Below are 57,186 nucleotides of genomic sequence, written 5' to 3'. Positions count from 1 at the left end.
GCGCAGCCGCCGCCTCTGGAGAAGGGTCAGCCCAGACCGCGCCCGCGAGCCCGGCAAATTCGGGATGGGTATCGACGACCGGAATGAGCGGAGAGGCGACCAGCCAGCTATTATCGGGATCGCAGAAATCCACCGTGCCCGACCAGGCGGTGGAAATCACCGGCGTGCGCTGCATGATCGCCTCGGCCACCGTCAGCCCGAAACCCTCGGAACGATGCAGCGAAAGATAGGCGTCTGAACAGCGGATGAGGCCGTTGATATCGGCGTCCGACAGCCTGTCGGTGACGATCTTGATCCGGGAGTTGCCAGCGACCGAAGCGATCAGTTCGCGCAGGCCTTCATCCCTATCGATATTGCCACTGGCCTTCATCAACAGGAAGGCGCTTGGGGCTTCGGCGGCGAAGATCCTGAAGGCCTCGATGATGGCCTGCGGATTCTTCCGGTTGATCGAGGAGCCGGCACTGAAGATGAAGCTGACGAGAAAGGCGTCTTCCTCGATGCCGAATTTCTGGCGCATGCCTTCCGTCGCCGGCTTCTCCGTGACGGGATGCGGAACCACGATGACGGGTGCCGCGGTCAGCGGCGCAATCGTCCGCCGGGTGAATTCCGACGGCACGAAGACCGCATTCATGTAATGCATCGCATTGCGCCATTCCGCCGGCACAACTTCGAGCTCCCAGGCGAAATAGCCGATGTTGAAGGCGCGGGTGAAATTTCCAACGCCCTTCTTCAGGATGGCGCGCGGCAGCATCGGCGGATTGAGATGCCAGATCCGGCTTCCCGCGGGTTCGGTGGAAAGGTGCGACGGCATCCATCCGGCGAAGGCATTCTCGTCGGGATGCGTGCTGACGTCGGAAAGCGCAATCGCCCGCCCCGCCTCCGACAACGCGCCGGCGCAGAGCCTTGCCGATTCGCCGACGCCCACCGCCATCGAGAGATAGCCGACGATCTCCACCGGCTTGCGCGGATTGAAGGCAAGACGCGCGCGTGGAATCAGCCGCTGCAGGACATGGGCGCGCAGAAAGCGGTATATCGTTCTCAAATCACGGTCTTTCCAAATGGATCGGCATCAGCCCCAGAGCATGATGCCGAAAAGTGTGCGCGGTTTTCGGACGGCAGCATGCTCTATCTCTTTTCTAGAAGGCGACACGATGCGAACTGCCTAGACTTCTGATCTCACCCGTAGGCGGAACATCGCTTTCCGCGCTCAGGAGCGCATGCAGCTTCACGCGCCGCGCCACGCCGGGAGCGAGATGGAACCAGTCGTCGTCGGCCCGATAGCCTTCGACGTCGATATGCACCGATTGCGCCAGCCGGTCGGTCCTCAGATCGACGAACCAGTCGTCGCCATCTCTGCCGAGTGACGCTTCGATCCCTGCGTCATGGAGCGCCTTCCCCCGGCCGCACGGGAAGTGGAAGCTTTCGGCGAGAATGGCGCCATCTGCCAGCGAGCGCAGACGCGCCACGCTTGCGTCGTGCGATGGTGGTCCAAAACGGAAGGCATAGGTCGTATCGAAGAAGGCGCCGAACAGCGTTGTGCAGGCAAAACGCTCCGTGCTCCTTGCCGCCAGCTTGAAGGCCATGCTGCCGCTGACGACCTGTTGCTTGCCGTCCCGCAGGCAGACGACCTCGAGCTCCACGTCGAGCGCGGCGTCCGCCTCGTTGACGACATGCACGTCGAGACCGTTGGTTCCCTCGTCGGTGAAGACCACTTGCACCGGCCGGAAGGCACGGCGCATCGCATACCAGACGGGCTTCGGCTCTCCGGTGGAATCGATCACCCCCCAGCCGGGACCGGGCAACAGGTCTTGCAGCGTCCAGACGAGCGCGCCGTTGCAGCCGGAGCCCTTGCGCCGCCATTCGGCAAAAGCCTCCTCGATCACCTCGCCGGTGACGGCGCGGGAGAGATCGAGATAACGTTCCGGATCCTCACGGCGCAATTGGGCCGGATCGAAACCGTAGAGAAGGTGCAGATAGAAGTCGCGAACATCCTCGAAATCCCACGATGCGCTGCGGTCGCGCGGCACGCGGGCCTTCCAGAGCGGGCTGTGGACGGCGGGCACGTCGAGATGACGCTGCAGCGTCCTTTGCTGCGGCACATGCGCGAAGGCGAGGCTTTCGGAGGCAAAACGCACATCGGCGCGGCGCGCATCGGCGATCGGCCGCATATAGGCGCCGACGCCGTAATAATGTGCAATTCCGGCATTGGGCGAAAAAGGCATGGCCCCGCCATAGGGCGAATTCGGGACATAGGGCACGTCGGGACGCATGCGCGCGACGACCGCCGGGATGATCTCGTCGGTGACCGGCCCGCTCCAGAATTCCGCCGGCAGGCCGAGCATCGCCGCCTGCTGGTGGATTTCACTGCCGCCGCAAAGCACAGCGAGGGAGGGCGACGCCTGAACACCGTGCAGAAATTCCTCGACCTCCGCATGCACATGGCCAAGAAAGGCCTTGTCGTTGCGCGGATAATCGAAATTGGCGAACATGAAATCCTGCCAGACGAGCAGGCCGAGTTCATCGCAGAGCGCGAAGAAATCCGGCGTCTCATAGGCCATGGTGCCGCCGATGCGGATCATGTTCATCCCGGCCTCCGCGGCAAGCCGCAGGAAGGGTTCGTAATCCGCCCGGCCGCCCGGCAATCGCACGATATCGGCCGTCGTCCACACCGCGCCGCGGCAGAAGATGCGTTCGCCGTTGACGGTGAGCGCGAAGTCGTCGCCATCGCCACCGCGGTCGACATCGATCCGGCGGAAGCCGGTCGTGCCGAGCGGATATTCGACGCCGTCGGAAACCAGTGTCAGCTCGTAGAGACGCGGAGCGCCGTGGGTGTGCGGCCACCATGGCTCGATGTCGGGAAGCTTGAGAATAGCCGAGTAATGACTGTCGCCGACCTTCTCGAAAGGCTGCTCCATTCCGCCGCAGCGCAGCAGCATGGTGGGATTCTCGGCATTGCTATGCAGCGATACGCTGAGACGGCCGGCGCCGCTCTCCTCCAACAGGGCGCGGATGGAGACGTTGTCGATCGAAATGGGATTGCGCCGCACCATGGAAATCGGTCGCCACGGCCCGATAGCATGAATATCGGGGCACCAGCCCGGCATATGGCCGAGCAGCGTCGCGCGAAAATTCCTCAGGCCCGCCGGCGTGATCATCTGCGGCCGCCAGCGCGCGCGCGGGCCGGGCTCCGACAGACGGGGGCCGAGCGCCCGGAAGCAGAGCGCCAGTTCGTCGCCGCCCGACAGCGTCACCGGAATCTCGTGCGCCGTGAACATGCTCTCGGAAAACAGGATTTCCTGGCCGTTCAGGAAGACATGGCAGAGCGTCGCGAGCCCTTGGAAATGCAGGATCGCTTCGCCGGGCTCGGCATCGAAAAGCCGGCAGAGATACCAGGCATCCCGCGTGTTCAGCGGCTCGGGATTTTCACGGTCGAAGAGCCCAGCCTTTTCGAGCGCCGCGGCGACAGTGCCGGGAACGGGCGCGGGAATGAACTGGGCGGAAAGGTGAATGTCGTGCGGCACGGCGCAGGCGCCCGGCTCCGTCAGGATCAGGTTCCAGCCTTCGGAAAGCAGGCTTTCCTCGGCACCGATGCTTGCCAAACGCCCCCGCATGGTCAGATCTCCGGCTTCAGATTCGCCCCGCAAGCGACGCCATCATGGAATCCCATGCATCGGCGGCCGGATCAAGTGCTGCCTGCAACGGCTCGAACTTCCTGCGGGTGACGGCGCGGGCAAGCTGGAACTGCACCGATTTCGCCACCTCGGAAATGCGCCTGGCATGCTCGGCGGCAGCCGCGAATTCACCGGCGGAAAGCCAGGTGAGGTAATCGGCCGCCAGCTCGAAATTGGCGCCTACCTGGCGAAGCGTGTTGAAGGCGTATTTGTGGAAGAAGCCGAACGGCCGTTCCGCTACCGCTTCGACCTGCTGCGGAAAGACGCTTGCAAAGGCGCGGATCGGGTTTTCGCGGGGACGCCTGATGAAATGAAAGCCGGCAAGCTGCCGCGCGGTCTTCCGCAGATGCGTTTCATCAGCCGGCTTTTCCGGAAACCGCGCAAATTCCGTATAGGGCAGGAACGGCGGATCGTTCTCCGTCAGATGCAGCTGGAACAGCCCGTCGAAATCCTCGCCTTCCAGGCGGAAATAACCGGCATTGTGAAAATAATCGACGCGCTTGGCCGCAACATCCAGCCGGTTGATCGCCACCGTCGTCTTGCCGTGCTCCTGCCGGTAGGCGGTGCCGCGCGTGTCCGGCATGTAGAAGGAATCCATCTCGATCAGGCAGAGACGGGCACGGGCGATCTGAACCTCGACATGGCGTTCGACACGGTCGTAGATGGCAAGCTCGGTGGCGCGAATACCGTAGAGCGCTTCGAGATCCTCGAGCGGCACCTTGAAGAAGGTGAACTGGTCGCCCTCGAAATCCTGCGTCAGGGTAAAACCCAGCATCGCCTCGGGCGCGACACCGGATGATGCCAGCACCTCGATCCAGAGATCGACATAGCAATTGGTTTCCGGCCAGGCGCGCTCACTGGAATGCAGCGCATGCGCCCGGTAGGTTTCCGGGTCGATTCCCGAAAATACCGATGTCATGGATGTGCTCAGCCCCACAGCGCTTTCCGTACGCTGGCCGGCCATTGCTTCACATCGAGCCCGTGATGGTGGAAGAGGGCAAGCGCGATGCGCTCCAGCCCGAAGCCGACGCAGGCGGTGTGCGCGACGCTGCCGTCTTCGAGATTGAGACCCCATTTCGTGCCGAAGGCATCCTGATGGTAGTTGAAGCTCATGCAGGCGGTCGGATTGGCAGCCGAGGTGATCGGGATCAGCAGCTCGAATTTCAGGTTCTGGTCGCGCTGATTGTTGGCGAGCATCTTGCCGGCGCGGCCGAAGAACGGATCGTTGGCGACGTCGATCGTCACGTCGAGACCGACGGCCTTCATCATCTCGACGCCGCGATCCATCCAGCGCTGGCGGAAATCGGTGACGTGCTGTTCAGTGCCCATGCAGATATATTCGCGCATGCGGAACAGCTGCTGGCGGGCAGGATCCTTCGACGGCTCATGGCGGAAGCAATAGGATTGCAGGTCGAAGAGGCCGCCCGTCTTTGGCAGATTGCCGCGCTTGGCGATCGTCGGATAGAGCGGATAGCAGGCAGCCGGCGTCAGCACGATGTCGGTCGCCTCCTGCCCCTTGGTCCAGTCCTCGCCGACTTCCATGCATTGCAGCAGGCTGACATGATCGAGTTCGCTGCCGCAGAAACTGTGCACCGTGCCAGCCAGTTGCGGGAAGCTCTTCATGTAACCGCTCTTTTCGAAAAAGGCGCGGTTCATGCCCGGCGGGAAGCGCATCGCCTCCGCGCCGTCGGCGCCGCCGAACCTGTCGATCAGCCGCTCGAAGGCAGCGATCACGTCTTCGAACTGGCCGCTGCGGCCATAGAGCCCGTCGATGCCGGTATCGATCAGCAGGCCGGATTCGAAAAGCCGGTCCAGAAACGAGGTCTGCATATCCATGACTGTCACCCCAGTAGGCTAGTGTCCTGCTTATGGACAAGAAGCATGCTCGACGTATTGCCGAGGATGCGGTCGTTCGAGATCATCAGCTGTGCGGAATGCGCGTCGCGCAGATGGCGTCCGAGGCTGAACGGCGTGCCGTTCTTGTAGCCCATGATGCCGCAGATCAGCATGGCATGGTTGACGATCTCCAGGATCGTCTCGGACGAGGCGATCTTGACGTTGTTCATCGCCACCGCAAAGCCCATCGAGGACAGCCTGTCGACATCGGCCTTGGCATCCTCGTAGGCCTTGAGGCCGGCAACCACATTGGATTTCACCATCTGCAGCAGGTTCGAAACCTCGGCGAGGCGCAACGCGCCCGGCGGCTGGGCATCCGGCGCCTTGCGGGCGGCGGCGCGCACGAAGGCCTGGGCACGTGCGACGGCATCGACTGCGATGCCGTACCAGACGCCACTCCACAACAGGTGCGAGGAGGCGAGCATGGATTGCGCCGCGATCTCGGCGAAAGGCTTCGGCAGGATCTGATGCGCCGGCGCCTCGCCCTTGAACAGGAAGCCGTCGGAGCAGGTGCCGCGCATGCCCAGCGTATTCCAGACATGGGTCTTCTCGAGCGTGTACTGATCCTTGAGGAAGGCCGTCAGCACCTGATCGGAGGAAGCCGCCTGCGCGTGGGCACGCGACGTGATGAGGATCGCGTCGGCATGCGAGCCGTAGGAAATGACGGTCGCATCCTTTTCGAGGCGGCAAGTATCGCCATCGACCTCGACCGCGCAGATGCTGTTGCGCAGGTTTCCGCCGATGCCGCCTTCGGTGGTGGCGGAAGCAATCAGCAGCTGCTCTGCGGCGATGCGGCGCATGAAGCTGCGATGCCATTCGCTGTCGGCGCCGTGTTCAACGAGGCTCGACAGCTTGATGTGATGCATGGCGAAGACCATCGCGCTTGCCGCGCAGGCCTGGCCGAGCATCGAGCACAATTCGGCGATCTCGGTGATCGAGGCGGATTCACCGCCGAGATGGCGCGGCACCTGGATGCCGAGCAGCCTTTCGGCCTTCATCGCCTCCACGGCTTCGCGGGGAAAGCGGCCTTCGACATCGACGGCATCGGCGTGCTTTGCCGCGATTTCGGCGACGCGGGCCACTCTTGCGACAAGACCGTCCTGCATGATCTTGACGGGGAAATTCATCAGGCGACCTTCCGGCTGTCCCGGATGAGATCGACGGTCCTGGCGATGGCCGAGATGCTCGCGAAGGATTTGCGGTTCAGGAGATTGTCGGGAAATTCGATGTCGAAGGCCTCTTCGATGCCAAGCATCAGCTGCACGGAAGCAAAGGACGTCAAACCTGCCGCATAAAGATCGGCATCGTCGCCAACCTGGTCGATCGACACAGGAAGCTTGCCGAATTTGGCTACGAGGTCGCGGATTGTCGTATTCATCCCATCACTCCAAGATTCTCATGATCCCGAACCGGCGTTCATCGCCTTGTCATGAGCGTTCTTTTAGTGCGGAAAACAGAACATTCCGCTAATTTGTTGGGTTAAATATGACTAAGGCTCACAGTTAGGATTTTAGCGATCATTCCGGCATTGTCGCAAACAACGATTTTCTATCAACGACTTAGGACAATCTTGCCGCTGCGACACACAATAGCTTCTGGCGTGACGAGTACAGAAATGACACGCAAACGCGCCGCTTTTTGTCTCAATCGGCCGGCGGATAGGAATGCTCGCCGCCGCGATAATCGGTGATGGAATAACATCCGTCGCCTGTCGCCCGGATAGCGCTCCCACTGATGACGGCCTTGCCGTGACCGCCTGGAATATCGAGAATGTAAGTCGGCTGGCAGAGACCGGAAATCCGCCCGCGCAACGCCGCGACGATCTCCTGCCCCTCCTCGATCGTCACTCTGAAATGACCGGTGCCGGGCGCCAGATCCGGATGATGCAGGTAATAGGGTTTGACGCGGATTTCGACGAAGGCCTTCATCAGCCCCGCAAGCACGTCGGGATCGTCGTTGACGCCCTTGAGCAGCACCGACTGGCTGAGCATGGCGATGCCGGCATCGACAAGGCGGGCGCAGGCTGCGCGCGCTTCCATCGTCAGTTCCCTGACATGGTTGGCGTGCAGCGCCACATAGACCGTCTTGCCGCTTGCTTTCAGCGCGGCGACCAGCGCCGCATCGATCCTCTCCGGATCGACGACCGGAACACGCGTGTGGAAACGCACGATCTTCACATGGGCGATCCCGGCAAGCGTCTCCATGATGTCGTGGAGACGGCGCGGAGAAAGCACCAGCGGATCGCCGCCGGTGAGGATGACCTCCCAGATCTCCTCATGACCCCGGATATAGTCGAAAGCGGCCTGCATCGCCGCGGCATCGAGCGTGCCGAGGCCCTGCGGTCCGACCATTTCGCGCCGGAAGCAAAAACGGCAATAGACCGGGCAGACATGCACGGCCTTCAGCAACACACGATCGGGATAGCGGTGAACGATGCCTTCGACGGGGCTGTGGGCATGATCGCCGATCGGATCGGCGCGTTCCTCGCTGGCGATCGTGAGTTCGGCGATATCGGGCACGAACTGCCGGGCGATCGGATCATCGGGATCGGTGCGGTCGATGAGCTTGCTGATCACCGGCGTCAGCGCGATCGCATAGCGCGCGGCAACCTCTTCGAGCGTTGCGCGATCGGCAGACGCGGCGAGCCCTGCCTTCACAAGATCGTCGACGCTCTTGATCGGTTTGACGACATTCATCTTCCATACTCCGCAACCGGCGCCCAGAGCACCTGGTCGATGCGCGATGCTCCCGTTGCCAGCATCACCAGCCGGTCGAAACCGAGCGCGATGCCGCTTGCCTCAGGCATCAACGCCAGCGCGGCGAGGAAATCCTCGTCGATCGGATAGGTCTCGCCGTAGACCCGCGCCTTCTCGGCCATCTCGATCTCGAACCGTCGCCGCTGTTCGGCAGCGTTGGTGAGCTCGCCGAAGCCGTTCGCAAGCTCGACGCCGCAGGCATAGAGCTCGAAACGCTCGGCGACCCTGGGGTCGCGTGCCGAGGGACGCGCAAGTGCCGCCTCCGAGACCGGATATTCGTCGAGGATGGTGATGCGGCCGAAGCCGAGACGTGGTTCGATCTTTTCGACCAGCACCCGGCTGAAGAGATCGGCCCAGCCGTCGTCATCGGCAACCCGCATGCCGACGCGCCTGAGTTCGGCTGCCAGATGGTTGCGATCGGTCGAACCATCGGTGGCGACCGAGGCAAGAAGATCGATGCCGGCATGCCGCTCGAAGGCTTCGGCAACGCTGACCCGCTCCGGCCCGGCAAAGGGATCGCTCTCGCCGCCGCGATAGGCAAGCGTCCCAGTCTTTACCGTTTCTGCCGCCAGCGCCAGGATCCGCACGCAATCCATCATCAAGCTCTCATAGCTTTCGCCGGCCCGATACCATTCGAGCATGGTGAATTCGGGATGATGCAGCGGCCCGCGCTCGCGATTGCGATAGACATGGGCAAAACATGAGATCCGTTCCTCGCCCGCCGCAAGCAGCTTCTTGCAGGCGAATTCCGGCGAGGTGTGCAGGTAAAATGGCGCCCTTTGCCCGTCCGTCGTCAGCGCTTCCGTCGCGAAGGCATGCAGATGCGCCTCATTGCCGGGAGAGACCTGCAGCACCGCCGTATCCACCTCGATGAAATCCTCGCGCGCGAAAAACCCGCGCAACGCCGCCTGGATCGCATTGCGCCCGATCAGGAACGGACGGCGATCGGCATGTACGGACGAGGTCCACCAGGGGGACGCTTTGGCCGAAGAGTTCATTCCAAGCTTTCTTCGCCGGAGAAGCCGGTATGGGGTGGCTATTTCCCGGATTTTAGGTTAGTTGCGCCCCCAAAGAAAAACATTTGCGTCTTCGGGGCGTCTCGACAGTCCTCTACGACGCCGAAAGCCGAGTTACAAGGAAGTCTTATGGTCAAGGTCATCGCCTCTTCGGTCCGCAAGGGCAACGTTCTCGACGTCGACGGCAAGCTCTACGTCGTCCTCACCGCCCAGAACTTTCATCCGGGCAAAGGCACGCCGGTCACCCAGGTCGACATGCGCCGCATCGTCGACGGCGTGAAGGTTTCCGAGCGTTGGCGCACCACCGAACAGGTCGAGCGCGCCTTCGTCGAAGACGTGAACCATCAGTTCCTCTACGAGGACGGCGAAGGCTTTCACTTCATGAACCCTGGAAACTACGATCAGGTCGTCGTCGATGTCGAGACGATGGGTGACGACAAGGCTTATCTGCAGGAAGGCATGACCTGCGTTCTCTCAATGCATGAAGGCATTGCGCTGGCGATCCAGATGCCGCGTCACGTCACGCTCGAAATCACCGAGACGGAACCGGTCGTCAAGGGCCAGACGGCGTCGTCTTCCTACAAGCCGGCCATGCTGTCGAACGGCGTGCGCACCATGGTGCCGCCGCACATCAATGCCGGCACCCGCGTCGTCATCGCCACGGAAGACAATTCCTACGTCGAACGCGCCAAGGATTGATCCTGAGTTACAACTCTTGAAGAGGCCGGCTTATGCCGGCCTTTTTGTATCCGCCTTCTTTGCAGCATGATGTTGTCCGAAAACCGCTCACACTTTTCGGCATCATGCTCTAGAGATGCGGGTTGCGCGGCCGGTATTTCTTGACGAGCTTCTGGTTGATCTCGGCCGCACCCGGCATGTTGGCGCTGAGATAAATTGGCGCATCGCCGGATTTCGAAAGCTGCGAGGCGACTTCGGCGAAGACCGCATTGATCACCGTTACCCCGACCGCCGTCGAGACTGGCCCAACTCGAAGCCCCGTGCCTTCGAGATCGACAACGGCATCACCCGGTGGCAGCCCGTTGTCGAGCACCACATCGGCCACGTCGGCGAGCCGCCGGCGACCATTGGCGATCGCTGAGGAATAGGCGATCGACGTGATGGCAATCACCTTTGCGCCGATTTCGCGCGCATAGTCGGCCGCCTCGATCGGCGCGGCGTTCACGCCCGAATTGGAAGCGATGATGATGACATCGCCCGGCTGCATGCCGTAGCGCTCCAGCATCGGCCGCACCAGGCCCTGCGTGCGCTCATAGACCGAACTGATGACCGCACCCTCATGCAGCATGGCCGAGCCGACGAGCACCGGCACGGTGAAGGCGAGCCCGCCGGCACGATAGTGCACCTCTTCCGCCAGCATATGCGAATGGCCGGTGCCGAAGACATAGACGCGCTTGTCGCCGTGGGCAGCATCGAGGATGACGGCCGCGGCCTGCGCCATCGGCTCGGCAAGCGCCTGCTTCAGCTCTTCCAGCCGGCCGATGAGGTTAGTGAAATAGGCATCGGTAATGTCGGTCATCCCACGTCTCCTTGATGTCAGGCCGCTTCGCTGCCGAGCCAGGTGGCGGTGACGGCAAGCGCATCGGTGAGATGCACGAGATCGGCACGCATGCCCGGCGAGAGATGACCGCGATCAGCAAGCCTGAGGAAGCGGGCGGGATAAAGGGTCGCCATGCGCAGGGCCTCGGCGAGCGTCAGGTCGAGATAGGTGACGCCGTACCGGATCGTCGAGATCATATCGACGTCGGAACCGGCGAGCGTGCCGTCGGAAAGCACCAGCTTCGAGCAGAAGCCACCCCTTTCTCGCCGGACGGTGCGCCCGTTCAGCGTGAACGAGTCTTTCTCCGAGCCGACGAGCGACATCGCGTCGGTGACGAAGAACAGCTTGCCTTCGCCGCGCTTGGCGCGCAGGGCCGTGCGCAAGGCCTTCGGATCGACGTGATGGCCATCGGCGATGATGCCGCACCAGGTCGAGGGATGGTCGATTGCCGCGCCGACGAGGCCGGGTGTGCGGTGTCCCAGCTGGCTCATGGCGTTGAAGAGATGCGTGACGCCGCGTGCGCCGGCATCGAAGCGTTCTTCCGCCGCCTCGCTCGAACAATCGGAATGCCCGATGCTGACCGTGACGCCGGCTTCCGCAAGCTCGCGCACCTGGGCAACCGTCACCTGCTCGGCCGCCATGGTGACGAGCAACGTGCCGATCTCCTCGCGTGCTCGGATGAAGGTCTTGACGTCACGTTCCTCCACCGGCCGCATCAGCTCGGCCAGATGCGCGCCTTTTCTCGCCGGCGCCAGATGCGGGCCTTCGAGATGCAGGCCAGCGACGCCGCGGCTCGCCTTGACCGCCTCCTTGGCCGCCTCGATCGCGGCAATGGAGGCTTCCGATGTATCGGTGATCAGCGTCGGCAACAGCGACGTCGTGCCATAGGGCCGGTGTCCTCCGGCGATGATATCCATCGAAGCGGCGGAAGGCTCGTCGTTCAGCATTCGCCCGCCGCCGCCATTGACCTGCGCATCGATGAAACCGGCCGACAGAACCCCGCCCGCAAGTGTCACGACCTCGCCGTCCGGCAGATCGTTTCTTGCGACGATCGCTTCGACTCGGCCGCCGGCAGTGATGAGCGCCTTGTCGTCATGGAAGCGTTCGCCGTCGAAGATGCGGGCGCCAAGGAAGATCTTGCGGGCCATCAGACCGTCTCCGTCACCTTGAGCAGGTTTGCCGGTCTGTCGGGATCGAAGCCCTTGCGTCGCGTCACCGACTCGATCAGCCGGTAATAGACGAGCAGCGACACCAGCGGATCGACGAGGCCGCTGCCCGTGGTCGGCACGCGCAGATGGACGCCGGACAGCGGCTGCGCCGAGAAGCCGACGGTGGTGGCGCCGAGCTTCTGCAGGCGCTCCAGTGCCTGGACGTTGTTGGCGAAGGCGGCATCGTCGGGCGTAAAGGCGACGATCGGAAAGCCCGGCTGCACCAGGCGCATCGGACCATGCATCAGTTCCGCCAGCGAGAAGGCCTCGGCATGCAAGCCGGAGGTCTCCTTAGCCTTCAGCGCCGCTTCGAGCGCGATCGCGAAAGCTGGGCCGCGGCCGGCCGTATAGAGCGAGGTTGCGTTGAAGAGCACCTCCTCGGCCGCCGCCGTGTCGATCCCGGCAGTTGCCGACAGCGCCTCCGGCAGCTTGTCGAGCGCAGTCTGCAGATCGGATGCGCCGCCGATCGCAGCCGTCACCCCGGAAAGGGCGGCGACCGAGGCAATGAAGGATTTCGTCGCCGCGACACTCTTTTCGGCACCGGCATTGAGGCCGAGAACGATATCGGCCTGTTTCGCAAGCGGGCTGTCGGTGACGTTGACGACGGCGATCGTCGTCGCTCCGCCCTTCTTCGCCGCATCCTGCAGCGCAACGATATCGGGGCTGGCGCCCGACTGCGAGACGGTGAAATGGACGCCGCCCTTCAGATGCAGCGCGGCACCATAGACGGAAGCGATTGACGGACCGACTGAGGCGACCGGAACGCCGCAGGTGATCTCGAAGAGATACTTGAAGAAGGTGGCGGCATGGTCGGAGGAGCCGCGCGCCGCCGTGGTCACCACGCTCGGGCGGGCGGACGAAAACAGCCGGGCGATCTCGGCAAAGACCGGCTTTTCCTTTTCGAGAAGCGTGGCCACCACCTCTGGCGACTGGCCGGCTTCCTGCAGCATCAGCGACTGGTTCTCACTCATAGGTCATCTCCAATTCTCAATTCGGCAACGAAATCATAGGCATCGCCGCGATAATGCGAGCGGGTGTATTCGACGACGCGCTGGTCTTCCAGGCGCGAGACACGTTCGATCAGAAGCGCCGGCGCGCCTGATTTGACGTTCAGGATCGCAGCAGAAGACGGGTCGAGCGTGACCGCAGTGAGCCGCTGCAGCGCGCGCACGGGCCTGTGGCCGCTGGCCGTCAGCGCATCGTAGAGCGATCCCTCGCCACCGGCATCGTGCCCAAGGAACTTGATCGGCACCACGGCGCGTTCAATCGCCAGCGGCAGGCCATCGGCAAGGCGCAACCGGTCGAGTCTCAGCACCGGCTCGTCGCCGCCGAGGCCGAGCAAGAAGGATTCCTCCGGCGACGGCGTATTGACCGCCCGCGACAATACCCGCGCAGCCGGCAGACGCCCGCGCGAGCGCATGTCGGCAGAGAAGGAGGAAAGCCGCCAGAGCGACTGCTCCATGCGTTCCACTTTGCTCGAGACGAAAGTACCGCTTCCGTGGCGCGATTCCAGCGCCCCTGAAGCCATCAGGTCGCGATAGGCGGTGCGCACGGTGACGCGTCCGAGCTTCAGTGCCTCGGCAAGGTCGCGCTCGCCCGGCAGCGCAGTGCCCGGCTTCAGCAATCCTTCCTGAATGAGACCGGTCAGCGTCTGCGCCAGCCGCTTGTAGAGCGGCCCGGTCAGCGCCTCGTCACGCAGGCCGCGGTTCTTCAGTTCCGCTATCAGACTGGTTCTATCCATGGGCGCATAATAGAACCTATCTAGAACCAATCGGCAAGACGGAATCGAGCATAGAAAGAAAAAACCCTCACCGGTGGACCGGCAAGGGTTTCATAGCAATCAAATTTGACAGCCGTGCGTGCGCAGAAACTCAGTTCTTGGTGAAGATATAATCCGTCTCCTGGCGAAGCACCTCGCCGGGACGCAGGACGGCATTCGGAAAACCTTGGTGATTGATGGCATCCGGCCAGACCTGCGTCTCCAGGCAGAACCCGGCGAATGGACCATATTTGCGCCCGCCGATGCCGAGCGCCTCGGTATTAAGCTTGAAGCCGGCATAGAACTGCACGCCCGGCTCAGTGCTGCGCACTTCCAGCGACACCCCGGAATAGAGGCTGCGGGCAAGCGCGACGCTCCGCTTGGCGGTGCGCTCGGCGGACAGGCAGAAATTATGATCGTACAACACTTGTTCGCTGCCGACGAAACGCTTCATCGGCGCCATCTCGCGGAAATCGAATTCCGTGCCGTCGACGGAACGGATCTCCCCGGTCGGCACCTGCTTCTCATCGGTCGGCAGATAGTGATCGGCGGCAATCATGATGTCGTGGCCAAGCGCATCTTCGCGACCGTCGAGATTGAAATAGGCGTGCTGGCAGACATTGGCGAGCGTCGGCTGGTCGCTGGTCGATTCGTAGGTGATCGACAGTTCGCCATTGCCATGCACCCGGAAAGTCGCCTGGATGGTGCAATTGCCGGGATAGCCCGCACGGCCATCGGGATCGACGATCTTCAGCACCACGCGGTCGACGTCACGCTCGACGATCGTCCAGTTGCGTTTGGCGATATTGTCGCTGCCGCCATGCAGATGCGTCACGCCATTTTCGTTCAGCTCGAGCTGATGGTCCTTTTCGTCAAGCGTGAATTTGCCGCCGCCGACACGGTTGGCGCAGCGGCCGGGGGTCGCGCCGAAGTAGGCCGAATAAAGGGGATAGCTGTCGAAATCGTCAAAGCCCAGCTGCAGCGGAGCGTCATGTCCCTCAAGGCGCAGATCCTGGATGACCGCACCCCAGGTCATAATCTTGGCCGTCAGCCCGCCGCCCTTGATCTCGACGCGATAGACGGTCTCGCCCGCCTTCGTCTGCCCGAAAACATCCCGCTTCAACTTATCCGACATCATCGACCGTCCATTCTATCCCGGCTGCCTATTCCTCATCGAAATCGATTTAGGAATTTCAGCGATTCAAACTGTTGCAGCGTCCTTGCACGGCTGACAAAGACGCGCGGGCGCTGTGGTGTTCCGGACCGGAACCTGCCCGCATTTGTTCCAAACCGCAACCGGGCGGAGTAGAAAGAAATGCTGCAGCAGCGATGCGGCATCGGCTCAAGGCGCGATGGTGCCCTCAGAGGTCCATGCCGATCTCTTCCACGTCATAGGGCGTCGTCTGGTAGATTTCGTTGATCCAGTTGCCGAACAGCAAATGCGCATGGCTGCGCCAGCGATTCTGCGGCGCAAGCGCCGGATCGTTATGCGGGAAGTAGTTGTGCGGCATCTTGATCGGCACGCCGGCATCGACGTCACGGAAATACTCGTCGGAGAGCGAGGTGGAATCATATTCGACATGGTTGAACATGTAGAGCCGCCGGCCCTTCTTCTCGTGCACGAGGCACACGCCCATCTCGGCTGATTCCATCAGGATCTCCAGATCTTCGGATTTCTCGATATCGGCGCGGCGCACTTCGGTCCAGCGCGACACCGGCACTTCGAAATTGTCGGAAAAGCCGTTGAGATAGATGGAGGAAGGCTTCAGGTTCCGGTGGCGATAAACCCCGAAGGCCTTCTCCTTCAACTCGTATTTCGGAACGCCGTGGAAATGATAGATCGCAGCCATCGCGCCCCAGCACACGTTCATCGTCGAATGGACATTCGTTTCCGTCCAGTCGAGGATCTGCTGCATTTCCGCCCAATAGGTGACGTCCTCATAGGGCAAAAGCTCGATCGGCGCCCCGGTGATGATGAAGCCGTCGAACTTGCGCTGCTTCACCTCTTCCCAGGTCTGGTAGAAGGAAAGCAGATGGTCTTCGGACGTGTTCTTCGCCTTGTGGCCGCCGATGCGGATCAACGACAGCTCCACCTGCAGCGGCGAGGCGCCGACGAGGCGGGCCATTTGCAGCTCGGTCTTGATCTTGTTCGGCATGAGGTTGAGCAGCCCGATCTGCAACGGACGGATATCCTGACGGATCGCCATCGTCTCGGTCATCACCCGCACACCTTCCTGAACCAGGGTTTCGAAGGCGGGCAACGTATCGGGGATCTTGATGGGCATTGCGGTCACTCGATCAAAAACAAAAAACCGGCGGCGAAAAAAATCGCTACCGGTCCGCACGCGGCCCTTTAGCGACTTTTTTAACGTGGCTGCAAGCCGGCCGGCCAAATCACCACGGAGCACTTTAATTAGCCCCAGTCGGACCGCGAATCAATGGCGAAAGCATGCAGGCACGGCCCATGCAAGCATCATCACACTTTAATGACTGATAGAATCTGTTGATAGACCGGTAACGCCACCATGTTAATAATGGGGGCATGGGCGGTGTGGAAAAGTGTAATGGCAGATAAGATCGAGAGGAGGCCGGGAATCCGGAGGCAGGATAGGGTAGGGTATGATCTCAGCCTGACATATCGCCTCGGGGTGATGTTCTCAGCATTCTGGAATTCGGAAGTGCGTGGCAAGGTGCTGTTTCTGGCGACCGTGCTGATTCTCGTCATCTTGGCGACGTCCTACGGCCAGGTCATACTCAATGAATGGAATGCTCCGTTCTACGACTCGCTGGAGCGCCGCGACCTCGGCGAATTCTTCCACCAGCTTGAAATCTTCGCGATGATCGCCGGCACGCTGCTGCTGCTCAACGTGCTGCAGGCGTGGCTGAACCAGATGACCGCGCTCTATATGCGCGAAGGTCTGTCGCGTGATCTCGTCGACCAGTGGTTGAAGCGCAAGCGGGCGCTACGGCTTGCTTCCAGTGGCCTGATCGGCGTCAATCCGGACCAGCGCCTGCACGAGGATTCCCGCAATCTCGCCGAAAGCACGACAGGGCTCGTTCTCGGCCTGCTGCAGTCGACCATTCTTCTGGTGAGCTTCATCGGCGTGCTCTGGGAGCTTTCGAGCGGATTCATCTTCCGCATCAGCGGCCATAGCTTCTCCATTCCGGGCTACATGGTCTGGGCGGCGATCTTCTATGCCGCTTCCGCCTCGGTGCTGAGCCAGGTCGTCGGCCGCAAGCTGGTGAAGCTCAATGCCGACCGGTTCTCGAAGGAAGCCGAGCTTCGCTTCACGCTGATGCATGCCAATGAGAACATGCCGGCGATCACCGTCGCCCGCGGCGAGGAAAACGAGCGTCGGCGCATCAACACCGATATCAGCTCGGTACTGAGGGTCGTCAAGCGGCTCGCCATGGCCAATACCAACCTCACCTGGGTTTCGGCCGGCTACGGCTGGCTGGTGATCGTCATCCCGATCATCGTCGCCGCCCCCGCCTATTTCTCCGGCGGCCTCACCCTTGGCCAGCTGATGATGTCCGTCGGCGCCTTCAATCAGGTCAACACGGCATTGCGCTGGTACGTCGCCAATTTCGGCCCGATCGCCGAATGGCGCGCCACGCTGATGCGCGTCACCGATTTCCGTCAGGCGCTGCTCGACATGGACGAGGACTTCGACCTGAAGGACAGCATCGCCTATGAAAGCACCGCGCCCGATACGCTGACACTGAAGGATGTGGTGATCGTCGCCAAGATCGGCGAAGACATCGACGAATGCGGCGGTTTCCGCCTGCGTGAAACCAATGTCGTGATCAAGGCCGGCGAAAAAGTCATGATCAACGGCGATCACAGCGTCAATCGTAAGCTGCTGTTCCAGGCGATGGCCGGCCTCTGGCCGTGCGGCAGCGGCACGATGGGGCTGCCGCCGGTCGACGACATGCTGTTCGTGCCGCAGATCGCCTATGTTCCCGGCGGCACACTGCGCGAGGCGCTGGCCTTTCCCGAAAGTCCTGATGCCTACGAGAAAGCCGCCGTCGAGGCTGCCCTCGAGAAGGCCGGCCTGCATTCGCTGATCGCCAGGCTCGATACCCGCGCCCGCTGGGACAAGCTGCTCGACAGCGACGAGCAGAAGGCGATCGGCTTCGCCCGCCTGCTGCTCGTACGCCCGCGCTGGATCATTTTCGACGAGGTGCTGGAAGGCATGGAGCCGGAATGGCAGGAAACCATGGCCAAACTGCTCACCACCCTGCCCGAAAGCGGCATGATCTATATCGGCCGTTCCGAAGCCTATCTCGAGGTGCTGAAGCCGCGCGTGCTGCATCTGCAGGCGCTGCCGTCAAGATCCGAGGAACCGCCTGTCGCCCAGACCGGCGCCAGCGCCAGTGCAGGCGCTGCCGCCGTGCCCGCGCCGGCGCTTTGATGCGTGCCGCCCCAAAGTGTGGAGCGGTTTTGGCAGAAGGGAATGCGTTAAGATAAAGATATGAGCCGGCTGCTCACATCGGCGGCGTGATGCCGTTGAGGCCGACAGCCACCTGGCTGGCCGAGATACTGCCGTCAGCCGCCTTCTCGCCGGTGACGATAACGCCGGCGCCAGTCTTCAAATCATCCTTGGTCGCCGGCGCCAGTGTCACGATCGGTGTCGCATCGGCAATCGTGATGGTCTTTTCCTTGCCCTGATAGGTCAGCGTGATCGTGTGGCCTTCGACGGATTTGACGGCGTTGCTGACGGTCGCGTTGGTCATCTGGCTGTTCGGCTGCGCATCCCAGGGACGGTTGCCCTCGCCGGTGCCTTTCATCGACGCCGGAAAGATCAGCACTTCGATCGCCCCATCCGGGCCGTTGCCCTTCGGAAGTGAGGCAACGCCGACGAAATCGCCGGGCTTGATATCCTCGACCGAGGCTTTCCGGATACCGCCGACTTTCCAGCCGGCTTTCAGCGTGATCGTCGCATCGCTGCCTTCGCGCGTCTTGACAACGAGTTGATCACCGCTGAGACTTTCGATGGCGCCGCGAATGCGGACGCGCTGGCTATCCTGCGCCTCGACGGCCTGCGATAGGGCAAGCGCGACAATGCCGCCGGCGGCAAGGGTTGTGAAAATTTTGGAATTGGGCTTGCGAGACATATGACTTTTCCTTGTCGCCATTGCGATCGGCAATATCCCCGGCTGCCGGGCGGCACTCTATGCCGCACGACGATCAACTGGCGAATCAAGGAAAGGTGAGCCGGCGCGTTTGGGAAGCCTCAGCCTTCCAGCTCTTCGCGTAGCATTTCGAGCTCCAGCCACTCCTCCTCCATTTTGGTCAGGCTGGAGCGCAGTTTTTCCATCTCGGCGGCAAGCCGGTTGAAGGCCGCGGCATCGCGCGTAAACAGATTGGGATCGGCCATCGCCTGTTCGCGCTTGGCGATCTCGGCTTCGGCTTTCGCCATCTCCTTCGGCAGATTGTCAAGCGCGAATTTCTGCTTGAAGGAAAGCTTGGTCTTGGCACTTCCTGCGGACGGCGCTGCCTCTTGCGTCTTCGGCTTCTCCGCCGCTTTCTCCGCCCTCTTGCGCTCCTCAAGCGCGCCCTTGCGCTGCGCAAGCATGTCGGAATAGCCGCCGGCATATTCGATCCAGCGACCGTCAGGCGCATCCGGCACGGCAGGCGCGATCGTCGAGGTCACGGTGCGGTCGAGGAAATCGCGGTCGTGGCTGACGAGAATGACGGTGCCGGGAAAGCCGGCGACGATTTCCTGCAGCAGATCGAGCGTTTCGATATCGAGATCATTGGTCGGCTCGTCGAGGATCAGGAGGTTCGCCGGACGCGAGAGGATACGTGCCAGCATCAGCCGGGCGCGCTCGCCGCCGGAGAGGCTTTTGATCGGCGTCCGCGCCTGTTCCGGTTGGAACAGGAACTCTTTCATATAGCCGGTAACATGACGCTGCTCGCCGTTGACGAGCAGGTTTTCGCCGCGCCCGTCCGTCAGGTAGTTGGCAAGCGTATTCTCGGGATCGAGATCCTCGCGCTTCTGGTCGAGCGTCGCGATCTCCAGATTGGTGCCAAGCTTTATCGTGCCGCTATCCGGGGAAAGCTGCCCGGTCAGCATCTTCAACAGCGTCGTCTTGCCGGCGCCGTTCGGCCCGACCAGACCGATGCAGTCACCGCGATGCACGCGGATCGAGAAGGGCATGACGATTGTCCGGTCGCCGAAGCTCTTGGTGATCTTGTCGGCCTCGATCACCAGCTTGCCGGATTCCTGCGCGTCCGAAACGGTCGCCTGCACGGTACCTTGTGGCCCTTTGTGGCCACGATATTGCGAGCGCATCGTCTGCAGTTCACCGAGGCGGCGCATGTTGCGCTTGCGTCGCGCCGTGACGCCATAGCGCAACCAGTGCTCCTCGCGCTCGATCGCCTTGCCGAGCTTGTGCTGCTCCAGCTCCTCGGCCTCCAGCACCTGGTCGCGCCAGGCTTCGAAATGCGCAAAGCCCCTGTCGAGCCGGCGTGAGGTGCCGCGGTCGAGCCAGACGGTTGCGGTCGAGACCTTTTCGAGAAAACGCCGGTCGTGCGAGATCAGCACCAAAGCGCTGCGGGTCTTCTGCAACTCGCCTTCCAGCCATTCGATTGTGGGAAGGTCGAGATGGTTGGTCGGTTCGTCGAGCAGGAGAATGTCGGGCTCCGGCGCCAGGACGCGGGCAAGGGCGGCCCGGCGCGATTCGCCGCCGGAAAGGGTCTTCGGATCTTCCTCGCCGGTCAGCCCGAGATGGGAGAGCAAATAGGTGACGCGGTAAGGATCATCGCCCGGCCCGAGACCGGCCTCGGCATAGGCCTGAACCGTGTTGAAGCCGGCAAAATCCGGCGCCTGTTCGAGATAACGCACCGTCGAGGACGGATGGCGGAAGACCTCGCCGGACTGTGCCTCGACCAGGCCGGCGGCGATCTTCAGCAGCGTCGATTTTCCCGAGCCGTTGCGGCCGACGAGACAGATCTTGTCACCAGGCTCGATCTGCAGCGCCGCCCCCGCGAGGAGCGGTGCACCGCCGAAGCTCAGGAAGATATCGTCGAGTTTCAGAATGGGAGGGGCCAAAATCAGACTCCGGAAAGATCATAGGGCCTGGCGAGCACGATCGCCTGGCCGCTGCGGAGCGAAAAGCGAACCTTGCCTTCCGCGACGTTGGAAATGGTGCGCGACGAGCCGAAAGGCAGATGAAAATCGGCCAGCGGATAACGCGCATTCTCGATGGAAAGCCCGATCAGCTCGCTGAACCCGGGCACGGAAAACAGGCTGCCCTTGGGAAGGTCCAGTTCGATCGTCCCGGCAATCAACGGCACGGCCTCTTCCTTGCCCGAGGTCAGCAGCACGTCGAAGCCCTCTTCCGCCAGGCTGACGGCCGACAGCAGATGCTGAAGCGCATGGTCCGAGCGTTCGCCGCCGAGCGCACCGGCCAGAATCAGCCGCCGCGCACCGCGCGCGATCGCTTCCGACACTGCGATTTCGCCATCGGTCGCCGCCTTCGCTGCGGGATAAGGCTGTTTCGGCACATCGGGAAATGCATCCTCGAGATCGGCGGGCGTCGAATCGAAATCGCCGACCCAGAGCTCGGGCATAATGCCGAGTGCTGCCGCATGCCGCATCCCGCCATCGGCCGCAATGAAGCGGCTGTCGCCGATGGCATGCCGCAGGCGCTCCGTCAGGCTGAGTTCGCCGCCAAGGAGAATGGTGAAGGTGGATTGGCTCATGGGCACTGCCCTTAGCGCAAACGGGGGGTCGAGGGGAAGGGGCGCCGAACGACGTGCCTCGCCTCAGCCCGGCGTATCCTTGTCGCGCGACAGGAAGACCGCCTCGTAACCGCCGATGAAACGCTCGAAAAGTATCGCGAAGCGATCGATATCTTCCTGCGGCCAGTCGGCGACGATCTCGGAGATGATCGCGAGCTTCTGCGCGACGATCTCGGCAAGCAGAGCCTGGCCGACCTCGGTCATGACGACAACGATCCGCCGCGCGTCGGCCTGCGAGGCCTCGCGGCGCAGGACGTTGCGCCCGACCATGTCGGCCACCACGCGGCTTGCCCGTGACGGATCGATGCGCAGCATCTCCGCGATCATGCCGACCGTGACCTCGCCGGCAGGCTGCGCCCTCCGCACGGCATCGAGCACATCGAGATGCGAAAGTTCAAGGCCCGGTGCGGCACTCTGGATCGCCAGCCGACCGATCAGCCGCCGACCGGTCATCAATCGCATGCGCGCCATGCTGCGGCCGATACGAGGCACGTTTTCCTCATTCGGCGTGGCGGATTGCGCGGAAATGGTCTTGGTCAGCACGTCACTCATGACGAGACCATAACAGAGCCGATGCGGAATTTGAACATGCTGATGTCAATAATGTGCTGTTGACAATTATATGCTGTTAGCACATAAAAGCTCATCAAACCCGGAATGACGCTCCCATGGACATGCAATTCGTGCCTGCGCCGCTCGTGACCGATCCTCGTCGCCGGCTTATCCTGTTCTTCTTCCTGATGACGGCCATGTTCATGGCGACGCTGGATAATCAGATCGTTTCCACGGCGCTGCCGACGATCGTCGGCGAATTCGGCCATCTCGAGCGCTTCGGCTGGATCGGTTCGGCCTATCTCCTGTCGCTGAGCGCCGTCATGCCGCTTTACGGCAAGCTCGGCGATCTCTTCGGCCGCAAATATGTGATGATGACGGCGATCACGATCTTCACCGTCGGCTCAGCGGTCTGCGGCCTTGCGGTCTCGATGGACACGCTGATCGCCGCCCGTGTGCTGCAGGGCCTTGGCGGCGGCGGCATCATGGTGTCGATCTTCGCCGTCAACGCCGATCTGTTCGAGCCGCGCGAGCGGGCGCGCTATCAAAGCTATTCCAGCCTCGTGCTGATGGCATCTGGTGCGATCGGCCCGGTGCTCGGCGGTACGATGAGCGATCTCTTCGGCTGGCGCTCGATCTTCCTCGTCAATGTGCCGATCGGCTTCATCGTACTTGCCGGCCTTGCTTTCATGTTGCCGTACCGAAAACCGCATCGCCGACCGAAGATCGACTATGCAGGTGCACTTCTGCTTGCCATGACGACGACAAGCATCGTGCTTGCCACCGACAGCAGCGAACTGTTCGGCGCATTGATCTCACCCCAGAGCGTCGGCATCGTCGCCTTCGGTGTGATCTGTGCCGTCATCTGGGTTTTCACGGAGCGCCGCGCGCCGGAGCCGATCGTTCCCCTGCAGCTCTTTCGCAATTCGACCTTCAGCCTGCTCCTGGTGATCTCGATCATGGGCGGCGCCATCGCCATCGGCATGGTCAATTATCTCGCCCTCTTCCTGCAGACCACCACAGGCCTTTCACCGTCCGCCGCCGGCCTGCTCTTCATCCTCCTGACCGGCGGCCTCGTCTGCGGATCGTTGACGGCAGGCCGCATCATCTCGAGGACGGGGCGCTACAAGCCCTTCGCCATCGCAAGCCTCACCTGCAGCGCCACCGCCTTTGCGCTATTGTCGCAGGTCCATGCGGGAACGCCGATCGCCTTCATCGGCGCGATCATGATGCTGCACGGTATCGGCATCGGCCTTGCCCAGCAGGTTCCCATCATCGGCGTGCAGAATGCAGCACCGGCCCGCGACGTCGGTGCGGCCACCGGCTCGGTGACGCTGTCGCGCATGGGAGGCGCTTCGATCGCCATCTCGATCTACGGCGCGATCATTGCCTCTGGGCTCGGCACGGTCGGCATTTCCATTCCCGGCGTCACCGATATCGAGCAACTGACGCCAAAGATGATGGCTGCCCTTCCCGAGCCAAGCCGCCAGGCCGTGGCCGATATCTATGCTGCCGCTTTCTCGCCGCTCTTCATGACCTCCTGCGCCATTGCGCTGATCGGCCTTGTGGCTGCCATCATGCTGAAGCCAGTGCAATTGCCCCGCGCCGGCGAGACGGAGAAGCCGCAAGCGGCGACGGCGGAAGCTGCCGAATAGTCGAATCGCCCCGCGGAAATGCCTCACCAAGAGGCGCTCCCTCACAAAGAACATATTTCTGGTTGCGCTTTTCGCGCATGGCTGTCGCGGCCGCGCCGGTTAATTCAATCGGCCCGTTCTTTTTCCGCGCCGTTGACGAATCTCCCCTCTGCGACGGAACTTTCGCCATAATTTCATCCGAGCGAAGGGAGGCCTCAATGCCCGAGGCTTGCCAAAATGCAACGGCGCCACATTTAAACAGAGTCTCGCTATGCAACCGATGCGTAAATCAGCTACAGCAAGGACTTGTATCGGCCGATTGTGCAGCGCGAGATCAGGGGTGCGCACCTGTTGAATTCCCCTTGCCACGGTCGGTTTGAATCTGCGGCAAACCGGCAAAACAGCGACATGATGCGGAGAAACAGACTGGACAGCTTGACGACGTGGAAATCGCCCGCGCTTTCCAGTGATGCCATCTCCACGCCGCGGCGCTTCCCGCGTCGCCTAATGCTGCTTTCAGCCCTCGCAATGGCGCTGAATGGCTGTCAATCGCTGATTGACCAATCCTATCAGCCGAGTGTTTCGCCTTCTTCCAATCCGCAGATCGTCGACGAGGTGCAGAAGAACGACCCGCGCGCGGCGATGGGCGCCCGTGAGCATCCGCGCATCGTGGCAAGCTACGGCGGCGAATACAAGGATGCCAAGACCGAACGCCTCGTTGCCCGCATCGCCGGCGCGCTGACGGCGGTGTCGGAAAATCCGAGCCAGTCCTACCGCATCACCATCCTGAATTCGCCGGCGATCAACGCCTTTGCGCTGCCGGGCGGTTATCTCTATGTCACCCGCGGCCTGCTCGCCCTTGCCAACGACGCCTCGGAAGTCGCCGCCGTGCTGTCGCACGAGATGGGCCATGTGACGGCGAACCACGGCATCGAGCGGCAGAAGCGCGAAGAGGCTGAGGTCATCGCCAGCCGCGTCGTCGCCGAGGTGCTTTCCAGCGACATCGCAGGCAAGCAGGCGCTGGCCCGCGGCAAGCTGCGGCTCGCCGCCTTCTCCCGCCAGCAGGAGCTGCAAGCCGATGTCATCGGCGTGCGCATGCTCGGCGAAGCCGGCTACGATCCCTATGCCGCAGCCCGTTTCCTCGATTCGATGGCGGCATACAGCCGCTTCATGTCGGTCGATCCCGAAGCCGACCAGAGCCTCGACTTCCTGTCGAGCCACCCGAACTCCGCCCAGCGCATCGAGCTTGCCCGCACCCACGCCCGCGCTTTCGGCCAGGAAGGTTCCGTCGGCGACAAGGGCCGCGATTATTATCTCGATGGCATAGATGGACTGCTCTACGGCGATAGCCCGGAGGAAGGCTATGTGCGCGGCCAGACCTTCCTGCATGGCGGTCTCGGGATCCGCTTCGACGTGCCACCGGATTTCCACATCGACAACAAGGTCGAAGCCGTGATGGCCACCGGCCCGAACGACATCGCCGTCCGCTTCGACGGCGTCGCCGACAATCAGAACCAGAGCCTCACCAACTATATCTCCAGCGGCTGGGTGACCGGTCTCGACCCCTCGACCATCCAGCCGATCACCATCAACGGCATGGAAGCAGCCACCGCGCGCGCAAGCGCCGACCGCTGGGATTTCGATGTCACCGTGATCCGCAACAATTCGCAAATCTTCCGCTTCCTGACCGCCGTGCCGAAAGGCAGTGACGCCCTTGAGCCGACGGCCAATGTCCTGCGTGCGAGTTTCCGGCGTATGACGCCGGCAGAGGCAGCCTCGCTGAAGCCGCTGCGCATCCGCGTCGTCACCGTCCGGCCGGGGGAGAACATCTCGACGCTCGCCGCCCGCATGATGGGCACCGACCGCAAGCTCGATCTCTTCAAGCTCATCAACGCCCTGCCCACGGGCGCAGCCGTTTCACCGGGCGACCGCGTCAAGATCATCGCCGAATAAAAGAGGCCCGGCTTACGCCGGGCCAGTCTGTGCTGCTGGAGGGGACAAAGCATGTCGCGCAAAACTGTGCAGCGGTTTTACGATAACGACATGCGTAAAACAAAGACCTGAAGCGCGAGGAGCGAATCTGAAGGATCGCGACGCGCTTTGGGTTCAAGCATAGGCGGCCATATGCGGATCGGCGCTGACGAGCGCGCTGCGAAGCTTCTCCATCGCCCGGCTTTCGATCTGACGCACGCGTTCCTTGGAAATGCCGAGGTCGGCGCCGAGTTCTTCGAGCGTGGCTCCGTCCTCCGCCAGACGCCGGGCACTGATGATCTTCATCTCGCGTTCGTTGAGATGTTTCAGCGCCGAGGCGAGCCAGACGCGGCGGCGCTCGCCGTCGATCATGTTGGAAACCTGCTCATCCGGCAGGGGATCGTCACTGACGAGGAAATCCATCTTCTCCGCACTCTCGGCATCGCCGGAAACCGAAGGCGCCTGCAGCGAGGCATCGTTGCCAGAAAGCCTGGCATCCATGGTCTGTACATCGGCGAGGCTGACCCCGAGGGCAGCGGCGATTTCCTGGTGAATGGATTGCAGCGTCAGCTGCGTGTCACCCTTGGCGAGCTTGGCGCGCAGGCGACGCAGATTGAAGAACAGCGCCTTCTGCGCCGAACTCGTGCCGCCGCGCACGATCGACCAGTTGCGCAGGATATAATCCTGGATCGAAGCCCTGATCCACCAGCTTGCATAGGTCGAAAAGCGCACGTCGCGTTCCGGTTCGAAGCGGGCGGCGGCCTCCAGCAGCCCGACATAGCCCTCCTGCACGAGATCGCTCATCGGCAGGCCGAAGTTGCGGAACTTGCCGGCCATAGAGATGACCAGGCGCATATGGGCCATGGCGATCTGGTTGCGGGCACCGCGATCGTCGTGATCCTTCCAACGAGTGGCAAGATCGTGCTCTTCCTGACGGGCGAGATAGGGGGCGGCCATCGCGATTTTGATCATGCGCCGATCTGCAGACATGTTCTTCATTTCGATCTCCTGAAACAGGCCTCTCGCCCTAAAATGAACAATAAAACGCACCTTCCGGAACATCGCTGTTCCAGACTGAATGGGGTTCTGAATGCATAAAGGCCCCGCCCCTGGACTTTTCAGGGGGAGGCCCTATTTCTCATCATGTGCCGCTAAGACGGCCGGGCTGGACCTGTTTCTTCACGTTGCCGGATGGGCAATATTGAAAAGGCATGATCCGCTCCTCATCGAACATTGACGGAATAGCAGTTCGCCCGTCGAGGCCATTGCCCGCGAGCAGTCCGCAATTACGTGTGTTAAACGCGGCAGTCGGGAAAAAGTTCCAATAAAAAAACCCGGCGCGAAGGCCGGGTTTTTTGACAGGAAAACAGGCTCGCCTTATGCGGCTTCGTCCTGCGAATCGTCTTCTTCGATTGCCTTTCCGCGCTTCGGACCCTTGTTGAGATTGGTCTCGACGAGACGGACGGCTTCGGTTTCCGACATCTTGTTGACGGCGGCGATTTCGCGCGCCATGCGATCGAGCGCAGCCTCATAAAGCTGACGCTCGGAATAGGACTGTTCGGGCTGGTTCTCGGCACGATAGAGATCACGCACGACCTCAGCGATGGAAATCAGGTCGCCGGAATTGATCTTGGCATCATATTCCTGGGCGCGACGGGACCACATGGTGCGCTTGACGCGCGCCTTGCCCTGCACGACCTTCAAAGCACGCTCGACGAAATCCGTTTCCGAAAGCTTGCGCATACCGATGCTCATGGCCTTCGCGACCGGAACCTTCAGACGCATCTTGTCCTTCTCGAAATCGATAACGAAAAGTTCGAGCTTCATGCCGGCAACTTCTTGCTCTTCGATAGCGGTGATGGTACCGACGCCATGAGCGGGGTAGACGATCGATTCACCGGTCTTGAAGCCGTGACGTGCTGTAGAAGGCTTTTTCTGCTGAGTCGTCATTCTATTCAAAAACTCCCTGTTACGCATCCGGCGGCGGCCGGAGCCGGGTCAGTCAGGCCCGGGTGAGACGGTAGTATCCGTCGGGTGACTTCACTCTGGTCCTATCGGGCAAAAGCAAAGACTTTTTGCGCACGATCTTGGGACCCGGCGCTCAAAGCGTTGATATGTCACGGAAACCGCGTACGGATTTGTTTTGCTTTCGTGATGGTTTTGGGCATGCGTCATGCCACAAATGGAACAGTAGACGAAACCTATCATAAAAATATGAGGAAATCAATAATTTGCTTCGCTTGAGTCATGCGGGCAACACATGTCACCCATATGCCTCACGCAGCTTTTAAAACGTTTCGCCCCGCAGCCGCCCGAATTCGGAGGCCGAATGTGGGCGCTGTCTCAATCGCCGGAACCGGGCTTCTCGGAGAAATACTTCTCGAATTTTCCGGTCTCGCCATCCATTTCCTTGGCCTCAGGCAACGGCTCCTTCTTGACCGTGATATTCGGCCAGATCGTCGCATATTCGGTATTGATCTTCAGCCATTTGTCGAGACCCGGCTCGGTATCGGGCTTGATCGCCTCGGCGGGACATTCGGGTTCGCAGACGCCGCAATCGATGCATTCGTCGGGATGAATGACGAGAAAGTTCTCGCCCTCATAGAAGCAGTCGACAGGGCAGACTTCCACGCAATCGGTGTATTTGCACTTGATGCAATTGTCGGTCACGACATAGGTCATGAAGAACTCCAGGATTTCCATGCGGTGGGGCCGGGCAACCTGGAACGTCGCGCCTATCCCCGTGCCGGAGGAAAAGCGTGGGCAGGCTTGGGCGGCAAGCACGCTTCCGGCAGGTTGACAGTGACCTATCGGCTTTGGCGCCGGATTTCAAGGATAAACGATCTGCAAAAGCCGCCAGCGCAGACAGAGTTTTCTAATCCTCGTCCGACATCAGCCTGTCGATTGCACGTCTTTCCTTTTTGGTCGGACGGCCGGTACCGGTCGCCCGGATCGCCTGTTCGTAGGGCGTGAGACGTTTTGCCTCATCAGGCGGCGGCGATTGGTCGTCATACAGCAGGCGCGCCTCCTCGTAAGGTCCCCGCCGCTCACCGGCGAGGCGCACCACGAGAACGACGTCGCGCCGTTCCAGCGTCATCTCGATACGGTCACCCGGCTTGACCATCTGGCTCGGATGGCTGCAGCGTTCGCCGTTGATGCGCACATGGCCGGATTGGATTTGGCTCTGCGCCAATGAACGCGACTTCACCATGCGCGCGAAGAACAGCCACTTGTCGATGCGCTGGCGCGAACCGCTTGTCGGCTGTGTCTCCGCGCTCATGATTACTTCTTCATCTGCTCCTTGAGAGCCGCGAGCTTGGCGAAAGGCGAATCCGGATCGATCGGCTTCTCCTTGCGCGGCGGCTTGGCCTCGAAGCGCAGCGGCTGCGAGCCGCCGCGATTGTTGTTGCGGTCGTTACGATCGTTGCGGTCACCACGATCCTTGCGGTCACCACGGTCCTGCCGGTCGCCGCGCGGCTGATCGCCCCGTGGCTGATTGTTGCGATCGCCCCTTGCCTGCTGCGGCCGGCCGCCATCACGACCGCCGCCGTCCTTGCCGCGATTGTTGCGATTGTTGTCACGGCCTTCGCCGCGATTGCCCTCGCCGCCTTCACCGCCGCCCGGCCGACGATTGCGGTCGCCGCGTTCCTGGTTCTGACCGCGCTCCTGACCCTGGCCGCCACGGCGTTCGCCATGCCCGCCGCGCGCCTGGCGCTGATTGTCGTTGCGGCCGCCGAGACGCCACAGAAGAACCGGCTTCGGTTCGACCGGCTCGCCGGCGTCCTCAGCAGCGGATACCGCCGTCTCGGCAGACGCTTCCACCGAAGCGGCTGTCTCGGCTGCTTCGACAGGAGCAGGGGTTTGGACCGTTTCGGCCACGGGCGCGTCGGCAGCCACGGGCGCCGCCTCGGTTGCGGGCGCTTCGGCAGCAGTCTCTTCCGCCGCCCCGTCGGCATCGTCGTGATCGGCCTTTTCGGCTGTCTCATCCGCCGACGTTTCCGCGGTGGCGGCGGGCACTGAGGCCGCATCCTGCGCCGCAAGATGTGCCGATGCCTCTTCCGCCTTCACGGCATCGGCGCGATAGCCGAGACCCTTGAGGATTTCTTCCATGTCCTCGAGCGTCGCACCAAGAATCGACAGCATAGCCGTCGTCGTCGTGAAACGGCGGCCGTCATAGGCGCCCTCCGGACGATTATTCTGACCGGGCTTCCACTGCAGCAGCGGACGGATGATGTCGGCAAGCCGTTCCAGGATGTCGATTCGCACGGCACGCTTGCCGAGGAACCGGAAGCCGGCGAGCTTATAGAACATCCGCTCGAAGCTCGGGTCGGTGACTACGGAGGTGCGGCCGGCGGCAAGCACGGGAATGAGATCGCCGTAGCCCGGTTTGTCGAGACCGTCGTTCTTCAGCGCCCAGAGCAGCGTGATGAGCTCGGCCGGCGCCGGCTTCAGAAGTGCCGGAACGAAGATATGATAGGCGCCGAAACGCACGCCGTAGCGGCGCATGGAGGCGCGGGCATCCTGGTCCAGCGACTTCACCTCCTCGGTCACGTCGCGTCGGAACAGCACGCCGAGATTTTCGACGAGCTGGAAGGCAAGCCCCTTGGCAAGACCCTGCAGATCCTCGGCGCGCGACAGATCATCGAGCGGTTTCAGCACCGTGCTGATATGATGGTTGACGAAGCGTTCGATGCGGGCCGCAACGTGATCCCGGGCATTGCCCGTCAACTGCTCGTCGGCCAGCAGAAGCACGCGCGGACGCATGACGTGATCACTGCCCGAAAGCCGCGCCACCGGGTCGCCCAGCCAACGAATCAACCCATCCGAGCCGATCGCCAGATCACTATTGCCGGCGGCATGCATCCGCGCCGCGCGGGCTTCGAATTCGAGCGCGAGCGCCTTCTGCGACGCAGCCTGAACCGCCTTGGCATCCGGTCCGTCCGTTCCCGCCACCGGCGTGAAACGGAATCCGCTCAATTGCCCTACATGATGTCCTTCAACGAAGACATCACCATTCACACTGATTTCAGCTTCCAGCATCGCATTCTCTCTCAGGCGCTTCATGAGCACAGATGTCCTGCGATCAACAAAGCGTTTCGTCAACCTTTCATGTAACGCGTCGGACAATCGATCTTCGATTTCCCGCGTCTTTTCCTGCCAGTGTGTCGGATCGGCAAGCCAGCCAGGCCGATTCGAAACGTAGGTCCAGGTCCTTATCTGCGCGATTCGCGCCGAAAGCGTGTCAATTTCCCCATCTGTCCGATCGGAGCGATGCACCTGCTCCGCGAGAAACTGCTCATTCACCGTGCCATAGCGGACGAGATCGGAAAAGAGGGTCGAGATAAGATCGGCGTGTTGCGCAGGAGTGATACGCCGGTAATCGGGAAGCGCGCAAGCCTCCCAGAGTTTTTCGACGCGCGCCGGCCTGTCGGCGAGATCGATGACCTCTGGATAACGCGAAAGCTGTTCCAGCGCCTGCTGGTCGACAGCAGGCAGCGCTCGCGTCAGTCCCGGCACGCGCGGTCCCGCCTCAAGGCTTGTCCGCAAGGATTGAATCGAGGAGAAGTCCATCTCAGTCGTGCGCCATTGCAAAACCTTGACGTTGTCGAATTCGTGCCCCTCGATACGTTGCACCAATTCATCGTCGAAGGGCGAGACCTGTCCGGTGACGCCGAAGGTCCCGTCCCGCACGTGCCGCCCGGCGCGCCCGGCGACCTGGCCGAGTTCGCCCGGATTGAGATTGCGGAACTGGTAACCGTCGAATTTCCGGTCTTGGGCAAAGGCGACGTGATCGACATCGAGGTTGAGGCCCATGCCGATCGCATCGGTCGCCACCAGATATTCGACGTCGCCCGCCTGATAGAGTGCGACCTGCGCATTGCGGGTGCGCGGGCTGAGCGCGCCGAGCACGACAGCCGCGCCGCCACGCTGGCGGCGGATGAGCTCGGCGATGGCATAGACCTCGTCGGCCGAAAACGCGACGATGGCAGAACGCTGCGGCAGCCGGGTGATCTTCTTCTGGCCGGCATAGAAAAGATGCGAAAGCCGCGGCCGCTCGACGACAGTGATGCCCGGCAGGAGCTGCTGCAGGATCGGCCGCATCGTCGCCGCGCCAAGCAGCAGCGTTTCCTCACGGCCGCGAAGATGCAGGATGCGGTCGGTGAAGATATGACCGCGCTCGAGATCGCCGGCGAGCTGAACCTCGTCGATGGCAACGAAGGCGGCCTTGGTCTCACGCGGCATCGCCTCGACGGTACAGACGGAAAAACGCGCATTGGGCGGCGAAATCTTTTCCTCACCGGTGACCAGCGCCACATTCTGCACGCCGACCTTCTCCACCACCCGCGTATAGACCTCGCGCGCCAGCAGCCTGAGCGGCAAGCCGATCACGCCGGTCCCGTGCGCGACCATGCGCTCGATGGCATAATGGGTCTTGCCGGTATTGGTCGGTCCGAGCACCGCGGTCACACCGCGTCCACTCAGAATCATCGGCTGCGAAGTCAGAGTCATGGGTCCATGCAAATGAGGCGGGTGGCCCCAGGAAAATCTCAGCCCCACGAGGGAAGCTAAAGAACACATGGACAGCTGCCGCCGCAAACGCAAGGGCAGATTTCAAAATGCACCGGGGATTACGACCTTTGCGAGTCTTGTGGAACGTCTGAATTCACGATTCGGAACAGCGTGAGAACGAATCAGCGACGAATCGCTGACTCCAGCTGATTCAGCTTTTGTTCACGGCTAAGTATTGATTTTGAATCACTTTTTCCCACTAGATGCTGAATCGCGAGACTCCCTCCCATTCGCATTTTCGCCGTCGTGAGCGACGATTCCCGCGCCGATTTTGAACAGGCGAGAGCGTCCCGAAATTAACCTCTCGACCAAAGCCGGAACGAATCGGAGACGAATCGCTGACTCCGCGGTTTTCGCCTTTCGTTCACGACCAAATCTGGTGGCATCACCAGGTCCGGACGCTAGATGCGGAATCGGCAGCGGAACTCTTCGCCCGCCTCCTGGCATAGGCATTAATCTTTTTGAAGCCGGATTCAGACAGCGTTAAGTCAAGGCGGCCAATCGCGATGGGTCGATCAAAAGCGGAACGAATCGCTGACGAATCGGCGACACCGCGGCTTTCCCTCTTTGTTCACCGCAACATATTGTATTTAAATGTAATTTTAACCATAGCGGCAATTTTCCGAGATGACGGAAATTAACCGTGAATCACGCCCTTGTCACATTTCCAAGCTTAACCGGGAACAAAAATCGCCAATGCGTGTTTCTGGTCCATCCAAATTGCGGATGAAATGAAGGAAACACACCATGCTTGGCACGATACTTCTAATTATCCTCATTCTGCTCTTGATCGGAGCCTTGCCGAATTGGGGTTACAGCCGTGGCTGGGGCTATGGACCTTCTGGCGGTTTGGGGCTAGTTCTCGTGATTATCATTATCCTTGTACTAATGGGCCGCATCTAAAGGCCAACGAACCTGGGGAGTTACGACATGATGAAGAAGATTGTTCTTATTGGTGCGCTGGTCGGCGCTCTGGCATCCTGCACAGCAACCGAGCAAGGTACGGCGATCGGCGCCGGCACCGGTGCGGTCATCGGCGGTGTCGTCACCAACAGCTGGGGCGGTGCCGCCGTCGGCGCCGTGGCCGGCGGTCTAACCGGCGCTCTCATCGGCCACTCGGTCGAACGCCGCGGCTACTGCGTCTATCGCGACCGCTACGGCCGCCGCTACGAGGCTCGTTGCCGCTAATCGGCAAAACCATATCGGACTCCCAACGGGCGCTTCTGCGCCCGTTTTTTTGGCCTGCCGCATCCGTCAACGAGACGTTGACAATCGGTTATGAAAGCCACACCTACTGCTACCCAACAGGCAGGCACATATTTCCTTCACCAGCGCAACGGACAGGCACAGCCGCCCGGCGCACCGGAAAGGAACGCTTTCATGATCCAGATTTTCCTGAATTCCCTTGTCGCCGTTCTCATCGCATCGGCCTTTCTGACGACTGCGATAACAGCCCTTAGCAGCCAGGATCGCTCGCTGCGGAAAGTACCGGTCAAGGTTCGGACAGAGCGGCAACCGAATGCCGACCGCCGCTCTTAATCCCGTAAATGATCAAAGCGATGGCGCGTCCTGCCGGACGCGCCATCGCTTTGAATCTGCGTATAACCGTTTAAAGGAATAATTAGGCGAAGAACTGTCCGCCATTGGCCGTCAGCGTCGAACCGGTGATGAAGCCGGCATCGTCGGAGACGAGGAAGGTGACGCAGCGCGCGATCTCTTCCGGCTCGCCGAGACGGCCGACGGGGATCTGCGGAATGATGCGTTCGTTCAGCACCTTCTCCGGCACGGCAAGCACCATTTCCGTGCCGATGTAACCGGGGCAGATGGCGTTGACGGTGATGTTCTTGGCTGCCCCTTCCTGGGCCAGCGCCTTGGTGAAGCCGAGATCGCCCGCCTTGGCCGCCGAATAATTCACCTGGCCCATCTGGCCCTTCTGGCCGTTGATCGACGAGATATTGACGATGCGGCCGAAGCCGCGATCGCGCATGCCGGTCCAGACCTGATGCGTCATGTTGAACAGGCCGGTGAGGTTGGTATTGATCACCTCGTGCCACTGCTGCGGCGTCATCTTGTGGAACATCGCGTCGCGGGTGATGCCGGCATTGTTGACGAGGATTTCGACCGGCCCGATCTCGCTTTCGATCCTGGCGATCCCTTCGCCGCAGGCAGCGTAGTCGGAAACATCCCATTTGAACACCGGAACGCCGGTGACATCGTGAAAGGCTTTGGCCTTCTCGTCGTTGCCGGCATAGCTGGCCGCGACCCTGTATCCGGCATTTTTCAATGCCATGGATATTGCCGCGCCGATGCCGCGTGTACCCCCGGTGACCACAGCCACTCTGCTCATGCTTCGCTCCCCTTTTGTTTTTCGCCCCGCCGCATGGCGGGATTTTCAATCAATCCTGGATCGTATGCTATTTAAAGTGCTTCAAAGCACATGGCCACACCCATGCCGCCTCCGATGCAGAGCGTGGCGAGACCCTTCTTGGCGCCGCGGCGCTTCATTTCGAACAGCAGTGTGTTGAGAACGCGCGCGCCGGACGCGCCGATCGGATGGCCGATCGCGATCGCGCCGCCATTGACGTTGACGATCGCCGGGTCCCATCCGAGATCCTTGGTGACAGCGCAGGCTTGCGCCGCGAAAGCTTCGTTCGCTTCGACGAGATCGAGATCGTTCACCGACCAGCCGGCCTTTTCGAGCGCCTTGCGCGAAGCCGGGATCGGCCCGGTGCCCATAATGGAAGGATCGACGCCCGCCGTTGCCCAGGAAACGATGCGGGCGAGCGGCTGGATGCCGCGCCGGACGGCTTCCGCTTCGCTCATCAGCACCGCCGCAGCGGCGCCGTCGTTAAGGCCGGATGCATTCGCGGCCGTCACAGTGCCGTCCTTGTCGAAGGCCGGGCGCAATTTCCCCATCGCTTCCAGTGTGGCGCCGTGACGGATATATTCGTCGGCATCGACCGTAACGTCGCCCTTACGTGTCTTGATGACGTAGGGGATGATCTCGTCGGCAAAACGGCCGGCCTTTTGCGCCGCTTCCGCCTTGTTCTGCGAAGCCACGGCGAACTGATCCTGGTCGTCGCGCGACAGCTGCCACTGACGCGCGACATTTTCGGCGGTGATGCCCATGTGATAACCATGGAAGGCGTCGGTCAAACCGTCCTTGATCATCGTGTCGACCATCTTCATGTCGCCCATCTTGACGCCGCTGCGTAAGTGCGCGGCATGCGGGGCCATCGACATGGATTCCTGGCCGCCGGCAACGATGATCTTGGCGTCGCCGGTGGCGATCTGCTGCATGCCGAGCGCGACCGCGCGCAGGCCCGAGCCGCAGAGCTGGTTGACGCCCCAGGCAGTCGCCTCCTTCGGAATGCCGGCCTTTATCGCCGCCTGGCGGGCCGGGTTCTGGCCCTCGCCGGCGGCAAGCACCTGGCCGAGGATCACCTCATCCACCTCGCCGGCATCGACGCCGGCGCGCTCGAGCGCCCCCTTTATGACCGCCGCCCCGAGCTCATGCGCGAGGACCGTCGCGAAAGCGCCGTTGAACGAGCCGACTGCTGTTCGCCCTGCACTGGCGATGACGATGGATGAATTGCTCATGGGGACGCTCCTCGTTTTCGTCTCACTTACATAAGGAGAAACTGGCAAAGCTTGGAGCACAAGTCAAACGCGAAGACCGGCTGCCGCCATTTTTCAGCCGAAGCGCTCCCAAGCCCGATTCATCTGCTCTGTTAAAGGTTTGCCGCATCGCACAAAGAGATTGTCACCGGCCTTCTTTTGCGTTTACAGTCTCAAGTGGAGGAAGATCCATAAATCAGACGGGGGTTCAGGAGACTGATATGGCGAAGCATGAGGGTCAGATCGTTATCAAGAAATACGCCAATCGCCGCCTATACAACACCGGCACCAGCACCTATGTGACGCTGGAAGACTTGGCGGAGATGGTGAAGAAAGGCGAAGACTTCACCGTACAGGATGCAAAAAGCGGAGATGACATCACCCATTCGGTGCTGACCCAGATCATTTTCGAACAGGAATCGAAGACCGGCAACACGTTGCTCCCGATCTCCTTCCTGCGCCAGCTCATCACCTATTACGGCGACCAGATGCAGATGGTGGTGCCGAGCTTTCTCGAACATTCGATGCGCGCCTTCACCGAACAGCAGTCGCAGATGCGCGAGCAGGTGAACCGCGCCTTCGGCGAGACGCCGCTCGGCAAGAACCTGCAATTGCCGATGCAGATGGTCGAAGATCAGGTTCGCCGCAACACCGAGCTGTTTCAGCAGGCGATGCAGATGTTCTCGCCCTTCATGACGCCGCCTGCCAAGGAAAGCCGCAAGGCCGAGGCCAAGGATATCGATGAGCTGAAGGAACAGCTCCGCGCCCTTCAGAACAAACTCGACAACCTATAATCCGATCGAGACATCACGCCCGGCGCTCCGGATCGAGACGGCAAAACCGCCGATCACATCGATCAGGGCGATCGTCATCAAAATGAAGAATACCTGCGTCGCAGCATCCCGGACGAGCAGAAACTCGACCAGGAAGGCGATGAACACCAGCATCGACAACATATGGTTGACGAGATTGCCGGGGCCGGTTCTGGTCGCCTTGAGGATTTCGAAGAACAGCACGACAAGGGCGATGACGATGAACAGATCGCCGAGCGCCATGCTCCAGATCGCGCCCGAGATCATCGACAGCACGATGACATCATGTTGCAGGGCCGGAATGCCGCCATCGCCCATCAGGCCCAGCATCGCCAGATTGTAAAGAATAAACGGGATAATCATCAGCGGCATTGCGGCTATCATCGGCAGTCTCCTCAGCGCAAGAAGAATACTGCCGCAAACCGCTGCCAGACCGCAAGTCATTGCAAATATTATACCGTCGAAATAGAAAAGGCCGGCGTGACGCCGGCCTTGAAACTTTCGATCGGACAAGCCGGATCAGGAAATTATGCGCTTTCCTTCGGCGTCAGAACCTGGCGGCCGCGATACATACCGGTCTTCAGGTCGATATGGTGCGGGCGGCGCAGTTCGCCGGAGTTCTTGTCTTCGACATAGGTCGGAGCCTTCAGTGCATCTGCCGAACGGCGCATACCGCGCTTGGACGGGCTTGTTTTTCTCTTCGGTACAGCCATTTCTCTTACTCCACTTGCGGGCAAAACATTCCCACGGCCAGACTGGCGGCCGAAACGGACATGTCGCGATTTCGGAATTTGGCGCGCTTATACATGCAAGGGGTGGCCTTGACCAGTCCCCATGCGTATTTTTTGCGAAGCCGATGATTCCGGGCTCAGACTTCGTCTTCCGGCACGATCCAAGGCTCCGCGCGGGCCGCCTCTTCCCATTTTCGCCAGGCCGGATGCGCCTTCATGGTCTCCATATAGGCCAGCGTATCGTTTCGGCTGACGAGATCATAAATGTCGAAGCGGTTGACGACGGGCGCAAACATCGCATCCGCCCCGCTGAACGCACCAAAGAGAAACGGTCCGCCGGATTGCTGCAACAGGTCGCGCCAGATTGTCTCGATGCGGCTGATATCGGCGTCGACACCATCCGGCAATGCGATCTTGGCCTTCGGCCGGCGGATATTCATCGGGCAGGCGTTGCGCAGCGCCCGAAAGCTCGAGAGCATTTCCATCGAAACCGAACGGGCAAGCGCCCGCTCGGCCCGATCCCCAGGCAGAAGGCCGGCCTCCGGATAAAGCTCGGCGGCGTATTCGATGATCGCCAGCGATTCCCAGATCTTCAACGCGCCGTGCTTGAGAAGCGGCACTCGCCCGGTCGGCGAAACCGCCTTGATATGGGGATTGCCACCAGGATAATCGAAGGGGATCAGGACTTCCTCGAAATCGATGCCGACGCCCGTCAGCGCCATCCAGGGCCGAAACGACCAGGAGGAATAGTTCTTGTTGGCGATATAGAGCGTCGGTTTGTCCATGGGCCTCCTCCGTTCAGGCTTCGAAATCAAAGATCAGCAATTCGTGGAAATGGTTCATGTCCTCGAACACGCAGAATGCCGGCGGGGTAAGCTCGAAAACGGGAGCCTTGCGGCGGATATCCTCGGCCACGTCATCGAGCATCGCCTGCCAGCGCGGCAAGGCTTCGTCCTCAAGCCGTTCGACCGCATAGGCGAAGGTCATGTGGAACTTATAATCCTCGTGGTTCGGCTGGCGATAGCCGAGAAGATCGGCCAGCGCGTTGCGCCAGGCGCGCATGACCTTGCGGTCCGTCTCCGTCGCCCCGTCGACGAGCAGGCCCGACGGGCGAGCTTCGACGATCGCGACCCTGAAGGGGTCAGCCATCGAGAAACCTTCGAGCCTGGCCGCCATCAACTCGGTCATGTCTTCGATCGGCGTATCGAGCGGCAGATCGCCCGGCCAGCAATCCTGCCGGCGCCGGGTTTCGATGACGCCTTCGAAAAGTGTCATGTGAAGACTTGATATCGGCGTAAAGAGGAACTGCGGAGCCTCGGGCATGGCCAGATATGTCTCGCGCGCCTCGATCAGCGCCATCTGCGTCTGCGAACCCTTCTCGATATGGCAGACTATGGTGTTGCCGGCTTCCGGGAGAAAGCCGCCGATTTTGCGATAGCGGCTGCCGAGATGGGCGGGCGGGTTCGGATTGTGCGTCTTCGAATAAGAGAGAAGCTCGGGCGAAAATGTCGTGATGGTCATGGGCGAATCGGGGCTCTGGTTGGACTGCATCCGTCCATATGGCAGAACCAAGAATGTCAGATGACGCTTACCGCCTCTAGAGCATGAGGCCGAAAAGTGTGCGCGGTTTTCTCATGACATCACGCTCTCACAATATAATTTAGAACAGGATTCAGATTTCAGGCCGCCCCTGGCCTAAAATCATCCTGTTCTGACGACAAGTTCTGATGTCAATCTCTGATGTCAATCATAGATGCACTTGATGTAATCGCCCGAACCTTGCGCACGCCTCTCGATCACGCCGGCAAGCCGGCGAAGGCCGCGTCCGGGCTTGCCGGCATTGCGGTCGATCGGGTTCGGCAGCGAGACGGCTAGCAGCGATGCCTGGCGCCGCGTCAGCTTCGAGGCCGGCACCTTGAAATGATGCTGGGCGGCCGCCTCGATGCCGTAGATGCCGGGGCCCCATTCGGCGATATTGAGATAGATTTCCATCAGCCGCCGTTTCGACAGGACGAAATCCGTGGCGACCGCAAGTGGAAGCTCCAGCGCCTTGCGCACAAAGGAGCGGCTGTTCCAGAGGAAGAGGTTTTTCGCCGTCTGCATCGGGATGGTGCTGCCGCCGCGCGTCGCCTGGCCTTTCAGCGTATCCTCGACCAGCATGCGCATTTCAGCCCAGTCGACGCCGCCGTGAAAGCAATATTGCCCGTCCTCCGACATCATCACCGACTGCACCACGACCGGGGCGATGTCATCCAGCGACACCCATTGCCTGTCGTAACCGCGCAGCAGAAGAAGATCGCGCAGCATCAGCGTCGAGACGGGGTGAATGAAGGGCAGCAGATAGAAAAAGATCAACGCGTAGGGAAGGATCAGAAAGACCAGGACGGCAAGAACAATGCGTTTCAACACGCGCCGATCTCCGAACCGCCGATCTCCGAACCATTGCCGACGAACCGGCATGTCGACGCTGTCCTCTCTCTCCGGCGCTATATCCAATGTTCCCCAGTCCGATTTCGCTCCTCTCGTTCTCATAGCGCCTGTACAGAGCTTATGCCAGAGTGCGTGGTGAATCTTGCCGCTGTCATCGACAATTCCGTTGCAAGCCCAGGGGCGCTCATGCCAAACAGCGCCCATGGACGCGAACCGGGACACTTTCGAAACGAGGCTGAAGAACAACGCCCACGAGATCGAGGCGCTGCTCGACGCATTGCTTTCACCAAGCATCCTTTCCGATGAAATCGCCAGGCCCGAAAGGCTGCGCGATGCCATGCATTATGCCGTGCTGAACGGCGGCAAGCGGCTGCGCCCATTCCTGGTCGTCGAAAGCGCTGCCCTTCTCGGCGGCAACGCTGAGGCAGCACTTCGCGTCGGCGCGGCACTCGAATGCGTCCACTGCTATTCCCTCGTCCATGACGACCTGCCGGCCATGGACGATGACGACCTGCGCCGCGGCAAACCAACGGTACACATTAAATTCGATGAAGCGACCGCGATCCTCGCCGGCGACGGCCTGCTGACCTACGCCTTCGATATCGTCGCCGCGCCGGAAACGGCGCTTCCCGATACCAGCAAGGCATCGCTGGTGCTGGCCCTTGCCCGCGCCACCGGTCTTGGCGGCATGGCCGGCGGCCAGGCCCTCGATCTGGCAGCGGAAAAACAAGCCCCTGACGAGGCCGGCATCATCCGCCTGCAGGCGATGAAAACGGGCGCGTTGATCCGCTTCGCCTGCGAAGCCGGCGCCATCATCTCGGCAAGTGCGCCGGAAGACCGCCGCCGCCTGCGCGCCTTCGGCGAAAAGATCGGCCTTGCCTTCCAGCTGGCCGACGACATTCTTGACCTGACTTCGGACACCGAGACTATGGGCAAGGCGACCGGCAAGGACGCAGCCCGGGGCAAGGGAACGCTCGTCGCCCTGCGCGGTATGGAATGGGCCGAGCGCCAGCTCCACCAGCATGTCCGCGATGCCGAGGCGCTGCTTACCCCTTACGGCGCCCGTGCCTCGACCCTTACCGCTGCGGCGCATTTCATCGCCGACCGGAAGAGCTAGAGCAATTCCGGGAAAAGTGCGAAGCGGTTTTCCCAGGCAAAGCGCGAAGCGTTTTTACCGGGAATTACGTAAAACAAAGGAATAGAGTGGTTCTGCGCTTCCGTTAAAAGCTGAACCGCTCTATCCCTTTCCAGGTCAGGCTGCCAATATTTCCGTGAGAGCCGAAACCAGGCGGGCACATTCCTCGTCCGTGCCGATGCTGATCCGCAGGAAGTCCGAAATACGCGGCTTGGCAAAAAGCCGGACGAGAATGTTCCGCTCGCGCAGGGCGGTGAGAAGCGCTGCACCCGACTGACTTTGGTGCCTTGCGAAAACGAAATTCGCCTGGGACGGCAAGACCTCGAAATCCAGCGCTTGGAGTTCGGAGACGAGGTTTTCCCGGCTGGCGATAAGCTTCCTCCGGCATGTCTCGAACCACGCCTCGTCCTTGATCGCCGCCGTCGCGGCGACCTGCGCCAGGCGATCGAGCGGATAGGAATTGAAACTGTCCTTGACGCGCACCAGCGCCTCGATCAGTTCCCGCTGCCCCAGCGCGAAGCCGACGCGCAGGCCTGCGAACGAGCGGGATTTCGACAGGGTCTGAATGACAAGCAGATTGGGATATTTTGAAATGAGCGGGACGGCGCTTTCGCCGCCGAAATCGACATAGGCCTCGTCGATCACGACGACCGCATCCGGGTGAGCGGCGACAAGCGCCTCTATGTCGGCACGCGGCAGGCCGATCCCGGTCGGTGCATTCGGATTGGGGATGATGATCGCGCCGCACGGCCTGTCGTAATCCGCCAGTCGGATCTGGAACCCGTGATCGACAGGCACTTCGATCGCTTCGACATCGTATAGCAGGCTATATGTCGGGTAGAAGCTATAGGTCACATCGGGATAGAGAAGCGGCCGTTCGTGTTTCAACAGCGCCTGAAACGCGAGGGCGAGGACCTCGTCGGAGCCGTTGCCAACGAATACTTCTTCCGCCATCAGGCCGAAACGGGCGGCGATCGTCTCGCGCAATTCCGTCGCCGCGGGATCAGGATAGAGCCGCAGACGATCGTCCGTCGCTTGCCGGATTGCCTCGAGTGCCTTCGGAGACGGCCCGTAGGGATTCTCGTTGGTGTTGAGCTTGACCAAGCCGGCGATACGCGGCTGCTCTCCGGCGACATAGGGCCGAAGATTGCTGACGATATCAGACCAATACCGGCTCATTCGAACTCGAAGGCGTTCATTCCGCCGCCGTCCGCTGGCCGAAACGCTTCTCGATATAATCGACGACAAGCGCCTCGAAGTCGGCGGCGATATTGGGGCCGCGCAGCGTCAGCGCCTTACGGCCATCGATGAAAACAGGGGCGGCCGGCGTCTCGCCGGTGCCGGGAAGCGAAATGCCGATATCGGCATGTTTGCTTTCACCCGGCCCGTTGACGATGCAGCCCATGACGGCGACGTTCAGCGCCTCGACTCCGGGATACTTTTCGCGCCAGACCGGCATGTTCTTGCGAATGTCGTTCTGGATGTTCTGGGCAAGCTCCTGGAACACCGTCGAGGTCGTGCGTCCGCAGCCCGGACAGGCGGCAACGACCGGTATGAACTGGCGGAAGCCCATGACCTGCAGGATCTCCTGCGCCACCTGGACTTCGCGGGTGCGGTCGCCATTCGGCTCGGGCGTCAGCGACACGCGGATCGTATCGCCGATGCCATGCTGCAACACGAAGCCCATAGCCGCCGACGAGGCGACGATGCCCTTGGTGCCCATGCCGGCTTCTGTCAGACCGAGATGCAGCGCGTGATTGGAGCGTTCGGCGAGCATCGAATTGACGGCGATCAGATCCTGCACCTGGCTGACCTTGGCCGACAGGATGATGCGGTTGCGCGGCAGGCCGATCTCCTCGGCAAGGGCTGCCGAAAGCAGCGCCGACTGCACGATCGCCTCGCGCGTCACCTGCCGGGCCGAAAGCGGCGAACCGGCCGCGGCATTCTGGTCCATCAGCGCCGTCAGCAGATCCTGGTCGAGCGAACCCCAGTTGACGCCGATACGCACCGGCTTGTCATGGCGGATCGCCATCTCGATGATCTCGGCGAACTGCTTGTCCTTCTTGTCCTTGAAGCCGACATTGCCGGGGTTGATGCGGTATTTCGCCAGCGCCGCGGCACAATCGGGATGATCGGCGAGCAGCTTGTGGCCGATATAGTGGAAGTCGCCGATCAATGGCACGTCCATGCCGAGCCGCAGCAGCCGCTCGCGGATCTTCGGCACGGCAGCCGCACTCTCGTCACGGTCGACGGTGATACGCACAAGCTCCGAGCCAGCCCGGAACAGGGCGGCGACCTGCGCGACGGTCGAGTCGATATCGGCCGTATCGGTATTCGTCATGGATTGCACGACGACCGGCGCCCCGCCGCCGACGATGACGCCGCCGACATCGACGGCAACGGAAGCGCGGCGCGGTTTCGGATCAAAATCGGCGGCTGACAACATGAAGAGTTCTTGCACCCCTAAAGCATGTCGCGCAAAAGTATGCAGCGGTTTTGCGATCACGACATGCGCAAAATAAAGACCTAAAGCGCGAGAAGCAAATCTGAAAGATTGCGACGCGCTTTAGAAACAGCGCCTTTCAGGTGGATCATGACCGCTTTCTTGTCAACCGCCCCCGATATCACTTTTGGTTGGAGGCGGTTCAGTGGCCGCCTCCGGAGGTCCCATCGGCATAATGGGCCAGTTTGGAAAACAGGAGGACGACGAGCAGCAGCACCGGCAGCGCCATGAAGACCGCAGCGAAGCCGACATGCTCGGCGACGAAGCCGATCAAGGACGGTGCGACCAGCATGCCGGAGTAGCCCATGGTCGTGACGACCGAGATGCCGATGCCGGGCTTGAGGCCGGGAATATTGCCCGCCGCCGAGAAAGCGATCGGCACCATGTTGGAAATCCCGATCCCGCAAAAGGCAAAACCCAGGATAGCGATCTCGGCATTGGGGGCCAAGCCTGCAAGCAGCATGCCGACGATCGCAAACAGCGTGCAGATGCGCAGCGTCTTGACGCCGCCCAGACGGTCGCGCACCAGATCGCCGGCAAAGCGCATGATCGCCATGGTCGCCGAAAAGGCTGCGAAACCAAGACCGGAAAGTGCCACGGATGCATCCATTTCCTGCCGGAGATAGAGCGCGCCCCAGTCGAGAACCGCACCTTCCGGCACCATGCTGAACAGCGCCATCAATCCGAGCAGCCACGGCAGCGGCACCATCGGCAGCTTCGTCTTTTCCTTCTTGGTGTCGGGATGCGGCGGGTCCGCAAGGATCATCGGCCATGCCAGAGCAAGGAAGATTGCCGCCAGCACCGTCGCCAGTTCCGCATGACCGAGAATACCGAGCTTGGAAATCACGATGCCGCCGAGACCTGAGCCGATCAGTCCACCAAGACTCCAGAACGCATGGCAGGACGACATGATGGCGCGGCGCATGGATTTCTCGACCGACACCGCATTGGCATTCATCGCCACATCCATTGCGCCAATGAAGCCGCCGAACAGGAAGAGCGAGATGGCCCCGGTGATCACATTTGGCGCGAGCGTCAATGCCAGCAGCAACGGCAGCACGCAGACAGCCGTCACCTGAACGACGATACGCGAGCCGTGCTTGGCAATCTGCGCACCGGCAATCGGCATCATGACCAGCGAGCCGACGCCGAAGACGAGGATCATCAGCCCAAGCTCGAACTTGCTCAGCGCCAGACGCTCGGCAAAGTCCGGAATCTTCGGCGCCCAGCAGCCGACGACGAAGCCATTCATGAGAAAGAGCAGGGAAACCGCCGCCCTGCTTCTGGTAACGAAGCCGCTCCGGACCCCCGGCGCACTTACATGACTGTCCATTTCTCGGTCTTTCCTCATTGCCGGGCTTGCAAGCGCCCGATTTCCCTAAACTCTGTGACGTCGCCTCAGTTCGTTTTCTCGGCGATAACAGTCCTGCATCCGCGCTCGCGGTAGCGGCCGAGAATTGCCGGATCGGCATCGTGTTCGACCACCAGACATTCGCAATGGGCAACCGGCAGGACACTATGGGGGGCGGCAGTGCCGAATTTCTCCGAGGTTGCAGCCACCAGCACCCTTTTGCTCCTCGACGTCGCAAACCGCTTGAACTCCGCATCCTCGAAACCGAACACCGTGATGCCGGCCTCAAGGTCGACGCCGCAGGCGCCGAGAATGCAGAGGTCGGGCGAAATCTGCTCCATATCGCGCAGGGCCTTGGCGCCGAGCGCACCGCCCGTCTGCCGATCGACCATCCCGCCGATCAGGATGACGTTGATGGCAGGCTTGTCGATCAGCGCTGCGGCAATCGCCGGCGCATTCGTCGCAGCCGTCAGCGCAAGATCGGCCGGCAATGCATGGGCAATCGCCAGATTGCTGCTGCCGGCATCGAAGAACACGGTCGAACCGGCGGCGATCTGCTGTGCCGCAGCGCGCGCCAGCGCCTGTTTCCGGTCGGCGGCAAAGCCGATGCGCTGCGTCAGGCTTCCATGCGCCGGCGAGACCGGCAATGCGCCGCCATAGACCCGCTCGCAGAGCCCCGCGGCCGCCATCTCGCGCAGATCGCGCCGCACCGTATCCTCGGAGACGCCGAATTCGAGCGCAAGTTCCGCCGCCAGCACGCGGCCATTCATCCGCAACCTCTCGGAAATCACCCCTTGACGCTCGCGTAATAGAAAATCCTGCATGTTCCTACCGGATCGACATCTCACAAATCCAGAAACGTGCATAAACACTTATGATCGTGCAGGCAATACGCATTGCTACACGTTTTCTGACGTTTTGAAACAAAGTCACTACCAGAGCGAAATATGTCCTATTGACCGGTCTAAGAGGCAGGAATATCGATTCATCATTCCCGATTCCCTCCGGCATATCCGCCATCTGGTGCGTCTTCCTGTGAAAAACTCCGTCAGCCTGGGCATCCTGCTCACGACCGTCGCCTATATGGCGTTTACCTTCCATGACGCGATCATCAAGATCCTGACTTCAAGCATTCCCGTCTGGCAGATCCTGTTTTTCCGCAGCCTCACGATCTTCCTCGGTTGTCTCGCCTATGGTCGCGGCAAACTCGTTCGCCAAACGATCACATCGCCGATCGTCAAGCCGATGATCGCCCGCAGCATCCTTCTTCTTTGTGCCTGGCTTTCCTATTATTCCGCGGCAAGCCGCCTGCAGCTTGCCGAAGTGACGACGCTTTATTACGCCGCACCTGTCGTCGGTACCCTGCTCGCATGGGTCATCCTGAAGGAAGAGGTCACGCCGGCGCGCTGGCTGGCCGTCGGCGTCGGTTTCGTCGGTGTCTTGATCGCCTGCAATCCGGTCGGCCTCACCATTTCCTGGCCGGTCTATCTTGCGCTGCAGGCGGCCGTCCTCTGGGCATCCGCCATGGTGCTGCTGCGCAAGACCTCGCTGCACGAAAAGACCATCGTGCAGCTCACCGTTTCCAACGTCTTTTTTCTTGCCCTGACCGGCCTTGCCGTTCTCTACACCTGGCAGACCCCCGATATGACGCAGCTCGCGCTGCTCATTGCCACAGGCATCGTTGCCGGCTGCGCCCAATTCGCCCTTTTCGAAGGCATGCGCCAGGCGCCCGTCTCCGTGCTTGCACCATTCGAATACAGCTCTCTCGTCTGGGCCTTCCTCCTGGGCTATCTGATCTGGGCCGACATCCCAACGCACAATGTGGTCGTCGGCGCGGCCCTGATCCTCAGCGCCGGATTGATCATCATCGTCAGCGAAAGGCTGCGCCGCCGGGCCGGAGCATGATGCCTGTTTCTGCAGGATTCATGGTTGGAACGGCCGCTTGAGAAAATTATTTGCAGTTGCTGCTTTTATTCGCAGTTTTCTACGCTTCCGGCGCCATAATTTTCTGCAAAGTATCCCCATCCGATGACAACCTCCCAAGGATGGATAAAACAATGAACTGGTTGAAAACCGTCGCCGCTGCCGCCCTCATTCAGGCTGCGGCCCTCCTGCCTGCCCATGCCGGCGAGAACCTCGCCGCCATCAAATCGGCCGGCGTCTTCAAGATCGGTACCGAAGGCACGTATGCGCCCTTCACCTATCATGACGAAAGCGGCAAGCTCGTCGGCTTCGATGTCGAGATCGGCGAAGCGATCGCCGCCAAGCTCGGCGTCAAGGCCGAGTTCGTCGAAGGCAAGTGGGACGGCCTGATCGCCGGCCTCGACGCCAAGCGCTACGACACCGTCATCAATCAGGTCGGCATCACCGAAACCCGCAAGCAGAAATATGATTTCTCCGAGCCCTATATTGCCTCCAAGGCCGTGCTGATCGCCCGTGACGGCGATGACAGCATCAAGTCCTTCGCCGATCTGAAGGGCAAGAAGGCCGCCCAATCACTGACCAGCAACTTCGGCAAGCTCGCCACCGAAGCCGGCGCCGAACTCGTCGGCACCGACGGTTTCGATCAGTCGATCCAGCTCGTGCTGACCAAGCGCGCCGACGCCACGATCAACGACAGCCTCTCCTTCCTCGATTTCAAGAAGCACAAGCCGGACGCGCCGGTGAAGATCGTCGCCGAACAGGAAAATGCCGACTACTCCGGCGTCATCATCCGCAAGAACGAGCCGGAGCTTCTCGCCGAAATCAACAAGGCGCTTGCCGACATCAAGGCCGACGGCACCTATAAGAAGATCGCCGACAAGTATTTCGGCCAGGACGTTTCCAAGTAAGCTTCGTTCAAGAAAAGAACCCCCGCCCCCACAAGGGCAAGGGGGTTCGATGCCGCGCCGCCTCATCTCAGAACAGCCTCCCCGCCACAGTACGGTCGCTATTTGGCGCGCCGAAGGCCCCGATAAGCCCCTCCCCCTTGTGGGGAGGGGTTGGGGAGGGGTATTCCACTTCGACGCACCAACCGACCAGAAGGAATTCCCTTGGCGCACTGGCTCCAACTGATGGCGGAATCGCTGCCTTCGCTCCTGTGGGCGGGGCTGATCTTCACGATTCCGCTGACCCTGCTCTCCTTCGTCTTTGGCCTGGCCCTCGGGCTCGCCACCGCGATCGCCCGACTCTTCGGGCCGATGCCGCTCTCCGCCGTCGCGCGCTTCTATGTCTGGGTCATCCGCGGCACGCCGCTGCTCGTTCAGCTCTTTGTCATCTTCTACGGCCTGCCGAGCCTCGGCATCCTGCTCGATGCCTTCCCGGCCGCCCTCATCGGCTTCACCCTGAATATCGGCGCCTATAGCTCCGAGATCATCCGCGCCGTCATTTCCTCGGTGCCGAAAGGCCAGTGGGAAGCTGCCTATTCGATCGGCATGAGCTGGCGCCAGGCGATGAGCCGCACCATCCTGCCGCAGGCCGCCCGTGTCGCCGTGCCGCCTTTGTCGAATACTTTCATCTCGCTGGTCAAAGACACTTCGCTTGCCGCCGCCATCACCGTGCCGGAACTCTTCCAGGCGGCGCAGCGCATCGTCGCCACCACTTATGAGCCGTTGATCCTCTATATCGAGGCGGCGCTGATCTATCTCGTCCTGAGCTCCGTCCTCTCGCAGCTGCAAGTGCGGCTGGAACGCCGCTTCGCGCGTTATGGCGGTATGCTGGAGGCAAATGCATGATCGAGCTTTCCAACATCGAAAAGCGCTTCGGCGATGCGGTCATCCTGAAGGATATCAGCATCCGCATCCCCGAAGGCAGCGTCACCGCGCTGGTCGGACCTTCCGGCGGCGGCAAGAGCACGCTGCTGCGCTGCATCAACCTGCTCGAAATTCCGACAGCAGGCGCGATCCGCCTGGGAGAGGAAACGCTGGCCTTTACCCCGGACAAACGAACGAGCTGGCAGGCGATCCAGAAGATCCGCCGCCAGACCGGCATGGTCTTCCAGAACTTCCAGCTCTTCCCGCATCAGACCGCGATCGAGAATGTCATGGAAGGTCTGGTGACGGTGCTGAGATGGCCGAGGGAAAAGGCCCGCGAACGCGCAATGGAATTGCTGACCAAGGTCGGCATGACCCACAAGGCCGACGCCTGGCCTTCGACACTATCGGGTGGCCAGCAGCAGCGCGTCGCAATTGCCCGGGCACTGGCGCCATCGCCGCGCGTGCTTCTTTGCGACGAGCCGACATCCGCGCTCGATCCCGAACTTTCGGCCGAGGTGGTCGATGTGCTTGGCAAGCTTGCCAGCGAAGGCACGACGATGGTGATGGCGACCCATGATCTCCGGCTCGCCTCGAAGATCGCCAATGACGTCGTTTTCCTGGAAGCCGGAAGCGTGGTGGAAACGGGCAGCGCCAGGGCGATCTTCAATACGCCGGAGCGCGAGCGCACCAAGCGCTTCATCTCGACGATCAACGCCGCCAATACTTACGATATCTGAGCTAGAGCCTTTCCGGGTTAGATTGCAGCATTCTGTTGGCTCAAACGGAGTCGGATGGTCGACCGGCCGGCGCGCGTCGTAGCCCGGCTCTACGGCCAAGCCGGCCCGTTTCAGCCAACCCTCCCGCAGATTTGCCTTGCAAATCTGCAAGACTTTAGAAGCGCCGGACGCACCTATTGCTTCGCATAGTGAAGCAGTGCGGCCGGTGGGCCGGGCATCTTTGCGCCGGCAGAATGCAGCAATCCAACCGGGAAAGGCTCTGGTGCCGGGATGCGAACATCCCGGCATTGCTCGCTGCAATCAGGAGGCCGTAACGACGGCGCGCGCGGCCTTCAGGGCATTGCCCCACCAGATGAGCTGATCGAGCATGTTCTTGGCGGCCTCATTGAGATGGGCGTAATCACCGAGGCTCTTGCCTTCCTTGAGAACCGCAAGATATTCGCTGAACGCGATGTGGACGGCGGTCTTGACGGACGCTGCGCTCATTTCGACGAAGATCAGGCGAAGCTGCTCGACCGCACGTGCGCCGCCGACGCCGCCGTAACCGACGAAACCGACCGGCTTCTGAATGAATTCGCCGAGATCGATCGCGTTCTTCAGAACCGCGGTCGGCGCATGGTTATATTCGGCGGCGGTAAAAATGAAGCCGTCGAACTCGCGCAGCTTCTTCTTCCAGTTCTCTGCGGTTTCGCTTTCCGCCGTGGTGGCGCGCTCTTCCCCGAAGAAATGCATGGGGTAGTCGAGAAGGTCGAGAACTTCGACTTCGAGATCAGAGCGCTGGCTGGCGAAATCTGCGATCCACTTGGCCGGATGCTGGGCAAAACGGCCAATACGCGTGCTGCCGACAATGACGGCAATCTTCAACTTGCTCATAGACGATTTCCTGATGGGTCTTGGGGGCGGGTGGTGAGCGTGCCAATCTATGAGAAAGCCTCCTCGCCGGGCAAGGCAAGGAGGCCGCTCACTTTTCACAAAATCAGCTTTTTAACAGCCCGACCGTACACAATCGGGTGATCGGTAGCATGGCCGAATGCAACCCTTCGGAAACATCGACCCCGCCTGCTCAGCCGGCGTAGACGACGAGCAGGTCCTTGGCGTCGATCTGATCGCCGGCGCGCACCAGCACCTCGGAAATCGTGCCATCCTTTTCCGCGTGCAGCGCCGTTTCCATCTTCATCGCCTCGATGGAGACGAGCACGTCGCCGGCATTGACGACCTGGCCGGGCGAGACGAAGACACGGCTGATGACACCCGGCATCGGCGCACCGACATGGATGGCATTGCCCGGCTCAGCCTTGCGGCGGACGGCGGCACCCGTCGCCCCATGAGCCCGGTCCGGCACCTTGATGCGGCGCGGCTGGCCGTTGAGCTCGAAGAAGATGGTCACCATGCCCTGGCTGTCCGTCGCGCTCATCGCCTGGTTGACGATGACGAGCGTCTTGCCGCGTTCGATATCGGCAAACAGTTCCTCGCCATCCTTGAGACCGTAGAAATAGGCCGGCGTCGGCAGCACCGAGACCGGGCCGTAGGTGTCGGAGGCGAGCGCGAAGTCGGTGAAGACCTTCGGATACATCAGATAGGAGGCAAACTCGAAGTCGCTGATCTCTCGCTCGAGTTTCGTCTCGATGACTTTACGCTCGGCATCGAGATCGGCCTCCTTGAGCAGCGAGCCGGGGCGCACGGTATAGGGCTTGTCACCCTTCAACGCCTTCTTCTGCAGCGCTTCGGGCCATCCAGACGGCGGCTGACCGAGATCACCCTTCAGCATCGATACGACCGATTCCGGGAAGGAGACTTCCTTGTCGGGGCTGACGACATCGGCGACCGTCAGGTCCTGCGAAACCATCATCAGCGCCATGTCGCCGACGACCTTGGAAGACGGCGTCACCTTGACGATATCGCCGAACATCTGGTTGGCGTCGGCATAGGCCTGCGCCACCTGATGCCAGCGGGTCTCGAGGCCGAGCGAGCGAGCCTGTTCCTTGAGGTTGGTGAACTGGCCGCCCGGCATTTCGTGCAGATAGACTTCGGATGCCGGACCCTTCAGATCGCTTTCGAAGGCCGCATACTGGTTGCGCGCCGCTTCCCAATAGAAGGAGATACGGCGGATCCATTCCGGATCGAGGCCCGGATCGCGCTCCGTACCGCGCAGCGCCTCGACGATCGAACCGAGACAGGGCTGCGAAGTATTGCCGGAAAGCGCATCCATGGCCGCATCGACGGCATCGACACCGGCATCGACGGCGGCAAGGACGGTCGCAGCCGCAATACCCGATGTATCATGCGTGTGGAAATGGATCGGCAGGCCGGTCGCCTCACGCAGCGCCTTGAACAGAACCTTGGCAGCCGCGGGCTTGAGCAGGCCCGCCATATCCTTGAGCGCGATGATGTGAGCGCCGGCCTTTTCGAGCTCGACCGCAAGGTCGGTATAGTATTTCAGATCATATTTTGGACGGGCCGAGTTCAGGATATCGCCGGTATAGCAGATCGCCGCCTCGCAGAGCTTGTTCTCCTCGGCAATGGCATCCATCGAGACGCGCATGTTCTCGACCCAGTTGAGGCAGTCGAAGACGCGGAAGAGATCGATGCCGCCCTTGGCCGCCTGGCGAACGAAATACTTGACGACATTGTCGGGATAATTGGTGTAGCCGACGCCGTTGGCGCCGCGCAGCAGCATCTGCAGCAGAAGGTTCGGCGCCCCCTCGCGGATCAGTGCCAGGCGCTCCCACGGATCCTCGGTCAGAAAGCGCATGGAAACGTCGAAGGTCGCGCCGCCCCAGCATTCGAGCGACAAAAGATTCGGCAGCGCATGCGCATAGGTGCCGGCGATGCGGGCGATGTCATAGGTGCGCATGCGGGTGGCGAGCAGCGACTGATGGCCGTCGCGCATCGTCGTGTCGGTCAAGAGTACGCGCTTTTCGTTGCGCATCCATTCGCCGAATTTCTTCGGGCCGAGCGTGTCGAGGAGCTGCTTGGTACCGTCCTTGACCGTATTGCCGTTGGCATAGGGAACCACCGGTTCGGCGGCGTTATCAAGCGGCCGCGGCCGGTCCTTGGCCTCGGGATGGCCATTGACGGTGACGTCGGCGAGATAGGTGAGCAGCTTCGTGGCGCGATCCTGGCGCTTGACCTGCTGGAAAAGCTCCGGCGTCGTATCGATGAAGCGGGTCGTGTAGCTGTTATCCCGGAACTTCGGATGGCCGATGATCGCTTCGAGGAAGGTCAGGTTGGTGGCGACGCCGCGAATGCGGAATTCGCGCAGCGCCCGGTCCATGCGGGAAATCGCTTCGGATGGATTTGGCGCCCATGCCGTGACCTTGACGAGAAGCGGATCGTAAAAGCGGGTGATGATGGCGCCGGAATAGGAGGTGCCGCCGTCGAGCCGGATGCCGAAACCGGAGGCCGAGCGATAGGCGGTGATCCGACCGTAATCCGGAATGAAATTGTGCTCCGGATCTTCCGTGGTGATGCGGCACTGCAGCGCATGGCCGTTGAGACGGATCTCCTTCTGCCCGGGCACGCCCGATTCCGGCGTGCCGATTGCAAAGCCGTCGAGGATGTGGATCTGCGCCTTGACGATGTCGATGCCGGTGACGACTTCGGTCACCGTATGCTCGACCTGGATACGCGGATTGACTTCGATGAAGTAGAATTTGCCGGTATCGGCATCCATCAGGTATTCGACGGTGCCGGCGCCGATATAATTGGTCGCCGCCGCAATCTTCAGCGAATAGGCGGCAAGCTCCTGGCGCTGCGCTTCCGAGAGGTAGGGGGCCGGTGCGCGCTCGACGACCTTCTGGTTACGGCGCTGGATCGAGCAGTCACGCTCGAAGAGATGCACGACATTGCCGTGCGTATCGCCGAGAACCTGGCTTTCCACATGGCGGGCGCGCTCGACGAGCTTTTCCAGATAGACCTCGTCCTTGCCGAAGGCGGCCATCGCCTCGCGTTTGGCCTCCGTCACTTCGCGGGCAAGGTCCTTCGGATCGCGGATGGCGCGCATGCCGCGCCCGCCGCCGCCCCATGAAGCCTTGAGCATGACGGGATAGCCGATCTCCTCGGCCATCTTGGCCACTTCGGCCATATCCTCGGGCAGGGGGCCGGTGGCCGGCACCACAGGCACGCCGACCGAGATCGCCAGGTTGCGCGCTGCAACCTTGTTGCCGAGCTGGCGCATCGTATCGGCCTTCGGGCCGATGAAAATGATGCCGGCCTTGTTGCAGGCATCAACGAATTCGGGGCTTTCCGACAGCAGGCCGTAGCCGGGATGGATCGCGTCCGCGCCCGAAAGCTTGGCGACGCGGATCACCTCCTCGATCGAGAGATAGCTCTCGATCGGACCCATATCCTTGGCGAGATGCGGGCCGCGGCCGACCTGATAGCTCTCGTCCGCCTTGAAGCGGTGCAGTGCCAGCTTGTCCTCTTCCGCCCAGATGGCCACCGTTTTTATTCCAAGTTCGTTGGCCGCGCGGAACACGCGAATGGCAATTTCGGAGCGGTTGGCAACGAGAATCTTGGAAATGGGCAAAACGGTCTCCTCAGACGTTCAGACGCGGGCATGCTGCACCCGCGAAGAAAATTCTTAACTTCTTGTCACAGGAAGTTCAATTTCTCTTGCGACTGCGAAATGCACTTTCTCACCATTCTGAAGCGCATAGCATCGCACTCGCGTCATTTGACGCGCTTATCTTATGATCATGCATGTCGTTGTCCAAAGCCGCTGCCCCGTTTTGGACGACATGCATCAGCTTATCAGGCCATGGCGGAAGGCAAGCGCCACCGCTTGCTGCCTGTTTTTCGCCTTCAGCTTGTCCTGCAGGCCATTCATATACCAATCGACGGTATGGTTTGAGATCTTCAGCATCTTGCTGATCTCCATCGAGGTCATGCCTTCGGCGAGATAGTGCAGGATTTCCATCTCGCGTCGGGTCAGCGGCGTCTCGGCCGGCAGCACGGTCTCCAGCGCCTGCACTTCGCCTTTCAGGTCGAGCAACCGCCAGAAGGCCTTGCGCGCCACCGCCTCGAACAGTGCGATCTCCACCGGCGACAGCTCGATCGGCTTGCCGGCGAGATTGAGGCTGCCGAGAATGCCGTTTCGTCCGTGGATCGGAAAGATGTAGCCATCTTCCAGTCCATGGCCGAAGGCATCGACCATCATCTGCTCCATACGGCGTTGCTGCCCATCCTTGCTGAACGCCGCCATGCTGTCTCGCCAGCGGAAAGGCCGCTGGGCATGGGCGAGATAACGCACCATCGGATCGATCAGCACATATTTTTTCGCGGTGTATATCTGCGGCCATTGTTCCGGCCAGCGGCCGGCAAGCGCCGCAGCCCAGGGTTCCGGATTCGGCTGCGCCGGATTCTGCGGCACATGGCGCAGCAGGCCGTAATAGTCGAAGCCGCAATCGTGGATGCCCTGCTCCAACTCGGTGACGACGACCTCAGGATTTGAACATTCTTCCAGAATTATAAGCAATTGAATTAACGAATTAATATTCACAAAAATGCCCCTTGCCCGGACTTGACGCCCGCATCGAGGCCGTCGGCGGCTTTTCAAATTGGTCGCGAAACGGTCTTCTTCAAAAAATGCAGTCACTAATTTAATGCTGTGCTAAACATTTAATAAAATGCAAGCGCAAATTGTTGCGAGATATGTTCATGCAGCAATTTCAGCGCCATAGCCATCTCGTCGCATCCTGCGATAGTACGATCGGGTTTAATCGTCGCGACGATCGAAGCCTGAATGCTCCGTTAATCGCCGGTTCAGGTAGCCTTTTGTAGCATCGCATCATCCCGTTTTCGCAGATGCACAAGAGGTTCGACGTGACGCTATTCAAGGTCTATGCAAGAGCTCTGCGCTATCTTGGCGCCTACAAGCTGCGCGTATCCCTGGTCGTTATCGCAAACATTGTTCTGGCGACGATCACCATTGCGGAGCCGATCCTGTTCGGCCGCATCATCGATGCGATTTCCGGCAAGGGAGAGGTGAAGCCTATCCTCTTCATGTGGGCGACTTTCGCCGTCTTCAACACCATCGCCTTCGTCCTGGTGGCCCGCGAGGCCGACAGGCTGGCGCATGGACGCCGGGCAACGCTGCTGACGGAAGCCTTTGGCCGCATCATCTCCATGCCGCTTGGCTGGCACCACCAGCGCGGCACCTCCAACGCGCTGCATACATTGCTGCGTGCCTGCGAAACGCTGTTCGGCCTCTGGCTGGAATTCATGCGCAACCACCTGTCGACGGTTATCGCGCTTACCCTTCTGGTGCCCACCGCAATGTCGATGGACTTGCGCCTTTCCGCCGTGCTCATGGTGCTCGCCATAGCCTACTGGCTGATCGGCCGCGTCGTCATGAGCCGCACCAAGGACGGCCAGGCTTCGGTCGAGAACCATTATCACACTGTCTTCTCGCATGTCAGCGACTCGATTAGCAACGTTTCGGTCCTGCACAGCTACAACCGCATCGAGGCTGAAACCCGGGCGCTGAAATCCTTCGCCGACCGTCTGCTCGAAGCCCAGTATCCGGTGCTCGACTGGTGGGCGATCGCCAGCGCGCTGAACCGCATGGCTTCGACCATCGCGATGATGGTGGTCCTGATCATCGGCACCATGCTCGTCCAGGCCGGCCAGCTGCGCGTCGGCGACGTCATCGCCTTCATCGGCTTCGCCAACCTGCTGATCGGCCGCCTCGACCTGATGCGCCAGTTCGCCACGCAGATTTTCGAGGCTCGCTCCAAGCTCGAGGACTTCTATACGCTCGAAGACTCGGTACGTGAACGTGAAGAGCCGGCTGGCAACGGCGAGATCAAGGACGTCAAGGGTGCGATTGAATTCCGCGACGTCTCCTTCGGCTTCGGCAACAGCTCGCAGGGCCTGCACAATGTCTCCTTCTCGGTGAAGGCAGGCCAGACGGTCGCGATCGTCGGCCCGACCGGCGCCGGCAAGACGACGCTCGTCAACCTGCTGCAGCGTGTCTACGATGCCCAGGGCGGCAAGATCCTCGTCGACGGCACCGATATCACCAAGGTGACCCGCAAGTCGCTGCGCCGCCACATTGCCACCGTCTTCCAGGATGCGGGCCTGCTGAACCGTTCGATCAGCGACAATATCCGCCTCGGCCGCGAGGGCGCCAGCGAAGAGGAAATGCGCCGTGCGGCTGAAGCCGCCGCCGCCGCCGACTTCATCGAGACCCGTGAGGATCGCTACGATACGCATGTCGGTGAACGCGGCAACAAGCTCTCCGGCGGCGAGCGTCAGCGCATCGCGATCGCCCGCGCCATCCTCAAGGACGCGCCGATCCTGGTGCTCGACGAGGCGACCTCGGCGCTCGACGTCGAGACCGAAGCCCGCGTCAAGGCCGCGATCGACAATCTGCGCCAGAACCGCACCACCTTCATCATCGCCCACCGCCTGTCGACGGTCCGCGAAGCCGATATGGTGCTCTTCCTGGACGACGGCCGTGTGGTCGAACAGGGCAGCTTCGACGAACTCAGCCACAGCAACGGCCGCTTCGCCGCCCTGCTGCGCGCCAGCGGCATCCTGACGGACGAAGAAGTCCGCAAGGCCCATACCACCGAAGCCGCCTGATCGGTTCGGGTCTCAAGACAAAGGCCGGAAGGGTAGCTCCCTTCCGGCCTTTTTGGTTGCCAGAGCCCCGGGAGCGGCGCCTTACCGTCTGATCGTCCTCTGCCCTGCCGGATATCTCCCCTACAGGTGTAAAGCCCGGATATATACGTGACAGCTGTTCGGAGACATGCCTGACACTTCCAGAATGTTTTTCGACAGGTCGGCAGG

Annotated in this window: 51 protein-coding genes and 1 riboswitch (1 of these 52 running past the window's edge); of the genes, 14 read left to right on the top strand and 37 right to left on the bottom strand. The window is 61.2% G+C overall.

Annotation, left to right across the window (positions count from 1 at the left end; all coding sequences use genetic code 11):
* From ACMUVN_RS16845 to epmA, 8 genes are all read right to left on the bottom strand, one after another.
* Window positions 1-1,042 carry the 5' portion of a glycosyltransferase family 4 protein gene (locus ACMUVN_RS16845; RefSeq protein ID WP_414815305.1) on the bottom strand. Its footprint begins 137 nt before the window's first position, so 1,042 of the gene's 1,179 nt are visible here — the first part of the coding sequence; the start codon lies at window positions 1,040-1,042; its stop codon lies off the left edge, out of view.
* A gap of 94 nt (window positions 1,043-1,136) precedes the next feature.
* Window positions 1,137-3,611 (bottom strand): glycoside hydrolase family 2 protein, encoded by a 2,475-nt coding sequence (locus ACMUVN_RS16840; protein WP_414815304.1) that lies wholly within the window; start codon window positions 3,609-3,611, stop codon window positions 1,137-1,139.
* 16 nt (window positions 3,612-3,627) lie between these two features.
* Entirely contained in the window at window positions 3,628-4,590 is a 963-nt protein-coding gene (locus ACMUVN_RS16835) for a DUF1839 family protein (RefSeq protein WP_063473910.1), read from the bottom strand.
* Window positions 4,591-4,598: 8 nt separating this feature from the next.
* Window positions 4,599-5,507 (bottom strand): amino acid--[acyl-carrier-protein] ligase, encoded by a 909-nt coding sequence (locus ACMUVN_RS16830; protein ID WP_047615705.1) that lies wholly within the window; start codon window positions 5,505-5,507, stop codon window positions 4,599-4,601.
* A gap of 5 nt (window positions 5,508-5,512) precedes the next feature.
* On the bottom strand, window positions 5,513-6,694 hold the full coding sequence (locus ACMUVN_RS16825; RefSeq protein ID WP_047615710.1) for an acyl-CoA dehydrogenase family protein: 1,182 nt from the start codon (window positions 6,692-6,694) through the stop codon (window positions 5,513-5,515).
* The gene (locus ACMUVN_RS16820; RefSeq protein WP_028757744.1) at window positions 6,694-6,945 is read right to left on the bottom strand and encodes an acyl carrier protein; all 252 of its coding nucleotides are present in this window, start codon (window positions 6,943-6,945) and stop codon (window positions 6,694-6,696) included. The genes ACMUVN_RS16825 and ACMUVN_RS16820 overlap by 1 nt, the downstream gene beginning before the upstream one ends.
* A gap of 265 nt (window positions 6,946-7,210) precedes the next feature.
* Entirely contained in the window at window positions 7,211-8,263 is a 1,053-nt protein-coding gene (locus ACMUVN_RS16815) for a lysine-2,3-aminomutase-like protein (protein WP_414815303.1), read from the bottom strand.
* Entirely contained in the window at window positions 8,260-9,321 is a 1,062-nt protein-coding gene (epmA, locus tag ACMUVN_RS16810; protein WP_097543561.1) for an EF-P lysine aminoacylase EpmA, read from the bottom strand. The genes ACMUVN_RS16815 and epmA overlap by 4 nt, the downstream gene beginning before the upstream one ends.
* Window positions 9,322-9,468: 147 nt before the next feature.
* On the opposite strand from epmA, the gene efp reads away from it, so the two are divergent.
* Entirely contained in the window at window positions 9,469-10,038 is a 570-nt protein-coding gene (gene efp, locus ACMUVN_RS16805; protein WP_028758989.1) for an elongation factor P, read from the top strand.
* A gap of 109 nt (window positions 10,039-10,147) precedes the next feature.
* Here the strand turns inward: efp and ACMUVN_RS16800 are convergent, their stop codons facing one another.
* The 6 genes from ACMUVN_RS16800 to metA all read right to left on the bottom strand — a co-directional run bounded on the left by ACMUVN_RS16800 (window position 10,148) and on the right by metA (window position 16,149).
* Window positions 10,148-10,876, bottom strand: a complete 729-nt coding sequence (locus ACMUVN_RS16800) for an SIS domain-containing protein (RefSeq protein ID WP_168333628.1) — start codon at window positions 10,874-10,876, stop codon at window positions 10,148-10,150.
* A gap of 17 nt (window positions 10,877-10,893) precedes the next feature.
* On the bottom strand, window positions 10,894-12,045 hold the full coding sequence (gene nagA, locus ACMUVN_RS16795) for an N-acetylglucosamine-6-phosphate deacetylase (protein ID WP_183905937.1): 1,152 nt from the start codon (window positions 12,043-12,045) through the stop codon (window positions 10,894-10,896).
* The gene (locus ACMUVN_RS16790; protein WP_063473839.1) at window positions 12,045-13,076 is read right to left on the bottom strand and encodes an SIS domain-containing protein; all 1,032 of its coding nucleotides are present in this window, start codon (window positions 13,074-13,076) and stop codon (window positions 12,045-12,047) included. Before ACMUVN_RS16790 ends, nagA begins: the two co-directional genes overlap by 1 nt.
* Window positions 13,073-13,846, bottom strand: a complete 774-nt coding sequence (locus ACMUVN_RS16785) for a GntR family transcriptional regulator (RefSeq protein WP_047615728.1) — start codon at window positions 13,844-13,846, stop codon at window positions 13,073-13,075. Before ACMUVN_RS16785 ends, ACMUVN_RS16790 begins: the two co-directional genes overlap by 4 nt.
* A 130-nt stretch (window positions 13,847-13,976) precedes the next feature.
* On the bottom strand, window positions 13,977-14,999 hold the full coding sequence (locus ACMUVN_RS16780) for an aldose epimerase family protein (protein WP_414815302.1): 1,023 nt from the start codon (window positions 14,997-14,999) through the stop codon (window positions 13,977-13,979).
* A gap of 226 nt (window positions 15,000-15,225) precedes the next feature.
* Window positions 15,226-16,149 (bottom strand): homoserine O-acetyltransferase MetA, encoded by a 924-nt coding sequence (gene metA / locus ACMUVN_RS16775; RefSeq protein WP_028759058.1) that lies wholly within the window; start codon window positions 16,147-16,149, stop codon window positions 15,226-15,228.
* A gap of 48 nt (window positions 16,150-16,197) precedes the next feature.
* Window positions 16,198-16,275: riboswitch (SAM riboswitch) on the bottom strand.
* A gap of 114 nt (window positions 16,276-16,389) precedes the next feature.
* On the opposite strand from metA, the gene ACMUVN_RS16770 reads away from it, so the two are divergent.
* Window positions 16,390-18,279, top strand: coding sequence for an ABC transporter ATP-binding protein/permease (locus ACMUVN_RS16770; protein WP_174824485.1), 1,890 nt, complete (start codon window positions 16,390-16,392; stop codon window positions 18,277-18,279).
* Between the two features lie 73 nt (window positions 18,280-18,352).
* On the opposite strand, the gene ACMUVN_RS16765 is transcribed toward ACMUVN_RS16770, so the two are convergent.
* The 4 genes from ACMUVN_RS16765 to ACMUVN_RS16750 form a co-directional block, all read right to left on the bottom strand.
* Window positions 18,353-18,982, bottom strand: coding sequence for a DUF5666 domain-containing protein (locus tag ACMUVN_RS16765; protein WP_028758627.1), 630 nt, complete (start codon window positions 18,980-18,982; stop codon window positions 18,353-18,355).
* Window positions 18,983-19,101: 119 nt separating this feature from the next.
* Window positions 19,102-20,922, bottom strand: coding sequence for an ABC-F family ATP-binding cassette domain-containing protein (locus ACMUVN_RS16760; protein ID WP_168333624.1), 1,821 nt, complete (start codon window positions 20,920-20,922; stop codon window positions 19,102-19,104).
* Between the two features lie 2 nt (window positions 20,923-20,924).
* Window positions 20,925-21,575, bottom strand: coding sequence for a thiamine diphosphokinase (locus tag ACMUVN_RS16755; protein WP_028756520.1), 651 nt, complete (start codon window positions 21,573-21,575; stop codon window positions 20,925-20,927).
* A gap of 63 nt (window positions 21,576-21,638) precedes the next feature.
* The gene (locus tag ACMUVN_RS16750) at window positions 21,639-22,166 is read right to left on the bottom strand and encodes a MarR family winged helix-turn-helix transcriptional regulator (protein ID WP_028756521.1); all 528 of its coding nucleotides are present in this window, start codon (window positions 22,164-22,166) and stop codon (window positions 21,639-21,641) included.
* Between the two features lie 116 nt (window positions 22,167-22,282).
* On the opposite strand from ACMUVN_RS16750, the gene ACMUVN_RS16745 reads away from it, so the two are divergent.
* Complete coding sequence (locus ACMUVN_RS16745; protein WP_028756522.1) at window positions 22,283-23,821, top strand: MDR family MFS transporter; 1,539 nt, start codon at window positions 22,283-22,285, stop codon at window positions 23,819-23,821.
* 387 nt (window positions 23,822-24,208) lie between these two features.
* Entirely contained in the window at window positions 24,209-25,753 is a 1,545-nt protein-coding gene (locus ACMUVN_RS16740; RefSeq protein ID WP_097543555.1) for a M48 family metalloprotease, read from the top strand.
* Window positions 25,754-25,906: 153 nt separating this feature from the next.
* Here the strand turns inward: ACMUVN_RS16740 and ACMUVN_RS16735 are convergent, their stop codons facing one another.
* From ACMUVN_RS16735 to ACMUVN_RS16715, 5 genes are all read right to left on the bottom strand, one after another.
* Window positions 25,907-26,770, bottom strand: a complete 864-nt coding sequence (locus ACMUVN_RS16735; protein ID WP_018244054.1) for an RNA polymerase factor sigma-32 — start codon at window positions 26,768-26,770, stop codon at window positions 25,907-25,909.
* Between the two features lie 378 nt (window positions 26,771-27,148).
* Complete coding sequence (locus tag ACMUVN_RS16730; RefSeq protein ID WP_003543775.1) at window positions 27,149-27,721, bottom strand: CarD family transcriptional regulator; 573 nt, start codon at window positions 27,719-27,721, stop codon at window positions 27,149-27,151.
* A 393-nt stretch (window positions 27,722-28,114) separates the two neighbouring features.
* Window positions 28,115-28,453 (bottom strand): ferredoxin FdxA, encoded by a 339-nt coding sequence (gene fdxA / locus ACMUVN_RS16725; RefSeq protein ID WP_007632346.1) that lies wholly within the window; start codon window positions 28,451-28,453, stop codon window positions 28,115-28,117.
* Between the two features lie 193 nt (window positions 28,454-28,646).
* The gene (locus ACMUVN_RS16720) at window positions 28,647-29,051 is read right to left on the bottom strand and encodes an RNA-binding S4 domain-containing protein (RefSeq protein ID WP_028756524.1); all 405 of its coding nucleotides are present in this window, start codon (window positions 29,049-29,051) and stop codon (window positions 28,647-28,649) included.
* A 2-nt stretch (window positions 29,052-29,053) separates the two neighbouring features.
* Complete coding sequence (locus ACMUVN_RS16715) at window positions 29,054-32,281, bottom strand: helicase-related protein (RefSeq protein ID WP_097543554.1); 3,228 nt, start codon at window positions 32,279-32,281, stop codon at window positions 29,054-29,056.
* A gap of 807 nt (window positions 32,282-33,088) precedes the next feature.
* Between ACMUVN_RS16715 and ACMUVN_RS16710 the strand changes: the two genes are divergently transcribed.
* From ACMUVN_RS16710 to ACMUVN_RS16700, 3 genes are all read left to right on the top strand, one after another.
* The gene (locus tag ACMUVN_RS16710; RefSeq protein ID WP_017962528.1) at window positions 33,089-33,244 is read left to right on the top strand and encodes a DUF3309 family protein; all 156 of its coding nucleotides are present in this window, start codon (window positions 33,089-33,091) and stop codon (window positions 33,242-33,244) included.
* 27 nt (window positions 33,245-33,271) lie between these two features.
* Complete coding sequence (locus ACMUVN_RS16705) at window positions 33,272-33,529, top strand: YMGG-like glycine zipper-containing protein (RefSeq protein ID WP_018244057.1); 258 nt, start codon at window positions 33,272-33,274, stop codon at window positions 33,527-33,529.
* 192 nt (window positions 33,530-33,721) lie between these two features.
* Window positions 33,722-33,880 (top strand): hypothetical protein, encoded by a 159-nt coding sequence (locus tag ACMUVN_RS16700; protein WP_168333622.1) that lies wholly within the window; start codon window positions 33,722-33,724, stop codon window positions 33,878-33,880.
* A gap of 82 nt (window positions 33,881-33,962) precedes the next feature.
* On the opposite strand, the gene ACMUVN_RS16695 is transcribed toward ACMUVN_RS16700, so the two are convergent.
* Both ACMUVN_RS16695 and ACMUVN_RS16690 read right to left on the bottom strand, forming a co-directional pair.
* Complete coding sequence (locus ACMUVN_RS16695) at window positions 33,963-34,688, bottom strand: beta-ketoacyl-ACP reductase (RefSeq protein WP_028756526.1); 726 nt, start codon at window positions 34,686-34,688, stop codon at window positions 33,963-33,965.
* Between the two features lie 71 nt (window positions 34,689-34,759).
* Complete coding sequence (locus tag ACMUVN_RS16690) at window positions 34,760-35,941, bottom strand: acetyl-CoA C-acetyltransferase (protein ID WP_028756527.1); 1,182 nt, start codon at window positions 35,939-35,941, stop codon at window positions 34,760-34,762.
* 239 nt (window positions 35,942-36,180) lie between these two features.
* On the opposite strand from ACMUVN_RS16690, the gene phaR reads away from it, so the two are divergent.
* The gene (gene phaR, locus ACMUVN_RS16685) at window positions 36,181-36,753 is read left to right on the top strand and encodes a polyhydroxyalkanoate synthesis repressor PhaR (RefSeq protein ID WP_028756528.1); all 573 of its coding nucleotides are present in this window, start codon (window positions 36,181-36,183) and stop codon (window positions 36,751-36,753) included.
* Here phaR and ACMUVN_RS16680 read toward each other — a convergent pair.
* The 5 genes from ACMUVN_RS16680 to mtgA all read right to left on the bottom strand — a co-directional run bounded on the left by ACMUVN_RS16680 (window position 36,748) and on the right by mtgA (window position 39,998).
* Complete coding sequence (locus tag ACMUVN_RS16680) at window positions 36,748-37,155, bottom strand: hypothetical protein (RefSeq protein WP_028756529.1); 408 nt, start codon at window positions 37,153-37,155, stop codon at window positions 36,748-36,750. The two genes, phaR and ACMUVN_RS16680, sit on opposite strands and share 6 nt — an antisense overlap.
* A 143-nt stretch (window positions 37,156-37,298) precedes the next feature.
* Window positions 37,299-37,484: a 50S ribosomal protein L32 gene (gene rpmF, locus ACMUVN_RS16675; RefSeq protein ID WP_003543812.1), complete on the bottom strand. Its 186-nt coding sequence runs from the start codon at window positions 37,482-37,484 to the stop codon at window positions 37,299-37,301.
* 155 nt (window positions 37,485-37,639) lie between these two features.
* Window positions 37,640-38,287 carry a glutathione S-transferase family protein gene (locus ACMUVN_RS16670; protein WP_028756530.1) on the bottom strand — a complete coding sequence of 216 codons (648 nt, stop codon included), beginning with the start codon at window positions 38,285-38,287 and terminating at the stop codon, window positions 37,640-37,642.
* 13 nt (window positions 38,288-38,300) lie between these two features.
* Window positions 38,301-39,023 carry a DUF1868 domain-containing protein gene (locus ACMUVN_RS16665; RefSeq protein WP_028756531.1) on the bottom strand — a complete coding sequence of 241 codons (723 nt, stop codon included), beginning with the start codon at window positions 39,021-39,023 and terminating at the stop codon, window positions 38,301-38,303.
* Window positions 39,024-39,245: 222 nt separating this feature from the next.
* Window positions 39,246-39,998, bottom strand: coding sequence for a monofunctional biosynthetic peptidoglycan transglycosylase (gene mtgA / locus ACMUVN_RS16660; protein WP_028756532.1), 753 nt, complete (start codon window positions 39,996-39,998; stop codon window positions 39,246-39,248).
* 136 nt (window positions 39,999-40,134) lie between these two features.
* Between mtgA and ACMUVN_RS16655 the strand changes: the two genes are divergently transcribed.
* The gene (locus ACMUVN_RS16655) at window positions 40,135-41,049 is read left to right on the top strand and encodes a polyprenyl synthetase family protein (RefSeq protein WP_168333621.1); all 915 of its coding nucleotides are present in this window, start codon (window positions 40,135-40,137) and stop codon (window positions 41,047-41,049) included.
* Between the two features lie 135 nt (window positions 41,050-41,184).
* Here the strand turns inward: ACMUVN_RS16655 and hisC are convergent, their stop codons facing one another.
* The 4 genes from hisC to ACMUVN_RS16635 all read right to left on the bottom strand — a co-directional run bounded on the left by hisC (window position 41,185) and on the right by ACMUVN_RS16635 (window position 45,745).
* Complete coding sequence (hisC, locus tag ACMUVN_RS16650; RefSeq protein ID WP_168333620.1) at window positions 41,185-42,246, bottom strand: histidinol-phosphate transaminase; 1,062 nt, start codon at window positions 42,244-42,246, stop codon at window positions 41,185-41,187.
* Window positions 42,247-42,262: 16 nt separating this feature from the next.
* Window positions 42,263-43,513, bottom strand: a complete 1,251-nt coding sequence (gene ispG, locus ACMUVN_RS16645) for a flavodoxin-dependent (E)-4-hydroxy-3-methylbut-2-enyl-diphosphate synthase (RefSeq protein WP_028756535.1) — start codon at window positions 43,511-43,513, stop codon at window positions 42,263-42,265.
* Window positions 43,514-43,712: 199 nt separating this feature from the next.
* Window positions 43,713-44,903 (bottom strand): MFS transporter, encoded by a 1,191-nt coding sequence (locus tag ACMUVN_RS16640; protein WP_028756536.1) that lies wholly within the window; start codon window positions 44,901-44,903, stop codon window positions 43,713-43,715.
* 65 nt (window positions 44,904-44,968) lie between these two features.
* Window positions 44,969-45,745, bottom strand: coding sequence for a DeoR/GlpR family DNA-binding transcription regulator (locus ACMUVN_RS16635; RefSeq protein WP_168333619.1), 777 nt, complete (start codon window positions 45,743-45,745; stop codon window positions 44,969-44,971).
* Window positions 45,746-45,956: 211 nt separating this feature from the next.
* Here ACMUVN_RS16635 and ACMUVN_RS16630 point away from each other — a divergent pair, with 211 nt between their 5' ends.
* From ACMUVN_RS16630 to ACMUVN_RS16615, 4 genes are all read left to right on the top strand, one after another.
* Window positions 45,957-46,826, top strand: a complete 870-nt coding sequence (locus tag ACMUVN_RS16630) for a DMT family transporter (RefSeq protein ID WP_028756538.1) — start codon at window positions 45,957-45,959, stop codon at window positions 46,824-46,826.
* Between the two features lie 152 nt (window positions 46,827-46,978).
* Window positions 46,979-47,752: an amino acid ABC transporter substrate-binding protein gene (locus tag ACMUVN_RS16625; RefSeq protein ID WP_017995516.1), complete on the top strand. Its 774-nt coding sequence runs from the start codon at window positions 46,979-46,981 to the stop codon at window positions 47,750-47,752.
* Window positions 47,753-47,953: 201 nt separating this feature from the next.
* On the top strand, window positions 47,954-48,634 hold the full coding sequence (locus tag ACMUVN_RS16620; protein WP_012759450.1) for an amino acid ABC transporter permease: 681 nt from the start codon (window positions 47,954-47,956) through the stop codon (window positions 48,632-48,634).
* The gene (locus ACMUVN_RS16615) at window positions 48,631-49,392 is read left to right on the top strand and encodes an amino acid ABC transporter ATP-binding protein (RefSeq protein WP_028756539.1); all 762 of its coding nucleotides are present in this window, start codon (window positions 48,631-48,633) and stop codon (window positions 49,390-49,392) included. The genes ACMUVN_RS16620 and ACMUVN_RS16615 overlap by 4 nt, the downstream gene beginning before the upstream one ends.
* Window positions 49,393-49,692: 300 nt before the next feature.
* Here the strand turns inward: ACMUVN_RS16615 and ACMUVN_RS16610 are convergent, their stop codons facing one another.
* The 3 genes from ACMUVN_RS16610 to ACMUVN_RS16600 form a co-directional block, all read right to left on the bottom strand.
* The gene (locus ACMUVN_RS16610; protein WP_168333618.1) at window positions 49,693-50,265 is read right to left on the bottom strand and encodes an NADPH-dependent FMN reductase; all 573 of its coding nucleotides are present in this window, start codon (window positions 50,263-50,265) and stop codon (window positions 49,693-49,695) included.
* A 190-nt stretch (window positions 50,266-50,455) separates the two neighbouring features.
* The gene (gene pyc / locus ACMUVN_RS16605) at window positions 50,456-53,920 is read right to left on the bottom strand and encodes a pyruvate carboxylase (protein ID WP_414815301.1); all 3,465 of its coding nucleotides are present in this window, start codon (window positions 53,918-53,920) and stop codon (window positions 50,456-50,458) included.
* A 216-nt stretch (window positions 53,921-54,136) separates the two neighbouring features.
* On the bottom strand, window positions 54,137-54,892 hold the full coding sequence (locus tag ACMUVN_RS16600) for a helix-turn-helix transcriptional regulator (protein ID WP_168333616.1): 756 nt from the start codon (window positions 54,890-54,892) through the stop codon (window positions 54,137-54,139).
* A 323-nt stretch (window positions 54,893-55,215) separates the two neighbouring features.
* On the opposite strand from ACMUVN_RS16600, the gene ACMUVN_RS16595 reads away from it, so the two are divergent.
* Entirely contained in the window at window positions 55,216-56,979 is a 1,764-nt protein-coding gene (locus ACMUVN_RS16595) for a glucan ABC transporter ATP-binding protein/ permease (RefSeq protein WP_028758321.1), read from the top strand.
* The last annotated feature ends 207 nt before the right edge of the window (window positions 56,980-57,186 follow it).

Source organism: Rhizobium sp. IY2, from assembly GCF_047532935.1.
GTDB classification, from domain to species: Bacteria; Pseudomonadota; Alphaproteobacteria; order Rhizobiales; family Rhizobiaceae; genus Rhizobium; species Rhizobium anhuiense.
Note: the sequence above shows the minus strand (reverse complement) of the source record. Positions and strands in the feature narration are given on the sequence as shown.

Excerpts from the sequence above, each read along its gene's own strand:
- ACMUVN_RS16785 (WP_047615728.1), bottom strand. The coding sequence starts at position 13,846 with ATGGATAGAACCAGTCTGATAGCGGAACTGAAGAACCGCGGCCTGCGT.
- ACMUVN_RS16695 (WP_028756526.1), bottom strand. The coding sequence starts at position 34,688 with ATGAGCAGAGTGGCTGTGGTCACCGGGGGTACACGCGGCATCGGCGCG.
- ACMUVN_RS16840 (WP_414815304.1), bottom strand. The coding sequence starts at position 3,611 with ATGCGGGGGCGTTTGGCAAGCATCGGTGCCGAGGAAAGCCTGCTTTCC.
- ACMUVN_RS16665 (WP_028756531.1), bottom strand. The coding sequence starts at position 39,023 with ATGACCATCACGACATTTTCGCCCGAGCTTCTCTCTTATTCGAAGACG.
- ACMUVN_RS16655 (WP_168333621.1), top strand. The coding sequence starts at position 40,135 with ATGGACGCGAACCGGGACACTTTCGAAACGAGGCTGAAGAACAACGCC.
- ACMUVN_RS16690 (WP_028756527.1), bottom strand. The coding sequence starts at position 35,941 with ATGAGCAATTCATCCATCGTCATCGCCAGTGCAGGGCGAACAGCAGTC.
- ACMUVN_RS16750 (WP_028756521.1), bottom strand. The coding sequence starts at position 22,166 with ATGAGTGACGTGCTGACCAAGACCATTTCCGCGCAATCCGCCACGCCG.
- ACMUVN_RS16765 (WP_028758627.1), bottom strand. The coding sequence starts at position 18,982 with ATGTCTCGCAAGCCCAATTCCAAAATTTTCACAACCCTTGCCGCCGGC.
- ispG (WP_028756535.1), bottom strand. The coding sequence starts at position 43,513 with ATGTTGTCAGCCGCCGATTTTGATCCGAAACCGCGCCGCGCTTCCGTT.
- ACMUVN_RS16640 (WP_028756536.1), bottom strand. The coding sequence starts at position 44,903 with ATGGACAGTCATGTAAGTGCGCCGGGGGTCCGGAGCGGCTTCGTTACC.
- rpmF (WP_003543812.1), bottom strand. The coding sequence starts at position 37,484 with ATGGCTGTACCGAAGAGAAAAACAAGCCCGTCCAAGCGCGGTATGCGC.
- ACMUVN_RS16825 (WP_047615710.1), bottom strand. The coding sequence starts at position 6,694 with ATGAATTTCCCCGTCAAGATCATGCAGGACGGTCTTGTCGCAAGAGTG.
- ACMUVN_RS16820 (WP_028757744.1), bottom strand. The coding sequence starts at position 6,945 with ATGAATACGACAATCCGCGACCTCGTAGCCAAATTCGGCAAGCTTCCT.
- phaR (WP_028756528.1), top strand. The coding sequence starts at position 36,181 with ATGGCGAAGCATGAGGGTCAGATCGTTATCAAGAAATACGCCAATCGC.
- ACMUVN_RS16755 (WP_028756520.1), bottom strand. The coding sequence starts at position 21,575 with ATGAGCCAATCCACCTTCACCATTCTCCTTGGCGGCGAACTCAGCCTG.
- ACMUVN_RS16735 (WP_018244054.1), bottom strand. The coding sequence starts at position 26,770 with ATGAAGAACATGTCTGCAGATCGGCGCATGATCAAAATCGCGATGGCC.
- ACMUVN_RS16625 (WP_017995516.1), top strand. The coding sequence starts at position 46,979 with ATGAACTGGTTGAAAACCGTCGCCGCTGCCGCCCTCATTCAGGCTGCG.
- ACMUVN_RS16730 (WP_003543775.1), bottom strand. The coding sequence starts at position 27,721 with ATGACGACTCAGCAGAAAAAGCCTTCTACAGCACGTCACGGCTTCAAG.
- ACMUVN_RS16710 (WP_017962528.1), top strand. The coding sequence starts at position 33,089 with ATGCTTGGCACGATACTTCTAATTATCCTCATTCTGCTCTTGATCGGA.
- ACMUVN_RS16800 (WP_168333628.1), bottom strand. The coding sequence starts at position 10,876 with ATGACCGACATTACCGATGCCTATTTCACTAACCTCATCGGCCGGCTG.
- ACMUVN_RS16670 (WP_028756530.1), bottom strand. The coding sequence starts at position 38,287 with ATGGACAAACCGACGCTCTATATCGCCAACAAGAACTATTCCTCCTGG.
- ACMUVN_RS16715 (WP_097543554.1), bottom strand. The coding sequence starts at position 32,281 with ATGACTCTGACTTCGCAGCCGATGATTCTGAGTGGACGCGGTGTGACC.
- ACMUVN_RS16610 (WP_168333618.1), bottom strand. The coding sequence starts at position 50,265 with ATGAGCAAGTTGAAGATTGCCGTCATTGTCGGCAGCACGCGTATTGGC.
- ACMUVN_RS16815 (WP_414815303.1), bottom strand. The coding sequence starts at position 8,263 with ATGAATGTCGTCAAACCGATCAAGAGCGTCGACGATCTTGTGAAGGCA.
- ACMUVN_RS16720 (WP_028756524.1), bottom strand. The coding sequence starts at position 29,051 with ATGAGCGCGGAGACACAGCCGACAAGCGGTTCGCGCCAGCGCATCGAC.
- fdxA (WP_007632346.1), bottom strand. The coding sequence starts at position 28,453 with ATGACCTATGTCGTGACCGACAATTGCATCAAGTGCAAATACACCGAT.
- ACMUVN_RS16700 (WP_168333622.1), top strand. The coding sequence starts at position 33,722 with ATGATCCAGATTTTCCTGAATTCCCTTGTCGCCGTTCTCATCGCATCG.
- ACMUVN_RS16680 (WP_028756529.1), bottom strand. The coding sequence starts at position 37,155 with ATGATAGCCGCAATGCCGCTGATGATTATCCCGTTTATTCTTTACAAT.
- ACMUVN_RS16770 (WP_174824485.1), top strand. The coding sequence starts at position 16,390 with ATGTTAATAATGGGGGCATGGGCGGTGTGGAAAAGTGTAATGGCAGAT.
- nagA (WP_183905937.1), bottom strand. The coding sequence starts at position 12,045 with ATGGCCCGCAAGATCTTCCTTGGCGCCCGCATCTTCGACGGCGAACGC.
- ACMUVN_RS16740 (WP_097543555.1), top strand. The coding sequence starts at position 24,209 with ATGATGCGGAGAAACAGACTGGACAGCTTGACGACGTGGAAATCGCCC.
- ACMUVN_RS16835 (WP_063473910.1), bottom strand. The coding sequence starts at position 4,590 with ATGACATCGGTATTTTCGGGAATCGACCCGGAAACCTACCGGGCGCAT.
- epmA (WP_097543561.1), bottom strand. The coding sequence starts at position 9,321 with ATGAACTCTTCGGCCAAAGCGTCCCCCTGGTGGACCTCGTCCGTACAT.
- ACMUVN_RS16790 (WP_063473839.1), bottom strand. The coding sequence starts at position 13,076 with ATGAGTGAGAACCAGTCGCTGATGCTGCAGGAAGCCGGCCAGTCGCCA.
- ACMUVN_RS16615 (WP_028756539.1), top strand. The coding sequence starts at position 48,631 with ATGATCGAGCTTTCCAACATCGAAAAGCGCTTCGGCGATGCGGTCATC.
- efp (WP_028758989.1), top strand. The coding sequence starts at position 9,469 with ATGGTCAAGGTCATCGCCTCTTCGGTCCGCAAGGGCAACGTTCTCGAC.
- ACMUVN_RS16830 (WP_047615705.1), bottom strand. The coding sequence starts at position 5,507 with ATGGATATGCAGACCTCGTTTCTGGACCGGCTTTTCGAATCCGGCCTG.
- ACMUVN_RS16780 (WP_414815302.1), bottom strand. The coding sequence starts at position 14,999 with ATGTCGGATAAGTTGAAGCGGGATGTTTTCGGGCAGACGAAGGCGGGC.
- metA (WP_028759058.1), bottom strand. The coding sequence starts at position 16,149 with ATGCCCATCAAGATCCCCGATACGTTGCCCGCCTTCGAAACCCTGGTT.
- hisC (WP_168333620.1), bottom strand. The coding sequence starts at position 42,246 with ATGAGCCGGTATTGGTCTGATATCGTCAGCAATCTTCGGCCCTATGTC.
- ACMUVN_RS16745 (WP_028756522.1), top strand. The coding sequence starts at position 22,283 with ATGGACATGCAATTCGTGCCTGCGCCGCTCGTGACCGATCCTCGTCGC.
- ACMUVN_RS16635 (WP_168333619.1), bottom strand. The coding sequence starts at position 45,745 with ATGCAGGATTTTCTATTACGCGAGCGTCAAGGGGTGATTTCCGAGAGG.
- ACMUVN_RS16705 (WP_018244057.1), top strand. The coding sequence starts at position 33,272 with ATGATGAAGAAGATTGTTCTTATTGGTGCGCTGGTCGGCGCTCTGGCA.